The sequence below is a fragment of the Aeromonas sp. QDB62 genome, assembly GCF_027705695.1.
Taxonomy (GTDB): domain Bacteria; phylum Pseudomonadota; class Gammaproteobacteria; order Enterobacterales; family Aeromonadaceae; genus Aeromonas; species Aeromonas allosaccharophila.
The window spans coordinates 16,759-74,429 of the sequence record NZ_JAPDCD010000010.1; the positions used below are offsets into that span (position 1 = coordinate 16,759).

44 protein-coding genes, 3 tRNA genes and 1 pseudogene are annotated in these 57,671 nt (G+C 60.0%); 27 read left to right on the forward strand and 21 right to left on the reverse strand.

Annotated elements, in window-relative coordinates:
• Positions 1-6,657, forward strand: a 6,657-nt coding sequence (locus OKC27_RS06780) for a T1SS-143 repeat domain-containing protein (RefSeq protein WP_270806028.1), incomplete at its 5' end; no start/stop codon positions are given.
• 101 nt (positions 6,658-6,758) lie between these two features.
• Here the strand turns inward: OKC27_RS06780 and glpC are convergent.
• From glpC to OKC27_RS06800, 4 genes are all read right to left on the reverse strand, one after another.
• On the reverse strand, positions 6,759-7,961 hold the full coding sequence (glpC, locus tag OKC27_RS06785) for an anaerobic glycerol-3-phosphate dehydrogenase subunit GlpC (protein ID WP_182937590.1): 1,203 nt from the start codon (positions 7,959-7,961) through the stop codon (positions 6,759-6,761).
• Between the two features lie 51 nt (positions 7,962-8,012).
• Positions 8,013-9,278, reverse strand: coding sequence for a glycerol-3-phosphate dehydrogenase subunit GlpB (gene glpB, locus OKC27_RS06790; protein ID WP_182970935.1), 1,266 nt, complete (start codon positions 9,276-9,278; stop codon positions 8,013-8,015).
• On the reverse strand, positions 9,268-10,941 hold the full coding sequence (gene glpA / locus OKC27_RS06795) for an anaerobic glycerol-3-phosphate dehydrogenase subunit A (protein ID WP_182937588.1): 1,674 nt from the start codon (positions 10,939-10,941) through the stop codon (positions 9,268-9,270). The genes glpB and glpA overlap by 11 nt, the downstream gene beginning before the upstream one ends.
• A gap of 242 nt (positions 10,942-11,183) precedes the next feature.
• Positions 11,184-11,639 (reverse strand): YchJ family protein, encoded by a 456-nt coding sequence (locus tag OKC27_RS06800; RefSeq protein ID WP_270806029.1) that lies wholly within the window; start codon positions 11,637-11,639, stop codon positions 11,184-11,186.
• Between the two features lie 123 nt (positions 11,640-11,762).
• Between OKC27_RS06800 and OKC27_RS06805 the strand changes: the two genes are divergently transcribed.
• From OKC27_RS06805 to OKC27_RS06820, 4 genes are all read left to right on the forward strand, one after another.
• Complete coding sequence (locus OKC27_RS06805; RefSeq protein ID WP_182970937.1) at positions 11,763-13,430, forward strand: methyl-accepting chemotaxis protein; 1,668 nt, start codon at positions 11,763-11,765, stop codon at positions 13,428-13,430.
• 130 nt (positions 13,431-13,560) lie between these two features.
• A complete protein-coding gene (locus OKC27_RS06810; protein ID WP_075112130.1) occupies positions 13,561-14,772 on the forward strand; it encodes an ROK family transcriptional regulator in 1,212 nt (403 codons plus the stop codon).
• A 173-nt stretch (positions 14,773-14,945) separates the two neighbouring features.
• On the forward strand, positions 14,946-15,701 hold the full coding sequence (locus OKC27_RS06815; protein WP_182970938.1) for a tRNA-uridine aminocarboxypropyltransferase: 756 nt from the start codon (positions 14,946-14,948) through the stop codon (positions 15,699-15,701).
• 203 nt (positions 15,702-15,904) lie between these two features.
• Positions 15,905-16,681, forward strand: a complete 777-nt coding sequence (locus OKC27_RS06820; RefSeq protein ID WP_021231324.1) for a TSUP family transporter — start codon at positions 15,905-15,907, stop codon at positions 16,679-16,681.
• A gap of 75 nt (positions 16,682-16,756) precedes the next feature.
• Here OKC27_RS06820 and OKC27_RS06825 read toward each other — a convergent pair whose 3' ends face one another.
• Together OKC27_RS06825 and OKC27_RS06830 are read right to left on the reverse strand one after the other, a co-directional pair.
• Positions 16,757-17,623, reverse strand: coding sequence for a LysR family transcriptional regulator (locus OKC27_RS06825; protein WP_182970939.1), 867 nt, complete (start codon positions 17,621-17,623; stop codon positions 16,757-16,759).
• Between the two features lie 60 nt (positions 17,624-17,683).
• Entirely contained in the window at positions 17,684-18,601 is a 918-nt protein-coding gene (locus OKC27_RS06830) for a DMT family transporter (RefSeq protein ID WP_182970940.1), read from the reverse strand.
• Between the two features lie 174 nt (positions 18,602-18,775).
• On the opposite strand from OKC27_RS06830, the gene OKC27_RS06835 reads away from it, so the two are divergent.
• The 3 genes from OKC27_RS06835 (at position 18,776) to OKC27_RS06845 (ending at position 22,472) form a co-directional block, all read left to right on the forward strand.
• Entirely contained in the window at positions 18,776-19,654 is an 879-nt protein-coding gene (locus OKC27_RS06835; RefSeq protein ID WP_182970941.1) for a helix-turn-helix domain-containing protein, read from the forward strand.
• Between the two features lie 262 nt (positions 19,655-19,916).
• Complete coding sequence (locus OKC27_RS06840) at positions 19,917-21,554, forward strand: ATP-dependent endonuclease (RefSeq protein WP_042657190.1); 1,638 nt, start codon at positions 19,917-19,919, stop codon at positions 21,552-21,554.
• A 198-nt stretch (positions 21,555-21,752) separates the two neighbouring features.
• Entirely contained in the window at positions 21,753-22,472 is a 720-nt protein-coding gene (locus tag OKC27_RS06845) for a hypothetical protein (RefSeq protein ID WP_182970942.1), read from the forward strand.
• Between the two features lie 122 nt (positions 22,473-22,594).
• Here the strand turns inward: OKC27_RS06845 and glgX are convergent, their stop codons facing one another.
• Complete coding sequence (glgX, locus tag OKC27_RS06850; protein WP_182970943.1) at positions 22,595-24,658, reverse strand: glycogen debranching protein GlgX; 2,064 nt, start codon at positions 24,656-24,658, stop codon at positions 22,595-22,597.
• Between the two features lie 196 nt (positions 24,659-24,854).
• On the opposite strand from glgX, the gene OKC27_RS06855 reads away from it, so the two are divergent.
• The 5 genes from OKC27_RS06855 (at position 24,855) to yjjG (ending at position 27,721) form a co-directional block, all read left to right on the forward strand.
• Positions 24,855-24,931 (forward strand) — tRNA-Met (locus tag OKC27_RS06855).
• Positions 24,932-25,106: 175 nt separating this feature from the next.
• Positions 25,107-25,183, forward strand: a tRNA-Met gene (locus tag OKC27_RS06860).
• Between the two features lie 88 nt (positions 25,184-25,271).
• Positions 25,272-25,348 (forward strand) — tRNA-Met (locus tag OKC27_RS06865).
• Positions 25,349-25,526: 178 nt separating this feature from the next.
• Positions 25,527-27,026 (forward strand): M17 family metallopeptidase, encoded by a 1,500-nt coding sequence (locus tag OKC27_RS06870; RefSeq protein ID WP_182970944.1) that lies wholly within the window; start codon positions 25,527-25,529, stop codon positions 27,024-27,026.
• A 14-nt stretch (positions 27,027-27,040) separates the two neighbouring features.
• A complete protein-coding gene (gene yjjG, locus OKC27_RS06875; protein ID WP_182970945.1) occupies positions 27,041-27,721 on the forward strand; it encodes a pyrimidine 5'-nucleotidase in 681 nt (226 codons plus the stop codon).
• 100 nt (positions 27,722-27,821) lie between these two features.
• Here yjjG and OKC27_RS06880 read toward each other — a convergent pair whose 3' ends face one another.
• The 3 genes from OKC27_RS06880 to dusC all read right to left on the reverse strand — a co-directional run bounded on the left by OKC27_RS06880 (position 27,822) and on the right by dusC (position 30,095).
• Positions 27,822-28,559, reverse strand: a complete 738-nt coding sequence (locus OKC27_RS06880) for a substrate-binding periplasmic protein (RefSeq protein ID WP_232099257.1) — start codon at positions 28,557-28,559, stop codon at positions 27,822-27,824.
• A 125-nt stretch (positions 28,560-28,684) separates the two neighbouring features.
• Entirely contained in the window at positions 28,685-29,053 is a 369-nt protein-coding gene (locus OKC27_RS06885) for a TraR/DksA family transcriptional regulator (RefSeq protein ID WP_182970947.1), read from the reverse strand.
• A gap of 97 nt (positions 29,054-29,150) precedes the next feature.
• Positions 29,151-30,095, reverse strand: a complete 945-nt coding sequence (dusC, locus tag OKC27_RS06890; RefSeq protein ID WP_042657496.1) for a tRNA dihydrouridine(16) synthase DusC — start codon at positions 30,093-30,095, stop codon at positions 29,151-29,153.
• A 124-nt stretch (positions 30,096-30,219) separates the two neighbouring features.
• Between dusC and OKC27_RS06895 the strand changes: the two genes are divergently transcribed.
• The 5 genes from OKC27_RS06895 to OKC27_RS06915 all read left to right on the forward strand — a co-directional run bounded on the left by OKC27_RS06895 (position 30,220) and on the right by OKC27_RS06915 (position 34,980).
• Positions 30,220-30,597 carry a YbaN family protein gene (locus OKC27_RS06895; RefSeq protein ID WP_182970948.1) on the forward strand — a complete coding sequence of 126 codons (378 nt, stop codon included), beginning with the start codon at positions 30,220-30,222 and terminating at the stop codon, positions 30,595-30,597.
• A 134-nt stretch (positions 30,598-30,731) separates the two neighbouring features.
• A complete protein-coding gene (gene apt / locus OKC27_RS06900; RefSeq protein WP_042058966.1) occupies positions 30,732-31,277 on the forward strand; it encodes an adenine phosphoribosyltransferase in 546 nt (181 codons plus the stop codon).
• Between the two features lie 172 nt (positions 31,278-31,449).
• On the forward strand, positions 31,450-34,020 hold the full coding sequence (gene dnaX / locus OKC27_RS06905) for a DNA polymerase III subunit gamma/tau (RefSeq protein WP_182970949.1): 2,571 nt from the start codon (positions 31,450-31,452) through the stop codon (positions 34,018-34,020).
• 114 nt (positions 34,021-34,134) lie between these two features.
• Positions 34,135-34,464, forward strand: a complete 330-nt coding sequence (locus OKC27_RS06910) for a YbaB/EbfC family nucleoid-associated protein (protein ID WP_033113565.1) — start codon at positions 34,135-34,137, stop codon at positions 34,462-34,464.
• A gap of 291 nt (positions 34,465-34,755) precedes the next feature.
• On the forward strand, positions 34,756-34,980 hold the full coding sequence (locus OKC27_RS06915) for a DUF3955 domain-containing protein (RefSeq protein WP_232099229.1): 225 nt from the start codon (positions 34,756-34,758) through the stop codon (positions 34,978-34,980).
• Between the two features lie 177 nt (positions 34,981-35,157).
• On the opposite strand, the gene OKC27_RS06920 is transcribed toward OKC27_RS06915, so the two are convergent.
• On the reverse strand, positions 35,158-35,436 hold the full coding sequence (locus OKC27_RS06920) for a hypothetical protein (RefSeq protein WP_270806032.1): 279 nt from the start codon (positions 35,434-35,436) through the stop codon (positions 35,158-35,160).
• 154 nt (positions 35,437-35,590) lie between these two features.
• Between OKC27_RS06920 and nfo the strand changes: the two genes are divergently transcribed.
• Together nfo and OKC27_RS06930 are read left to right on the forward strand one after the other, a co-directional pair.
• Positions 35,591-36,433 carry a deoxyribonuclease IV gene (gene nfo / locus OKC27_RS06925; protein WP_270806033.1) on the forward strand — a complete coding sequence of 281 codons (843 nt, stop codon included), beginning with the start codon at positions 35,591-35,593 and terminating at the stop codon, positions 36,431-36,433.
• 165 nt (positions 36,434-36,598) lie between these two features.
• Positions 36,599-36,846: pseudogene (locus OKC27_RS06930) on the forward strand (IS4 family transposase); the annotation flags it as partial.
• Between the two features lie 149 nt (positions 36,847-36,995).
• Here OKC27_RS06930 and kup read toward each other — a convergent pair.
• The 3 genes from kup to OKC27_RS06945 form a co-directional block, all read right to left on the reverse strand.
• Entirely contained in the window at positions 36,996-38,864 is a 1,869-nt protein-coding gene (gene kup, locus OKC27_RS06935; RefSeq protein ID WP_270806034.1) for a low affinity potassium transporter Kup, read from the reverse strand.
• Between the two features lie 578 nt (positions 38,865-39,442).
• Positions 39,443-39,865, reverse strand: a complete 423-nt coding sequence (locus OKC27_RS06940; RefSeq protein WP_270806035.1) for a GNAT family N-acetyltransferase — start codon at positions 39,863-39,865, stop codon at positions 39,443-39,445.
• Positions 39,866-40,002: 137 nt separating this feature from the next.
• Complete coding sequence (locus tag OKC27_RS06945; protein WP_270806036.1) at positions 40,003-40,755, reverse strand: hypothetical protein; 753 nt, start codon at positions 40,753-40,755, stop codon at positions 40,003-40,005.
• A gap of 687 nt (positions 40,756-41,442) precedes the next feature.
• Here OKC27_RS06945 and OKC27_RS06950 point away from each other — a divergent pair.
• From OKC27_RS06950 to fdhD, 6 genes are all read left to right on the forward strand, one after another.
• A complete protein-coding gene (locus OKC27_RS06950) occupies positions 41,443-42,057 on the forward strand; it encodes a 4Fe-4S binding protein (RefSeq protein ID WP_270806037.1) in 615 nt (204 codons plus the stop codon).
• 122 nt (positions 42,058-42,179) lie between these two features.
• Positions 42,180-44,324: a formate dehydrogenase subunit alpha gene (gene fdhF, locus OKC27_RS06955; protein ID WP_270806038.1), complete on the forward strand. Its 2,145-nt coding sequence runs from the start codon at positions 42,180-42,182 to the stop codon at positions 44,322-44,324.
• An 81-nt stretch (positions 44,325-44,405) separates the two neighbouring features.
• Complete coding sequence (locus OKC27_RS06960; RefSeq protein ID WP_270806039.1) at positions 44,406-44,822, forward strand: hypothetical protein; 417 nt, start codon at positions 44,406-44,408, stop codon at positions 44,820-44,822.
• A gap of 15 nt (positions 44,823-44,837) precedes the next feature.
• Positions 44,838-45,260, forward strand: a complete 423-nt coding sequence (locus OKC27_RS06965) for a hypothetical protein (protein ID WP_270806040.1) — start codon at positions 44,838-44,840, stop codon at positions 45,258-45,260.
• A 469-nt stretch (positions 45,261-45,729) separates the two neighbouring features.
• The gene (locus tag OKC27_RS06970; RefSeq protein WP_270806041.1) at positions 45,730-47,862 is read left to right on the forward strand and encodes a sigma 54-interacting transcriptional regulator; all 2,133 of its coding nucleotides are present in this window, start codon (positions 45,730-45,732) and stop codon (positions 47,860-47,862) included.
• Positions 47,859-48,710: a formate dehydrogenase accessory sulfurtransferase FdhD gene (fdhD, locus tag OKC27_RS06975; RefSeq protein WP_270806042.1), complete on the forward strand. Its 852-nt coding sequence runs from the start codon at positions 47,859-47,861 to the stop codon at positions 48,708-48,710. The genes OKC27_RS06970 and fdhD overlap by 4 nt, the downstream gene beginning before the upstream one ends.
• 113 nt (positions 48,711-48,823) lie before the next feature.
• Here the strand turns inward: fdhD and asd are convergent, their stop codons facing one another.
• From asd to OKC27_RS06995, 4 genes are all read right to left on the reverse strand, one after another.
• The gene (gene asd, locus OKC27_RS06980; protein ID WP_005345266.1) at positions 48,824-49,936 is read right to left on the reverse strand and encodes an aspartate-semialdehyde dehydrogenase; all 1,113 of its coding nucleotides are present in this window, start codon (positions 49,934-49,936) and stop codon (positions 48,824-48,826) included.
• Positions 49,937-50,298: 362 nt separating this feature from the next.
• A complete protein-coding gene (locus OKC27_RS06985; RefSeq protein WP_270806087.1) occupies positions 50,299-51,618 on the reverse strand; it encodes a D-amino acid dehydrogenase in 1,320 nt (439 codons plus the stop codon).
• 156 nt (positions 51,619-51,774) lie between these two features.
• Positions 51,775-53,295, reverse strand: a complete 1,521-nt coding sequence (locus tag OKC27_RS06990; protein ID WP_270806043.1) for a cryptochrome/photolyase family protein — start codon at positions 53,293-53,295, stop codon at positions 51,775-51,777.
• Entirely contained in the window at positions 53,295-53,459 is a 165-nt protein-coding gene (locus tag OKC27_RS06995; protein ID WP_082628324.1) for a DUF2256 domain-containing protein, read from the reverse strand. Before OKC27_RS06995 ends, OKC27_RS06990 begins: the two co-directional genes overlap by 1 nt.
• Positions 53,460-53,930: 471 nt before the next feature.
• Here OKC27_RS06995 and OKC27_RS07000 point away from each other — a divergent pair, with 471 nt between their 5' ends.
• On the forward strand, positions 53,931-55,316 hold the full coding sequence (locus tag OKC27_RS07000) for a tryptophanase (protein WP_270806044.1): 1,386 nt from the start codon (positions 53,931-53,933) through the stop codon (positions 55,314-55,316).
• 134 nt (positions 55,317-55,450) lie between these two features.
• On the opposite strand, the gene cdd is transcribed toward OKC27_RS07000, so the two are convergent.
• From cdd to OKC27_RS07015, 3 genes are all read right to left on the reverse strand, one after another.
• Positions 55,451-56,335: a cytidine deaminase gene (gene cdd, locus OKC27_RS07005; RefSeq protein WP_270806045.1), complete on the reverse strand. Its 885-nt coding sequence runs from the start codon at positions 56,333-56,335 to the stop codon at positions 55,451-55,453.
• A 197-nt stretch (positions 56,336-56,532) separates the two neighbouring features.
• Complete coding sequence (locus tag OKC27_RS07010; protein ID WP_021230200.1) at positions 56,533-57,219, reverse strand: LrgB family protein; 687 nt, start codon at positions 57,217-57,219, stop codon at positions 56,533-56,535.
• Positions 57,216-57,572: a CidA/LrgA family protein gene (locus OKC27_RS07015; protein ID WP_005360272.1), complete on the reverse strand. Its 357-nt coding sequence runs from the start codon at positions 57,570-57,572 to the stop codon at positions 57,216-57,218. Before OKC27_RS07015 ends, OKC27_RS07010 begins: the two co-directional genes overlap by 4 nt.
• Between the last annotated feature and the right edge of the window lie 99 nt (positions 57,573-57,671).

Sequence of the window (57,671 nt, forward strand, 5' to 3'; positions counted from 1 at the left end):
CAACGGGCGAGCGGCAAGATCACCATCAAAGCCGACTCGGATCCGGTGACCGATGTACGACTGACCCTCTCCGGTCAGGTCATGGATGCCAGCGGCAAGCCCATCACCCATAACGGCGAAACCCTGACCTGGAAAGCGGTTGGCACGGATGGTCACAGCTTCCAGGCAGTGACCAGCGGCGGTCTGGTAGTGATGACGGTGTCCATCCCGACCGTCCCCGCCAGCATCGCCGCTCACACCAGCGCGACTATCGATTATCAGGTGACGGTGCATACCAACCTGGATCACGGGGCGGATGACAAACTCAGCCTGACCTTGCCGGTCGAAGTCACCGACAGCGACGGCAGCGTGATCACTGGCAGTACCACCGCCGTGATCACCGACGCCGCCGATCCCGTGATCACTTCTATCGAGAGGGTCACCGTCAAGGAGTCGGATCTCGATGCAGTGAACGGTCAGCATCCAGGGACCACACCTGCAGAGAGTGGAGAAACCGATAGTGGCAAGGTGACCATTACTGCCGGTTCGGATCGGGTTGCCTCCCTTGAGCTGGATGTGGCTGCATTCAATCAGGCCAATCACCTCACGTCGGGTGGCAAAGCAGTTACGCTGGCAGCACACAGCACCGGCTGGTATTTGGCTACGGCCGAGGGGGGTAAGCCCGTTTTCTGGGTCCACCTCGATGTTAACGGCAGTTACAGCGTCCATCTGGTCGGCCAGCTTGATCACGGTGCACAGGGCAAGGATGAGTTGACCATCGAAGTGCCGCTGTTTGTCACCGATCATGATGGCGACCGCAGTCCGAACGTCAGTGTGACCGTAACGGTACAGGATGACATGCCTATCGGTACTGTTCTGGCTCATACCCTAAGCGAGGGGAGCAGTACCGTGACCGGCGATCTGCTGCCTACCGCCAATGAAGGTGCGGATGGTGCCCGTGTCGAGTCGGTCACCATCAATGGTCAGACGTACGCCATCAATGGTTCTCTGACGCAGGATGTGATGAGCCCAGATGGCAAGCAGGTGATGGGGTCACTGACCATCTCTGCCGATGGCTCCTATACCTTCGGGCCAGCAGCTGGTTTCAATCACGACGAAAGCCAGCTCAGTCAGGTGGTGACAGCCCATCTGGTGGATGGCGATGGCGATCGTGCAGACAGCACCCTGACCCTCAATCTGCAGGATGAAGCGGTGCACTTTACCGTCACGGCGGCGATTGGCAATGAGGATCAGGGGGCGCAAGACCCTATGCAGGGTATCCCTATCGACATGCAGCTCGATATTGGCGATTTCGATCGCGGTGAGCATGTGGATCAGCTCCTGATTCAGGCGCCCCCCAATGCCCATGGCACCTTCTATTACAACGGCGTTGCCCTCACCACCACGGCTGATGGCCTGTGGTTTATCGTGCCGGCAGCGGCCATGGTGACCAGTGACAATGTTCACTACACCACTCAGGGGGTGACCTTTGTGCCCTCAAGCAACTGGTCGAGCTGGAGCAATGGCAGTCAACCACTGCACTTCCAGGTGCAGCTGCAGGTCGGCGTCACCGAAGGCGCGGCACCTGCGGCCGTAACGGGCGAGCTGGCTGTGACGGTGCGCGGTGTGGCCGACAAGCCGATATGGGACACAACCAACACCACTCGCCACTATGACACCAATGAAGACAGCACAGGTATCAAGCTGGACGTCAAGGCGAGCCTGACTGACACCGACAACTCCGAGACGTTGACCTACCAGATCAAGCTGGAAGCGGGCAAGGGAACTTTGATGCTCAACGGTGCCGAGCTCAAGCCAAATAGCAGTGGCATCTACACCGTTTCGGCCGGCAACATCAACAAGGTGACTGTGGTTCCGGGCAAGGATTTCAGCGGTGACATCAAGTTGTCGGTGACCCCGATCAGCACCGAGAAGAACCCGATCGCTCCGGGTCAGGGTACGGCGCAGGGAGACAAGATTGAGCTGGTGATCAACGTCAATCCGGTGGCAGATGACGCCAAGCTGACCATTCGTGATATTCAGGGCAAGGAAGACACCCCGCTCGATCTGGGCAGCAAGATCTCCCTTGCTCATCTGGACGACAAACTCGATGACTCCGAGCAGCTGTTTGTTCGCATCAGCGGCCTGCCTGCTGGCGCGACCTTGTGGCTGGGCAGTGTAGCCGTGAGTCAGAACACCGCAGGCTACTACGAGGTGCCTTACGATCGGATTGGCGATCTCAAACTAGAACCGCCGAAAAACAGCAACGTCGATTTCGACCTGACCATCAAGGGGGTGGTGAAGGACTCGGCCACCTTGACCGATGCCAGTGGCCAGACACATACCGTGGTCAACGAGAAAGAGACCGCTGGTCAGACACTCCATGTGGATCTGGTGGGGGTGGTTGATAGACCGGACTTTATCCTCAATGGTACCGACTGGACCCATGAAGGTATTGGCAAGGGCTACAGCATCACGGTGGCAGAAGATGGTCAGGCGCCGCTCAACTTCAAGCTGGTTTCTGGTGAATTGGCTGATACCCCGTTAGATACCTCGGAAAGCCTTAACCTGGTGCTGAGTGGCCTGCCGGAAGGGGCCAAGGTATTCGATGCCAGCGGCAAGGAGCTGATGCTCACCTTTGCCGGACTCGATGCTCATGGCAAGCCGACCTATCAGGTCGATGTGTCGGATCTTGGCAATCTGGTGATCCAGCCGCCCCACAATAGCACGGCGGATTTGAACCTGATCGCCAAGGTGGTGGTGACTGAAAACGACGGCGACAGCAAGAGCTTCGATGTGCCGCTGCATATCAAGGTTGAGCCCGAGATCGACGCCACCGATTACAGCAAGACCAGCCATGGCCTTGAAGATCAGTTTGTGGTGCTGGACTGGCATCCGGTGTTGAGCGATGGCGCCGAGAAGGTGACGCACCTCAGCCTCTCAGGCATCGAGCCCGGTTACGAGATCTGGATCCGGGTGGGCGGGGTCGATACCCAGCTCACCGTGAACAGCGGTACGGTGGACTTGAGTGACACAGATCTGCGGAGCCTGTTAAACGGCGGCCAACTGCTGGTGAAAGCGCCGGAAGATAGCGACAGGGACACCACCATCCAGAGCCATGTCACCGTGACCCAGCATGATGTGGATTCGGGGGCCGTGGCCCAGAAGGTGATCGACGGCAATCTGCACGTCGATATTCAGGCGGTGGTCGAACCCGATGGCGAGTTGCAGATAGACAACCCCCTCCTCTTTGGCTTCCTCGATCAACCGGTGGATCTGGTTGGGGCATTCAGTTTTGACGACCGCGATCCCAGCAGCAGTGAGCGGATCGACTATCTGGTGATCAGCGATTTGCCCCCGGGATTTGTCGTTAATGGTGGTATCAGTGATGGTAAGGGCAACTGGACTGTTCCGGCAGGCAATCTGGGCAATTACAGCTTGCAGGCGCCGGATGGCTTTACCGGCCGGGTTAATTTCACGGTCAGTGCTCGGATTCTGGACTACAGCGATGACGGAGATATCAGTGTTCCCGTGGTTCGTGAAATGCCCGTGTCGGCAATCTTCATCTTTGCCAATGCGACCGATGAGAAGGCAGCCCAGATCATATTCCAACCTGCTGCCGTAGTCGGGGTTGAGGATCATGTTGTCGATCTCGGGGCTCAGCTCAAGTCGCAGATTGTGATTGCGAGCCAGGACAGTAACCACGATGAAGTGAGTATTGTCATCACAGGGCTCCCGCCGGGAGTCACTCTGCAGGGGCTCAATTACGACTTCGTCAATGGCGAATACCTGATCAAACTGCCGACCAGTCTGAGTGGTCTGGAGAATTTGACATTGGGGTTACCCACTGATTACGCCGGCACACTCAATCTGAACGTGCGAGTCGTTAATACCGATACCACCAGCGGCGATACCAAGCTGGTCGAGAAGCAAGTCACTCTCTCCATCACTCCGGAAGTAGATATCAATGGTGGCCAGGATGGTCAGCCCGAGCTGACGCTGCAGGTCAAGGATGTGAACGGTCAGCCCAGCAACCTGGAAGACACCGAGATCCACCTCGATCTCTCGGTCAAACTGGCTGATATCAGTCCTAGCGTGGCTGACGGCGGTCTCGAGACGGTGGAGGCGGTGACCATCACCGTCGATCCCAAGTTCGGCTATTTCCTGGTCGGCAACCAGCCACTGACCACCCTGGTGGTCAACGATGTGTCGGCGCTTAAAGATCTGGTGTTTGTGCCCAAAGAGCACTTTAGCGGCAAGGTGCCGCTCGATATCCAGGTCGATATTCTCGATACCGCCACCACCGGCACGGCGCAAGCCAGCTGGAACGGGCATGCAGAATTTGAGATCAAACCGGTCAACGATCCGGCCCAGCTCACGTTGCACAGTGTCACGGGGAGCGAGGATGGCACAGTCAACCTCGGCGGGCTAGGCGCGACCCTGATCGACAATGATGGCTCCGAGCAGATAGTGGCGCTGCAGATCAAGGGGGTACCGGATGGCTTCACCCTGTCTGCTCCGGCGGTCAACAATGGCGGCGGCGTCTGGCAGATCCCGGTGGGGACTGATTTCTCCAAGCTTACCCTGATCCCGCCAGCTGACTTCAGCGGCACCGTGGAGCTGTCGCTGAGTGCATTTACCCTGGACAAGGGGCTCACCATTCCGCTCGAAACCAGTGGCAGCTTTACCGTCACCGTGACGCCGGTGGGGGATGCCATCATCGCCGATATTCAGGATCAGGCGAGTGGCACCGAGGGGGATGTGATCACCCTGGATCTGGGGCTGGAGACCCGGGATACCCAGCCAACCGGCGGCAGTGTGGGTAATGTGCATGAGAACAAGCCCGAGCAGGTGCGGGTCACCATCGAAGGGGTGCCTGATGGTGCCCAGATCCGCTTGCCAAATGGCGTGGCGGGGACGGTTGTTGATCTGGGTGGCGGTCGCTGGCAGGTGACCACCGAGGGGGGCAAGCTTGGCGCTGTCGAGTTGGTGACCAATGATGCCAACGGTGCGCTGGATCTCAAGATCACGGCCCAGAGCCTCGACAACGGCGCCCTTGGCCCCGAGGTCAATGGCACCATCCGTGTGGATGTGAGCCCGGTCAACGATGCGCCAATCAACGTATTGCCAACGACCCCACTAGTTGCAGTGGAAGATCAGCCCTTCGTCATCCACGGCTTGCAGGTGAAAGATGTGGATGCGGGCAGCAGTCCCATCGAAGTTCGTCTCTCGGTCGAGCATGGCACCCTCAACCTGATGGCGGGCAGCGGGGTGACGGTGACCGGCAACGGGAGCGGGATGCTGGTGCTCAGCGGTCCGCTGGATGCCATCAATGCGCTGCTGTCCGGTGGGGTGACCTATCAGGGTGAACAGGACTTCAATGGTCAGGATCAGCTCACCATGGTGACCAATGATCTTGGCAATAGTGGTAGCGGCGGCGCGCTGAGCGATACCGACGTGGTAGCTATCGAAGTGCAGCCGGTCAACGATGCCCCGGTCAATCAGCTGCCTGGCAGCATGACGGTGAAGGAGGATGGCTCCCTGTCGCTCTCCGGCGTCAGCGTGAAGGATGTGGATGCAGGCAGTGCGCCAGTCTCCATGGTGCTGCGGGTCGAGCATGGTGTGCTGACCCTGCTGGGCGCGACGGGGGCCGTGGTGGTGCAGGGGGCGGGTACCAGCGAGATCTCCCTGGTGGGGTCGCTGGCCGATCTCAACCAGTTGCTGGCAAGCAACCTGCACTATGAACCGGCCAACGATTTCTGGGGGCAGGACACGCTCACTGTCACTACCTCTGATCAAGGCAACAGCGGTGCTGGTGGCCCGCTGAGTGACACCGATCAGGTGGCCATCACGGTCACGGCTGAGCCGGATATGCCGAATCTGACTGTGGATCAACATGCGTTCCATGCCTTGCAGGGGGCCGTTATCCCTCTTGGCATCAACGCCAGCGTGGTGAATCCGGCCACCGGTGAGCTCTCCATCCGCATCAGCGGTCTGGATGGGGCACAGGTGCAGGACGAGCATGGCCAGAGCGTCGGTCATGCCGATGGCAATGGTGACTGGCTGATCCCGGCCGATCACTCGGTTCCGCTCTTCTTCAGCGGTTTTGGTGACGGTGAGCATGTGTTGGGGATCAGTGCCGAGTCGAGTGTTGGCGGTTCAACCGTCAGCACGCCCCTTGAGACCATCACGGTGCACGGCCAGAGTGGTAATGAGCTGGTCGGTTCCGATCAGGGGGATTGGTTGTTTGGCTCCTCCGGTGATGACCGTCTGCTGGGGGGCCATGGCAACGACATCCTCACCGGCGAGGCTGGCAGCGATCTCTTCGTTTGGCAGCACGGGGATGAGGGGAGTGAAAGTCAGCCAGCGATCGATACCATCACCGACTTCCATCCGGAACAGGGGGACAAGATCGATCTGGCCGACATGCTGCAAGGGGTGAGCGGCAGCCATGTCGATGATCTGCTCAATCACCTCTCTGCCTCGGTGACCACGGGGAGCAATGGCCTGAGCGATGTGAACCTCTCGGTGGCGCCAGCCGGGGATGGTCATGTGACCCAGCAGATCACTCTGAAGGATGTGGATTTGACCAGCTGGAATCTTAGCGGTACTTCGTCCCACGATATCCTGCAGAGCATGCTGGAAGATCAACATAGCCTGATCATCCAGCACCCCTGATAGTGGGTGTGAAGCGTAAAAAAAGAAGAGCCGGCAATTTGCCGGCTCTTTGTTTATCTCTGCATGGATTGTTTTTTATACGGCCGCAAGGGCCGGGGGAGTCAGGCCAGCGCCTGGGCCAGCAGGTGGATCGGATGTTCACAGCGGAAGCTGGTGCTCATCTCGATCTGCCATTTGCAGGTCTCGCAATCGGTGATCACCAGATCGGGGGCCAGGCGGTTGATTTGATCAAACAGCCCTTCGCCGATGGTCTGGCTGGTTTCGTAGTTCTCCGACTTGAAGCCGTAGGTGCCGGCGATACCGCAGCACTGGGACTCCAGTACTGTCACCTTGACCCCGGGAATGGCGCGCAGCAATTCGAGGGTGTAGATGACGCCCCCCATCTTCTCCATGTGGCAGGGGGTGTGGTAGGCGATGTGCAGATTGAGCGGCTTCATCGCCGGTTTGTTGCCCTTGTAGAACTCGTTCCACAGGAAGCGGGTCACCAGCGAGATGCGATCGCGCACCTTGTGGTTGTCCTGTTCCAGCAGGTGGGGATATTCATCGCGCAGGGTGAAGCCACAGGTGGAGGAGGTGGCCAGCAGTGGCATCTCGTTGCCGAGCAGGGAGTTCTCCATCTGCTGGATGTTGAAGGCTGCCTGCTGTTTGGCCTTGTCCATGAAGCCGTTGGCAATCAGCGGCACGCCGCAGCACTTCTCCCGCTCCAGCAACTGCACGCCGATGTTCATGGCGTTGAGCACCTGCACCAGCTCCTTGCCGAGCTGCGGGTGGTTGTAGTTAACGTAGCAGCCGTGGAAGTAGGCGATCTGGCGCGCATAACAGGCCTGAGTCTCTTTCTGCTTCTTGTACCAGCCGCGGAAGGTGCCCTGGGAGTACTTGGGCAGGTCGCGGTGGGAGGAGACCCCCAGCGCCTTGTCCAGCACCAGTTTCATCGGCTTGAGGCCGGTGGTGAAGTTGACCACGGGGGCCATCAGGGTAGACATGCTGCCCATCAGGTCGGTGTGGGAGAGTACGAACTCGCGGATCCCCGGTTTGAAACCGCTGTACTGGTGCTTGGCCTTGGCGATGATGTCGCCGATGCGCACCCCGCTCGGGCAGGCTACTTCACAGCGTTTGCAGTTAGTGCAGTGCTTGAGGGCGCTGTCGAACAGCTCCGGGCTTTTGATCCGCAGCCGCTCCCCATCCGGGCCCGCCTGTTTCGGGCCAGGGTAGGCGGGGTTGGCCTTGGCCACCGGGCAGTAGGCGGTACAGACGGTGCATTTGATGCACTGATCGAAAGTTTGGTTGGCGTGATCCAGTAGCATGTCAGTTCTCCTCCCGGCGATGATGAAGACACGGGATATGGGACAAAGTAATCATTGGGCCGCGCCCAGAATATGGCCGGCAGCCTGCCAGCCGGTGGCAACGGCGACACCGGAACCTGACCCCTCTTTGATGGGGTCATAGTGCGCCAGCACGCTGCCAGCGCCGTAGAGGTTGACCAGCGGCTTGCCACCGCGCAGCACTCTGAGCTTGTCGTCAGTCTTGACCCCGAAGCCCATGAAGGGGTGGTGGTCAAACAGGCGTCGACCGGCCCAGGCATCACGCTCTTCCAGACTCAGCACATCGGCATCGAAGATGGGCTCGCGGATGCCGCGCAGACGGGACTCCAGCCCGCGACTGAAGAAGCTGCCGGAGGCGAGCACGAAGTGGTCCGCTTCAAACAGCTGATCATCGCCATTCTGGCTGTGCACGCCGATGACGCGATCACCCTCGTAGCGGGCGCCCAGCACCCGTTCACTGGTGAGGAAGGTGCCGCCAAGGGCCATGAAGCGGCGCTTGAGTGCCTCCTGCATCCGCATGCCGATCAGCGACGGCGGCATGGTGGCCACCTCCTTGATGGTGCAGCCGGTGCGCTGCTCCAGCTCCGCCAGACGCGGGCCGACCAAGCCAAGGGACAGGCAAGCAGGCAGCACGATATGGCGGCAGCCCGGTTCACCACACTCCAGTACCATGCGGCTGATCTCGCGGGCCAGGTCCGCCACCAGATGGTGCTTGTCACAGAGACGGGCGATATCGGCGGAGCGAAACTCGTGGGGGTTGCGGCTGAATTCCGCCAGCTGGGGCAGGCGTACTTCGCCGGTCAGAATGCGGCAGTGGGCGAAGCGGGGATGGGTCGCCAGATTGGCGGCCGCCAGCGCCGGATGAAAGTCGCGAAAGCCCTCGAGGGTGGCCAGCAGCAGTACATCCGGGATCGGCGTATCGGTGACGCAGGCACAGGTATCGGGGGAGAGCCAGGTGCGTTTGAGGGTGCCGATGGGGGTCAGGCGCTGGTGGTTGGTCTCGTGGCGCACCAGCGGCAGCCCCTGCTCGGCGCAGTGGCGCTGCAGATCGGCGAGGCTCGCTTCGATATTTTGCATCCCCACCTTGCTATAGGGGTGATCCGGATGGGCTGCCATAAAGGCGGGCAGGGCGGCGCGGGGATCTCCCTCGCTCTCCAGCAGATCGATCGAGCCGGAGGAGAAGTGCAGCGCACTCTGGCCGGAGGCCATCAGCAGGGTCTTCTGGCCCGCCTCTACCAGCCGCAGGGCGGCCGAGAGTCCCGCCATGCCACCGCCGATAACGATATTGTCAAACTTCATGACGGCTCTCCTTGTGAGTGGTCTCGCTGGTTGGGCCGCGAGGCGTATCGGCAACCAACTGCGGCGCCGTCCATTCTCCCAGGCCAAACAGCCCTTCGTAGATCCAGTAGGTGAACTCGGCCTCGCGCAGGGCATCGCCCCACAGGACGGGGCGGGTCCCCTTGTAACGCTCCTCGAGGAACTGGCGCAGCATGACGCAGGCCTGACGACCGTCAGCCTTGCCATACTCCTGCATCAGACCGGCGGCGCGATAGGCGCACAGCTCGCCCTGACAGGGCCCCATCCCCAGACGGGTGCGGCGGCGCAGGTCGATGAGGTTGTCCACATCCAGCTCGCGCAGGGCATATTCGATTTCGCCCGCGGTGACCATTTCGCACTCGCAGATGAGGGCGTTGGCCTTGGGGTTGTCACGGAAGAAGGCGATAACCCGCTCGCCGTGGCGGTATTGGGCAGAGCCTTCGACCGGCACCGAGAGGCCGGGAGCGGAGACCTTTTCCGGATCCCGTGAGCCGGGCAGGCTCAGTTCGGCGGTCTGGCAGTGCTTGCTGTTGCCGAGCTTCTTGGCCAGCAGATCGGTGGCCCACTCAGCCATCAGGCGGTAGGTCATCAGCTTGCCGCCGGTGATGGTGTTGAAGCCCTTGAGGCCATCGCGCTCGGCGTGATCCAGCAGCACGATACCGCGGCTGATGTTGCGGCCGGTGTCGTCACCGTCCACCGCCACCAGCGGGCGTACCCCAGCGTAGGCGCGTAGCAGACGGGTGCGGGCCATAATGGGAGCGAGCTTGATCCCTTCGCGCAGCAGCACCTCGACCTCTTCGGGTTCGACGGTGAGCTGGTCAATCTTGTTGTAATCGATGCGACTCGACGTTGTACCGATCAGGGAGATGGTATCGCCCGGCACCAGAATGTCGGCATCCGCCGGTTTACGGGCGCGGTTGAGCACCAACTGGTTGATGCGGTAATCCATGATGAGCAGGGAGCCCTTGGCCGGGAACATGCGGATGCCGAGATCGGCGTATTCGCAAATTTGCTGGCCCCAGATGCCGGCGGCGTTGATCACCTCCTGACACTCCACCTCGAACGCTTCGCCGGTGCGGGTGTTGATGGCTTTGACCCCGTGCACCCGATCCTGCGTGCGCAGCAGCCCCAGCACCTTGCTGTGGGTGAAGATACGGGCGCCATGTTCTTTCGCGTCCAGCACGTTGGCAGCGGCGAGGCGGAATGGGTCGACCGTGCCATCCGGCACATGGATGGCGCCGATCATCGCCGGGTTGGCGTTGGGTTCGAGCAGCAACGCTTCGCGGGGATCGAGCTGGCGGGTGTCGATACCGGCCAGGGCGCAGGCATCCATAAAGGTGCGTTGGAAATTGATGTCATCTTCCGGCAGGGTGAGGAAGAGGCCGCCCGTGTCCTCGACACAGTGGCTGGCAATCCGCTTGAGGATGCGGTTTTCCTGGATGCATTCGCGGGCGGACTCCTGATCCGTTACCGCGTAGCGAGCACCGGAGTGCAGCAGGCCGTGGTTGCGGCCGGTGGTGCCAGCGGCGATATCATCGCGCTCGAGCAGGATGCAGTCGATGCCGCGCAGTGCGCAATCGCGCATGATGCCGGCCCCTGTGGCACCGCCGCCTATGATGACGACTTGTGTGGTTATTCTTTTCATTGTTGCCCGTCTCATCTCTTCCAGATGAGGCCAGTGTGGCGCACTTCTGAGTGAAAATGTTTGATATGGGCCAAATTTGCGCTCGCAAACGCTCATTCGCTCGCGCGTTAATGAGCATTATGTGACATTTGTCACGCTTGCCATCGCATCGATTTGTCGGCCGGTGGCGAATGACAGGTACAAAAAAGGGGCATCGGATGCCCCTTGCCGCTGTTTGACGAGTCTGGTGGGTGTGTTACGCGTCAGCCACAGCACTTCTTGTGCTTTTTGCCGCTGCCACAGGGGCAGGGATCGTTGCGGCCGGTTTTGAGCGGCAGGGGATCGATCTCCCCTTCGGTGTAGACCCAGCGCCCCTGATAACGCCCGAAGCGGGAGCGCTCATGCAGGCAGTGGCGCTTATCCCCCTCCAGAAACCAGGCTTTGAACTCCACTATCCCGGTTTCATCTTGCGGGCCGCCCTGGCTGGTGATGAGCTCGAGACCGTCCCAGCGGGTGTCGATGCGTGAAAGCTCTTCGGCGGTGAGGCCGCCGAGGTGGGCCGGATGCCAGCTATGGACCAGATACTCCCCCAGCCCGAGCACGAAGGCGCTGTAGCGCGAGCGCATCAGCTGCTCCGGGGTGTCAGCCACAGCGCCACTGTGAAGTGAGCCACAGCACAATTCGAGAGAAAGGGTTGAACTGCAAGGACAAAGATTCATGATTTTCACATTCTGGCCGATTTGTTTAAGTGAATTGTAACGAAAGGGGGGGTCGCCCTGCCAGCACCTATACTGATGAGTAGGCTAGGAATTCCAATAAAAACAGCTGCAAGGATGTGAAAGATGACGCTAAAACAGAAAATCCTGTTACTGGGTGCAGTACCAGTACTGCTGATGGCCCTGGTGGTCAACCTCAGTAACTACATGGTCTCCAAGAGCGCTCTGGAGTCTGAGCTGGTGGTGGCGAGGGAAGATGCCATCAAGGAGCGCAAGGCGCTGCTCAGCAGTTACATCATGATGGCCAAAACCGCCGTCGATGCCGTATATGCCCTGCCGGATTCACCGGAAAATCGTCAGAAGGTCAAAGAGTTGCTCAGGCCACTGCGTTACAGCAGTGACGGCTACTTCTTTGTCTATGACTTTGAGGGTAACACAGTGCTGCTGCCGACCCGTGCCGAGCTGGAGGGAAAAAACCGCTGGAATGACAAGGATGCCAAGGGCAAGTTGCTGATCCAGGACATCCTCAAGGTGGCCCGTCAGGGGGATGGGTTCTCCGAGTACTGGACGGCCAAACCCTCCATCGGTCGTGATGCCCCCAAGCTGGCCTTTAACATGGTGCTGGACAAGTATCAGTGGGTCATCGGTACCGGTTTCTATATCGATGATATCGACAACGATCTGGCCGCCCTGCGCGCAGAGCGCGAGAGCAACATGTATGCGTCGCTGCAGAGCAGCGTGCTGGTGATCCTGCTGATCCTAGGTATCACCCTGGTCGTGACGGTGATCGTGGGTAACCGGGTGACCAAACCGCTGGCGGATGCGGTGTCGGCGCTCAATGACATTGCCGATGGTGAGGGGGATTTGACCCAGCGTCTCAAGGTGCAGAGTCAGGACGAGATTGGCCAACTGGCCAGCGCCTTCAATCGCTTCGTCGAGCGGATCCAGTCGGTGGTGAGCCAGGTGGGCGAGACCAGCAATCACCTCTTTAGCGCCGTTGAGAAGCTGCACAATCTGAGCGAACACTACGATCATCAGATGCAAGGCCATAGCCGCGAGACCGATCAGGTGGTGACCGCGGTGACCGAGATGAGCTCCACCGCGCAGGAGGTGGCGGCCAGCGCCTCCAATGCCGCGACAGCAACCAGCGATGCGGCCCGTGAGTCTGACGCTGCCCGCGGTGTGGTGAGCGGGGCCATCAACAGTATCAACCGGCTGGTGGGGGAGGTGCATACCGCCTCCGGCGTTATCGAGCAGCTGGCGCAAGAAACCGCCAAGATTGGCTCCGTGGTGGAGGTCATTCGCGGCATTGCCGAGCAGACCAACCTGTTGGCGCTCAATGCCGCCATCGAGGCGGCCCGGGCCGGCGAACAGGGGCGCGGCTTTGCGGTGGTAGCGGATGAAGTGCGCTCCCTTGCTGGCCGTACCCAGCAGAGCACCAAGGAGATCAACGAGATGCTGCAGCGGTTGCAGGGCGGCGTCAAACAGGCGGTGGATGTGATGCAGGCGAGCGAAGAGCGCAGTCAGGAGACGGTGCAGGAAGCGGGACACATCGCCAGCTCCCTCGACAGCATGGTGACGGCGGTCAGTACCATCAACGACATGAATATCCAGATCGCCACCGCCGCCGAGGAGCAGCATGCGGTGTCGGAGGAGATCAACAAGAACCTGGTAGCCATTCAGCAGATCGTCAGCGAGCTGACCGATGCGGCGGTGGAATCCAACAGCACTACCCGCGATCTGGCCAATACCGGTGACAAATTGCGCAAACTGGTCTCCCAGTTCCGTTATTGATCCTGTCAGGGTCCGTGATGACAACCACAAGATGCGGTCTGAACTCCGGTTCAGGCCGCACTTTATTTGGGGATTGCCCAATAATGTGTGAAAATTGGCGGCCCCTGTGTCAGCCCTTAATCCATATCCTATGAATGAGATCGTGAAAGGCAGTATCGACTTGATCCGGCAGCTCAACTACGGCCTGGTGTACGCCAGTCTGGAGGAGCACAAGGAGCTGTCACGTACCGATCTCTCCCGCCTGACCGGCCTCTCCCCTGCCAGCATCACCAAGATCACCCGTGAACTGCTCGATGGCGGTCTGGTGGTGACCTGTGGCGAAAGTTCGGTGGGGCGCGGCCGTCGCCAGACCCTGCTGCGCATCAACGAGCGCCGCTTCCAGTTTCTCTCCATGCGTCTTGGTCGTGGCTACGTGGATATGGCGCTGTTCGACTTTTCCGGTCGCTCGCTGGCTCGCCAGCGCCACCTCTTTACCGAAGAAGAGCGGGCCGATCTGTTGGGCAGTCTGGTACACGCCATCAAGGTGTTTCTGCCGAAAAAGTCCCTCAGTCTGGCCTGTATCGCCCTCTGTCTGCCGGGTCAGGTGGAGCGTCACTCCGGCATGGTCAAGCACTTCCCCTTCTACGATCTGCGCAACTGGCCGCTGGGGCCCACGCTGCAACAGGCGTTCTCGGTACCTGTGCTGGTGAGCGGTGACGTGCGCACCTGGATCCAGGCCGAGCGGGAGTGGGGGGCTGCCAAGAATTGCGCCGATGCGGTGCTGGTGTTTGTCCACAACGACATCGGGGTCGGCATGGTGGTCAATGGCCAGCTGATCGAGAGCGAGAATGCGCTGCTCGGGGATCTCAGCCACCTGCAGCTCGAGCCTTACGGCCAGCGCTGCTACTGCGGCGGTTTTGGTTGTGCCTGCACCCTGGTGACCAATCAGGCGCTGGAGGCGCAATACCGGGATCTGCGCGAGCGGATGCAGGAGCACGACTTGCCCGAGAGCGTCACCATCCGCGAACTGTGCGAGCTGGCGCTGGCGGGCAACAGCCTTTGTCAGGATATTCTCCATCAGGCGGCGGGCCGCCTCTCCAAGGTGCTCTCCAACCTCATCTGCCTGCTCAATCCAGGCAAGTTGCTGCTGGGGGGCGAGATCACCCGTGCCGATCGGCTGCTGTTCCCCATGCTGCACCAGTCGCTGGCCAGCCAGTTGCCTGCCGAATATCTGGTGCGGCTGCAGATTGAATCCACCCACTTCTACGAAGACCCCACCAAGCCCACCTCGGTGCAGGTGCACAAGGCGCTGCGCGATGGCAGCCTGTTGCTGGAGCTGCTGCGCAGCTGTCAGGAGTCGTAAGGCAAGAGAGTTTGGCACTGTGTCTGGCGAAAGGGGCAGGGATTGCTGTTCCGCCAGCGCGTAACTCGGTACAATCTTGCGCTTTTCCGGCAGCGCCCCTGTTATCGCACCCTGTGGCGCCGTGACATGTTGGCACCGCTGCCGTTCCTGTTTTGACTCAGTTGTGAACCTAGATGAAGCCTGTTCCTGATCACGCCGTCAACCGCCTGCGGGCCTGGCGCAAGAGTATCTCTACCCGACCGTTTCTTGCCCGTGGCGGCACCCTGGCCCGCTGTCCGGCCTGTCAGCTGCGCGAGGACTGGTGTGCCTGCGAGTGGCGCCCCGAGCTCAAAGCCGAGGCCGGTTTCTGCCTGCTGATGTATGACAGCGAGCCGATGAAGCCCTCCAACACCGGTCGCCTCATCGCCGATGTGTTGCCGGATACCACCTGGGCCTTCCTCTGGTCACGTACCCAGCCCCATCCCGAGTTGCTGGCCCTGCTGGCCGATCCTGCCTGGCAGCCCTATGTGGTCTTTCCTGCTTGCGAGAAGGAGCCTGCCCGCCTGACCGGTGAGGTGACGTTGGCGCCGGGCAAGAGGCCGCTCTTTATTCTGCTCGACGGCACCTGGCCCGAGGCGCGCAAGATGTTCAACAAGAGCCCCTATCTGGACGGTTTTCCTGTGCTTGCCATCAAGCCCGATGCGCTCTCCACCTACGGGATGCGAGTGGCCAACTGCGATGAGCACCTCTGCACCGCCGAGGTGGCGGCCTGCGTGCTGGAAGTGGCGGGAGAGCTCAAGGCGGGGCAGGCATTGCAACACTGGTTCAATCTGTTCAGCAGCCGCTACATGGCCGGTCGGGTCAGCCGTTTCCCCGGTGCCGATGAGGATCATCTGTGTGAGGCGCTGGCGGCCATCAAGGAAGCGAACGTCGCTTCACCGGCTTGCTAACTGGCCCTCTGAGGGTTGGGGCAGGGGCGTGGCAACTCACATCAATGAAAATCAGGAATCAATTGGCTGCCACTGTTTCGTTAGATTCATCGACGGTGGCCCGCTAGGATAGCGGACAGCCTGTGCAGCCCCTGCACAACCCCGTTTTAGTTATCTCCGGTTGCCCAACCCCTTCGGGCAACCCAATCTCGTGAGGTCTATGGATGGAATTGGAACTGGTTACCCTGTTTGCCCTGTTTGGTGTGGCGCTTGTCGCCGGCTTTATCGATGCCATCGCCGGTGGCGGCGGCCTGCTGACGGTGCCAGCGTTGCTCGCCACCGGCATGCCGCCCGCGCTGGTGCTCGGCACCAACAAGCTGCAGAGCAGTTTCGGCTCCTTCTCCGCCACCTGGTTCTATGCCCGCAAGGGGCTGTTGGAGTGGGCCATGATCTGGCCTGCGGTGATCTGCACCTTTATCGGTGCTGCCATCGGCACACTGGCGGTACAGACCATCGATGCCGCCATTCTTGAGCGCTTGCTCCCTTTCCTGCTGATGGCCTTTGCCTGCTACTTCTACTTCTCGCCGCGGGTAAGCGATGCCGAGAGCTCTCGCCGTCTTACGCCCATGTTGTTTGCGCTGCTGGTGGGGGGGGGGGTCGGCTTCTATGACGGCTTCTTCGGGCCGGGTACCGGATCGTTTTTTGCCATCGGTTTCGTGGCGCTGGCGGGCTTTGGCATGGCACGGGCTACCGCTCACACCAAGTTGCTCAACTTCACCTCGAATATTGCCTCCCTGCTGTTCTTTGCCCTCGGTGGCAAGGTGGTGTGGAGTGTCGGTTTTTGCATGGCGCTGGGGCAGTTTATCGGGGCCCGTTTCGGCTCCAAGATGGTGTTAAAGCAAGGGGTGAAGCTCATCAAGCCGCTGCTGGTGACCGTCTCGTTGCTGATGTCTGCCAAGCTGGTCTGGAGCCAGTATCCGGAGCTGTTTGCCTGGATCTGAACCGCGGCGAGTGGGCAACAAATTGGATGTTTACGGGGCCCTTAGGCCCCGTAAACATCTGGCGGGTTTACACAGTTAGCGCGGCGTGTCGCTGCAGTGGCGAAAGTGTTGGTGCAGGGCGCTGACCAGCTGGGCAACCCGCTCGCGCTTGAGGCTGCTCTGCCGGTAGACCAGATGGAGGGGACGGCCCAGTCCGGGCAGTGGGCGCGCCATCTCCCCCTGTTCTCCTACCAGCCCCAGCAGGCCAGCGGGCAGCAGTACAGGGCCAATGCCTGCCTTGGCGAGCTCGATGAGCGCCAGATAGGAGTCGAGCTCCATGGCGGGCTCCAGCCCCATCTCTGCCAGCGGTTCGCGCAGGTAGCGGTTGGAGGGGTTCTCCAGATCCATGGCGAGGATCTTGCGCCTGCTTTCTCCGCTTGCTGGCGGCAGGCTCTGCTGCGCCTCGCCAACCAGATAGAAAGGCTCTTCCAGTAGCAGCTCGGTGCCGAGGCCATGGCCGGGCGGGAGGCGACCGGCGCAGATGCCGAGCAGGGCATCGCCGCTGCGCACCCGCGCCAGAATCACCGGGGTGTGGTGGGTAGAGAGGGCAAGATGGGGATCGCGGCCCAGATAGTCGCGCATAAAGTGGGCGAGGTAGCCCGCCAGCAGGGTTTCGGAGCAGGCGATGGGGAGCGGGCTGTGATCAGCCAGATCCTGGCTATCTGCCAGCACCCCCTTCATTTCGGCCAGACTCGGTGCCACCCGCTCCAGCAACTCCTTTGCCTGCGGGGTGAGGCGGATCTGGCGCCCCTCCGGCTCGATCAGCTTCTTGCCAAGGCGCTGCTCCAGCTGGGCAATCCGCTTGCTCACCGCCGACTGGCTGATATAGAGGCGACTGGCCACCTTGGCCATGGTCCCTTCGCTCGCCAGCAGGCTCAGCGTCTCCAGCCCTTCCAGTAACATCTCGCCCTCTCGTGTCGCCACCATGCCTATCGAATGGTGCTACCTTAGGGGCTGACTGGCTCAGGAGCAAGCGTCGTTTGCTGCCTTGGCCGGTCGAATGCGCCATTTGCTTAAGGGCGGCGCGAAGATCAGCAGATTGCCAATGAGGCTCACCACCACCCCGACCACCGAGACCGGCTGCCAGACAAAGCCTTCGTAGAAGGTGGAGAGGGTGAGCGCCACCAACGGAAAGAGCACGGTGGCGTAGGAGGCCTTGCTGGCACCGATGCGCCCCACCAGGGTCAGGTAGGCGGTAAAGGCGATCACCGAGCCAAACAGGGCGAGATAGACCATGGCCGCCAGATAGTGACTGTCGGTCGGCACTACCAGTTGCTGGCCGAGCAATGTGACCCAGCCCAGCAACAGCGCCACGCCGTAAACCATGCCCCAGGGCACCAGTTGCAGTACGTGATAGCCGTGGCGCTGACCCCGGGCCGAGATCAGATTGCCTAGTGAAAAGCAGAGAGTACCGCCGCAGGCGAGCAGCAGCCCCTTCCAGCCGTTTGCACCCAGTTGCGCATCCGCCAGCACCGGCCAGAACAGCAGCAGGGTGCCCAGGAGCCCCAGCAAGGAGCCTTGCAGCCAGCGCAGGGTGGGGCGCTTGCGCTCGAACAGCCAGAGGTTGAGGCCGTTGAAGATGCTGGCACTGGCGAAGATCACCGCCGACATGCCGCTCGGGATATAGCGGGTGGCGTGGTAGAAGCAGAGAAAGTTGGTGGAAAAGAGCAGGGCACCGAGCAGTGCGGCGTAACGCTGGCCGTGCCAGGGGAGGCGTGGGAAGCGGCCGCTGGCGGTGAGCAGGGCAAACAGTGCCACCGCCGCCAGCAGGAAGCGGTATAGCACCGACACCTCGATGGGGATGGGGCCAAGTTGCCAGGCGATGGCAATCCAGGTGCTGCCCCAGATAAGCACGGTAGCAAGATAGAGCATCAGGTTCATCACAGTTCCGGTGAGTCAGGGGGAGAGATGACCCACTATGGGGCGAGCTCTGATGGCTGGATTGCACCATCTTGCGGTTTTTCATCGCCCTGCGCTGTCATCTGCGGGCGTGGTCGGTAAGATGGATGGCAGGCGGGAGAGCCGCGCAAATAACCGGACAGGTGGCAGGGGCGAATGAAAACAGCAGGGGTATTTGATGCACTGGTCAGCACCGGCGCCCGGCTGGAGGACGCCTGCTGGCTCGAACCCGGGCTCGGGGTGGCCAGCTGGCGCAACTGCTATGACCAGACCCGCTATCACAAGCCGGGCCACCACACCCTGAGCGTCTATCTGCAAGGGGGCGAGCAGACCGAGCGGCTTGATGGGCCGGGTGGCCACGGTGGCACCGGCAAGGTGTGCATCATGCCGGATCACCACAGATCCGAGTGGCTGGTGCGCGAAGAGTTTCGCTTCTTTCATCTCTACTTCACCCCGGCTCACCTCACCCGTATCGCCGAGGAGGTGTGTGACAAGGAGGGGCGCCACCTGCAACTGGTGGACAAGACCTTTATCGACGATCCGCAGGCGGCCGGACTGGTGCAGCGCCAGCTGATGCAGCTGGAGTGGCAGCACGGGGTCGATCGGCTGGCGCTCTCCCACGGCGCCTGGATGTTGATCCTCCATGCCTATCGCCACCACACCGAGGAGGCCCCCGGTTTGCCGCCTCTACGCGGCGGGCTGGCGCCCGTGGTGATCAAGCGGGTGCAGGAGTATCTGCAGGCCCATCTGGCCGATTCGGTCACGCTGGCAGAGTTGGCGCAGCAGGCGGGGCTGAGCGAGTATCACTTCGCCCGCATGTTCGGCCAGAGTCTCGGCTGCCCGCCCCACCGCTATCTGCTGGGGCTACGGCTCAAGCGGGCAAAGCAGCTGCTGGCAGGCCCGGAGCCACTGGCCAGCATCGCCAGTCAGTGCGGTTTCTCTTCCCAGGCCCATTTCGGCAACCGTTTTCGCGAGGCGTTTGGTTTGACGCCGGGACAGTGGCGGGCGAAATTGTCATCTTCCTGTCACAGATAACCCTGAGACTTTGGGCAAAAGAGGTGTACTCTCTACCACTTATCCATTGAAAGGAATGCCCATTGAATTATCGCAAACGTCAAACTCGTACTCGTCACCTCTGGTTTAGCCACTGGAATGTTCCGCAAGATCGCACCGCTGTTGTTACCCCTCCCGAACCTGCAGTGCCTCACAGTTCACGTTGAAATCCCCCCGCCTGCGATAGGATTTTTCCGGTAATTTTGCCACTATTGCCCCATCACAATGATGTGGACATGGCTGGATGTTTCTGGAACGTATTGAAGTCAAAGGTTTTCGCGGTATAAATCGCCTGTCGCTCGGGCTGGATCACACCACAGTGCTGATCGGCGAGAACACCTGGGGTAAATCGAGCCTGCTGCGCGCCCTCTGGTGCCTGCTGGGGCAAAATGCCGAGCCCTATCAGTTCACCGCCGAGGATTTTCACCAACCGGAAGATCCCGAACTGGCGCCGGCACGCCACCTGCAACTGGTGCTCACCTTCAGTGAGCACAGACCCCAGATGTGCCAGCACTCCCGTCGCCTGGCTCGTCTCAGCCCCTCCTGGGTGCTGCATAAAGACAAATTCCACCGTATTCACTATCGCGCCAGCGCCGAGCTGCAGGCGGATGGTTCTGTGCTCACCATGCACGACTTTCTCGACGGCGTGGGCAAGAGTCTGCCCATCGCCAATGCCCATGAGCTGGTCTCCATGCTGATCACCATGAACCCGGTGTTCCGGCTGCGCGATGCCCGCAGTGCCCGCAACGGGGTAGAGACCCTGCAGTGGGGAGATCTCTCCGAACATCGCCTGAGCGAGCTGGCGGACAAACTGATCGACGAACCCCAGCGCATCGGCGAGCCGGAGCTCAAAGAGGCTCTGCAGGCGGTGCGCCAGCTGATGGATCACTACTTCAACGCATTGGCCCCCATCAAGAACAAGCCGCGCAGTCAGCGCGACATCATCAATCGCCCCATGACCCTGCGCAATCCGGGTAACCTGCATACCCTGCTGCGCCGCGCCGACAACCGCGCGCTGCAACTGGCGATGGCGGGGATGGCGGCCACCCTGCTGCAGGCGCGGGGCAACCGCGAGCTGGAGGAGGGGGCCCGCCCCATCATGATCCTGGAGGACCCCGAGAGCCGGCTGCACCCAACCATGTTGGCGTTGGCGTGGGGGCTGCTGGAACAACTGCCGGGCCAGAAGCTGCTCACCACCAACTCGGGGGATCTGCTCTCTTCCCTGCCGCTCAATCAGGTGCGGCGACTGGTGCGCCGTCAGCAGGATATCCTCTGTCACCAGCTGGGCGGCGAGCGCTACAGCAGCGACGATCTGCGCAAGATTGCCTTCCACGTGCGGATCAACCGCCCCATGTCGCTGTTTGCCCGCTGCTGGCTGCTGGTGGAGGGGGAGACCGAGATCTGGCTGCTCTCCGAGCTGGCCCAGATCTGCGGTTACAGTCTGCGGGCCGAAGGGGTGCGGATCATCGAATTTGCCCAGTGCGGCCAGTCGCCGCTGATCAAGGTGGCGCGCGACTTTGGCATCGAATGGCACCTGCTGACCGATGGCGACGAGGCGGGGCTCAAGTATGCCGCCTCGGCCCGGGGGCAGCTCAAGGGCGAGCGGGAGCGGGACCGACTGACCCAGCTTCCTGCCGCCGACATCGAGCACTACCTCTATCACAATGGTTTTGAAGCGGTGTTTCGCCGCGAGGCCGGGGTGGGCGGGCGCGCCATGTGGAGTGCCAGTCACATCATCAACAAGGCGATCCATCACCGCAGCAAGCCGGGGATGGCGCTGGCGGTGGTGGAAGAGGCGGAGCGGCTCGGCGCTGAGCATATTCCGCCGGTGATCCGCCAGATGTTTGCCCGGGTGGTGGCGCTGGCCCGCGGTCAGGGCTAAAGCCGGCGCCGCATCCCGTCACTATGGGCATGGCTGCCAGCAGGACGCCCTTCAAGGTGGGCCCTGCTGGTGGAAATTGCCCCGGATTGTTTGCCCACGATTGTTTGTCGCGATTGGGGATAGCCGCCGGTTTGGGTATACTCGCCCCTCTCTGGCGCCCCCTGTGGCGCACCTCGAATCTTTACTGCTGGAGGCGTCGTGTTCGTCCAACTCCCTTTTTGGCTCTTTCCCCTCACCGGATTGATGGCGCTTGGCGCCCTGATCGCCCTCGGTATCGTGCTGTGGCGCGGTGATATCTGCCCCGGCCAGCGCTCGCGCATCAGTCAGCAGCTCTTCTCCATCTGGGTCATTACCGCGCTCTCCTTGATGCTGGCGGTGGAAGCCAAGGCGGCCAGCTGGCTGATCTGGAGTGGTGGTGTGGCACTGGTGCTCGGGGTCGGCTTGTCGCTGGCCCAGTCACGGCTGGAGGGTAAGCGTTCAGTCCCCTCAACGCTGCTCTGGCTACCGGCGTTGCCGCTCGCTGTCTATGGCTTCGGGCTGCTGCAACTGCAAGGCTGGGTGAGCGGTCTACTGCAGATGGCGATGCTGGGGGCGGCCTTTGCCCACCTGATGCTGCTGCGGGCCCGTCATCGTCTCAAGGCATTCAACACCCTGTTGCCGCTGGCCGGTCTGGTGGGGGCGATGGCCAGTCTTATCTGGCTGGCGGTGCTGGTGGGTTGGCAAGGGGGCGAGGCCAATCTCGATGCGCTGATCCCGGCGGTGGTGACCCAGGCGGCCCTGCTGGTGGCCTCTCTGCTGCTCTGGTTCAGTCCGCTCTATCTGCAGCGTGATACCGCGCCTGTGGTGGTCTCCACGACCCTATGTGGCCTGCTGATCGCCCAGATTGCCGCCACCAGCGTGTTGCACCAGCTGGTCTGATGCCTGCGCCGAAAAGAGAAAGCCCCGAGCCAACGCTCGGGGCTTTTGTATATCTGGCTTGCAGGTATCGCAGCTATCCATTAGTAGCAATTCATTACCAGCAATCAAGCTGCAGCTATCGATCAATAGAAGTCGTCGGCCCCGCAGATAAAGAGGCAGCTGCTGCGCGGTTGGGCGAGATACTCCCGTGTCAGCCCTTCCAGTGGCATGCCGAAGGTGCAGATATCTTGCGGTGAGGGGAGGGCCGTATCGAGGATCCGCCGCCAGTAGCCGCCAACCCCCTTGGGCGGGCTCGGCAGGTTGAAGGTGAGGGGCTCCCAGTAGGCGTTGAACAGCACATAGAGCGCCAGCTTGGTTTCGCTCGATAGCGCCGACATGGCAATGGCGTGGGAGTGGGGGCTGAAATCCGGTTGCCCGGCGTTGACCCCGTGCCAGCAGATCTCGCTGTGGCGCAGGATCTCGGTGAGCGACAGCGGCATGCTCTCCTGCTCCGGGCGCTGGAACAGGTGTTTGCGGTACTGGATCAGCTCCTTCATGAAGCGGAACATCTCCTGACCGCGGGCGTTGGGTAGCCAGTTCATCCAGCAGGTGGCGTTATCCTGACAGTAACCGTTGTTATTGCCCCGCTGGGTGCGCAGCAGCTCATCCCCCATCAGCAGCATGGGGGATCCCACCGAGAGCAGGGTCGCCACCATCATGTTCTTGGCCTGCCGCATCCGCAGGGCGTTGATCTGGGGATCTTCGGTGATCCCTTCATGGCCATGATTCCAGCTGAAGTTGTGATCGCAGCCATCGCGGTTCTCCTCCCCGTTGGCCTCGTTGTGCTTGCCGTTGTAACTGGCCCAGTCCCACAGGGTAAAGCCATCGTGGCAGGTGACGAAGTTGATGCTCTTCTCGGGATCGGCGTGGTGATAGTGGTAGATGTCGGGGCTGCCGCACAGCCGCTCGACAAAGGTAGTGACGCTGTTGTCATCGCCGCGCAGGAAGCGGCGCACATCATCCCGGAACTGGCCGTTCCACTCACGCCAGCGGGCGCCGGCAAGCGACCCCACCTGATAGAGTCCCCCCGCATCCCAGGCTTCGGCAATCAGCTTGATGTCGGCGATGTTGGGATCGGTATCTATGGTGCGCAGGGTGGGCGCATTGGCCTGCGGCTGGCCCGACTCGTCCCGCGACAGGATGGCGGCCAGATCGAACCGGAAGCCATCGACGTGCATCTCCTGACGCCAGAAGTGGAGGCTGTCCATGATCATCCGCAGCACCACCGGATGGGCGCCGTTGAAAGTGTTGCCGCAGCCCGAATAGTTGGTGTCCTTCAGGTTGTTGTCGAGGATGTAGTAGGCCTCGTTATCGATGCCGCGAAACGAGAAGACGGGACCATCATCGCCCCCCTCGGCGGTGTGGTTGTAGACCACATCCAGGATCACCTCGATATTGGCGCGGTGCAGCGCCTTGACCATGTCGCGAAATTCGGTGAGAGGGTCATCACCGCAGGCGTATTGCGCGTGCGGGGCAAAAAAGGACATGGGGCTGTAACCCCAGTAGTTGGAGAGCCCCTTTGGCGCATCCTGGGGATCGAACTGGAACACCGGCAGCAGCTCGACGGCGGTGACGCCGAGGGATTGCAGATAGGGGATCTTCTCGATAAGCCCGAGATAGGTGCCGCGCAGCGCCGGATCGACCCCGGAGCTGGGGGATTTGGTAAATCCCCCCAGATGCAGCTCATAGATCACCGAGCGGGAGAGAGAGTGGGCGGGCAGCTTGTCCCCTTCCCAGTTGTAGTGACGGGTATCGACCACCCGATTCTTGGCGCAGCAGGCCAGATTGCTGCCGGGCCGGGCCGCCGCCCTGCGGTCGTAGTTGGCGCCCAGCTCGATGCTGCGACCATAGGGGTCGAGCAGTACCTTCTCGGCATCGAAGCGGGTGCCGCAGTAAGGGCGCCACGGGCCCTGAATGCGATAGGCGTAGCGTTGACCGACAGGTAGCCCCTCAATATGGATATGCCAGTAGTAGGCGGTGCGGTTGAAACGGGGCGAGAGCGGGATCACCTCTGGCGTGCTGTCCTCGGCGCTGGCGAAGAGCAGCAGTTCCACCCGGCTGGCCAGGCGGGCCCAGATCGCGAAGTTGACGCCGTGGCTGTCGGGTGTGGCCCCCAACTGACGGCAATGACCGGCGGAGATGCGCATATTTTACCTACCCAAAATGAGGAGAGTTCAGCTTATTGAGTGTAGTGCCGGATGCTCGACAAGGACTCGATTGCCTGAAAAAACAGCATGATGCTGTTAATGACCGCACTCTTTGTCCGATTAATCTACGAATAAACTTTTTTTGAGATATTTACTTGCAATCTGTGCGCTGGCGCCTATTATTGGCGACCTCAGACGCGGGGTGGAGCAGCCCGGTAGCTCGTCGGGCTCATAACCCGAAGGTCGTCAGTTCAAATCTGGCCCCCGCAACCAACTTTTTCGTCAGCATGCGATCGTGTAAACAATCGAAAGCAGACAAACGCCATCAAGCCACTGCTCGGCTTGGGGGTGACAATTCGGACGCGGGGTGGAGCAGCTCGGTAGCTCGTCGGGCTCATAACCCGAAGGTCGTCAGTGANNNNGCTCGGCTTGGGGGTGACAATTCGGACGCGGGGTGGAGCAGCTCGGTAGCTCGTCGGGCTCATAACCCGAAGGTCGTCAGTTCAAATCTGGCCCCCGCAACCAACTTTTTCGTCAGCATGCGATCGTGTAAACAATCGAAAGCAGACAAACGCCATCAAGCTACTGCTCGGCTTGGGGGTGACAATTCGGACGCGGGGTGGAGCAGCTCGGTAGCTCGTCGGGCTCATAACCCGAAGGTCGTCAGTTCAAATCTGGCCCCCGCAACCAACTTCTGATCGTTCCCTTCTTGTATTGCTACTCTTTCTTTCATTGAACAATCATCCTTGATGCCCGTCGCCAGCTGGTGATTGCTGCTATTTCTGACGCTTTTTCAAGACCAAAACTGGTCGCATCAACCATTTGTTAGGTATCATCAGGTATCTCTTCATGGATGAGGCGCTCTCCTGTGATCACACCCTTCACCTATCTTCCCCCCGCTATCGAGAGTCAGGATGCCACCCTGGCCGAGGCCTTTGCCATGGGATTACCGCTGCAGTTGCTGGTGATCGCCGAAGAGCAGAAAGAGGCGCTATTGGCACAGCCCCAGTTTGCCGATGTCAAAACCCTGCTTGCCCTCGGACAAAAGTCCCCCTTTACCCTGATGCATGGCAATACCCTGTTGCAGGTAGTGTTTGTGGCCAGCAGTGTGACGCGGGATCACCGTCTCTATAAGCAGGTAAGAAACTGGATAGCACCGCTGTCGGGGCTAAAACTGGAGCGCTTCGGGCTGCATCTGGAGGGATTTTCCCCTGCTGAACGAGTGATGCTGGCCGAGTTGCTGCTCTCTGCCCTGTTGGCTGCCAATGTGCCGCTGCCGACCAGCAAGAGTCGCAACGAGAGCGGTTGGACTTACCAGCAGATCATTGTCTCTCCCGCGGTGGTGCTTGATCTGGCGCGCCTTTACAGCGAGGCGGGGGGCAACGGATTGGCTCGTCATCTGGCGGTGTTGCCCGCCTCCGAGCTCACTGCCGCCAGCTATCGCGAGTTCGTCAGCCAACTGGCGCAAGATGAGGGGTGGCTGTGTCAGCATTATGATCAGGCGCAGTTGGCCGAGCTGGGGGCGGGGGCGTTTCTGGCTGTCGCCCGTGGCTCGGAAGACAATCAGGGGGCCATGGTCAAGCTCAGCTACTACCCGCCCAAGCCGGTGCGCCGCATTGCACTGGTTGGCAAGGGGATCTGCCACGACTCCGGTGGCTACAACCTCAAGGTCTCCGGCAGCATGTATGGCATGCATCTGGACATGGGGGGCAGCGCGGTGGCGCTGGGGGCTCTCTACGCCATCAGCCGAGCCCAGCTACCCTACGAGGTACACTGCTGGCTGGCCATTGCCGAGAACCATATCGGCCCTCACGCCTATCGCCCCGGCGAGGTGGTGACCGCCATCAATGGCACCTCCATCGAGGTGGTCGATACCGATGCCGAAGGGCGAATGGTATTGGCCGACACCCTGGCGATGGCTGCGCAGGATACCCCGGATCTGTTGATCGACTATGCGACCCTGACCGGCGCCTGCAAGCGGGCGTTGGGCAGCCGCTACAGCGGCGTCTTTACCAACCGCAGCGAGTGGCTGGTCTCGCTGGTCAATCTGGGTCAGCGCAGCGGCGAGCGGATCTGGCCCTTCCCGCTCGATGACGATTACGACGACAACATAGAGAGCGAGTGGGCCGATCTGCTGCAATGTGCGCCGGGCAGTTCGCCGGATCATATCGATGCGGCCCGTTTTCTCGCTCACTTTGTGCCCGAGCAGACCCCCTGGCTGCATTTTGATTTGAGCGGTTTTCGCAACAAGGGGGGCAATGGGGTGGTCTCCAGCGAAGTGACCGGTTTTGGCGTGCGTCTCACCCTGGATCTGCTGGCCAGCCCGCTGGGGCGCGTTGGCCGACATACCACTGATCCATCTGACTGATAACAAGGAGTTCTGTGAAACAACCAAGCTATGACTGGGTGCTGTTCGATTTGGATGAAACCCTGCTCGATTTCCCGGTCGCCGAGGCGCTGGCCCGAACGCTAACGATCTATGGTGTTGAGGCCGATGACGCCGCCATGGCGCAGTATCACACGATTAACCACGGGCTCTGGCAGCAGTACAACGATGGCGAGATCGATGCAACGGCGCTGCAGCAGACCCGCTTTGCCCTCTTTGCCCAGCAGGTTGACGCCGATCCCATGGCGATGAATAACACCTTTCTGGCGCAGATTGTCGCCCTGAGCATGCCCCTTGAGGGCGTGCTCGACACCCTGCAGCAACTGCGCAGCAAGGTACGGATGGGGATCATCACCAATGGTTTCAGCGTGCCCCAGCGCGGGCGGCTCGGCAAACTGGGTTGGAGCGAGTGGTTCGAGCCGCTGGTGATCTCCGACGAGATCCGGGTGACCAAGCCTGATCCTGCCATTTTCCAGCACACTCTCTCCCTGATGGGGCAGCCGGATCCGGCCCGGGTGCTGATGGTGGGTGACAACCCGAAAACGGATATCGCTGGTGCGGCGGCGCAGGGGCTGGCGACCTGCTGGTACAACCCCGAGCGGCAAACGGGCGACAGTGGGGCAACCCACGAGATCCACCACTTTTCCCATCTTGCCGGGATTGTATTGGGGCACTGAGTGCCGTGGTGTCTGATGGAATAAGGGTCTGTCGCGAGAGGCGGCAAGCGTGTGGCAGACAGAAACAGAGAGGGGAGCCGAGGCTCCCCTCTCTTATGGATTATGGATGTTGGGGGGTGAACCGGTAGCGATCGAGGATCTGCCGATAGTCGGGGCTCTGTTTCAACTGATCGATGGCCTGATTGATCCGTTGCAGGTGCGTCTCTGTGGTGCTCTCTTTGCTCAGCATCAGGTGAACCGGTGTCAGCTCGATACGCAGCAGAATATGCAGATCATCCGGTAGCGTCCCCTGATTGTGCCACTCCTGCAGCCCGTGGGGATCGAGAATAAATCCCTGGATCCGCCCCCCCTGCAACATCTTCAGTAGCTGCTCCAGCCGCAAGCGCATCTGCAGCCGGGGCTGCATGTCGGGTTGGGTCATCAATTGGCGGAAGGTGTCGCCGTAATCAAAGCCCTTGAGCAGTCCGAGATGAAAGTCTGGGGTATTGGCAAGCTGGTCGAGGGTGGTGATCCCGCGCCAGCGTTCGGCATCCTGGCGGCGGACGACGATAACCGTCTCCTCTTCCCGATAGGGGTGGCTGAAGCGGGCGTATTGTTGCCGCTCGGCGGTCATATTGGCAGACATGCCAACTTGTATCGTGCCAAATTGCAGCTCGTGCAACACGCGCGCCCAGGGCATTTCACTGAATCGGGCCTGATAACCGGCGCGCTGGAAGATAGCGTCGAGCAGTTCCACATCCAGTCCGCGAAGCTGCTGCTGTTCATTGCGAAAGCTGAAGGGCTGCCAGTTGACCCAGCCGACGACCAATGACTCCTGTGCCAGCGCCTGGCAACACAAACACCATAACAACAAGAGTCGGTACACAACGCATCCCCTCGGGTAGGCTGATACGGTTGAGTATTGGACAGGAATGACGGAGTAACCAGTACTGAGGGTTGAGCGGATGCACAGATGTACATCCCTCACAGTTCGTGGGCGTGGAATCCCTTGCGATAGCGGGTTTCGCAGCGCGGGCAGCGTTGCAGGGTCGGATCCTGTTCCAGCTGTTCGATGGCCAGCGGCTCTTCACAATCGGAGCAGAGGCCGTAGAGACCCAGATCCATCTGGCAGAGTGCCGCATCGATCCGCTTGAGGCGGGCCACGCTCTGCTCTACCTTCGGCAGATCCAGTCGGCTGGTCAGTTCTACCAGTTGATCCTGATCGCAGTGACCGACCTGTTCGGCCCACTCGTCACGGCGGCAGGCTTTCAGTTGACCGATCAGCGTTTCTCGTACTTGGGCCCAGTCGGACAGCAGGCGATTACGCCAGACAGTCAACTGTGCTTGCGTCATTTCACACACATTATCCCCCACAGGACAGACGACAGATTCGGGGCAGTATAGGGACCCGATAACTCTATCAAGATGATATGCGTCAAGTTAAACGTGGTTAGCCGTGGCTTTTGGCCGCTTGCAACAGGGCATCGCGGATGGGGTCGGTCTCTTTGAGTACCCTGATCTCCTGAAACAGCAGGTCCGCCTCGGGATATTCCCGCTTGAGGTAGCTGAACCACTGCTTGATGCGGCTGGGGTAGTAGTCGGCTTTTTCGCTGGCCAGATCCTGCTCGGTGTAGCTCACCATCAACTGCAGCACCTCGGCCCAGCTCATGTGCGGGCAGCCGGTTTTCATCACGTTAGCCAGATTGGGCAGGGAGATGGCGCCGCGCCCGACCATCAGGGCATCGCAACCGGAGACGCTGGCGCAGGCGAGGGCATCCTGATGATCCCAAATCTCGCCGTTGGCGGTGACGGGGATGGGCAGGGCGCGGCGGATGGCATCCACATACTCCCAGTGGGCGGGGGCCTTGTACCCTTCGCGCTTGGTGCGGGCATGGACGGCCAGCTCGTTGGCGCCCCCCTGGAAGACCGCCTGGGCGTTCTCCAGATAGAGCTCCTTGTCATCGTAACCGAGGCGAATTTTGGCGCTCACCGGCAGATGGGCGGGCACCGCGTCACGTACCGCCTTGACGATGCGGTAGATGGTCTCGGGCTCTTTGAGCAGCACGGCGCCGCCTTTGCTCTTGTTGACCGTGGGGGCGGGGCAGCCGAAGTTGAGATCGACCCCGGGGGAGCCCAGCTCGATGGCGCGCACGGCGTTCTCGGCCAGCCACTCGGGATGTTGCCCCAGCAGTTGCACCCGCACCGGGGTGCCTGCGCGGGTCTTGCCATCTTGCAGCAGTTCGGGGCAGAGGCGGTAGAACACCTTGGCGGGCAGCAACTGATCGACGATCCGGATAAACTCGCTCACGCAGAGATCGTAATCATTGACGGAGGTGAGGACCTCCCGCATCAGGTGATCCAGTACCCCCTGCATGGGGGCCAAAATAACGCGCATAACGGCTTTCCGACGAGAATGGGGAGAAAAAAGAGCGCAGATTGTAGTGGGGTTGCGGCCCGCTGTCAGCACCCGCTCAAACTCTGTTAGGCTAGAGGGAGATAAATCAGGGGGAGGAGAGGGAATGAAGCGTTGGTGTCTGATGGCGCTCGGGTGGCTGGCATTTGCCACCGGTATCGTGGGCATTGTGCTGCCGTTGCTGCCAACTACCCCCTTCATGTTGCTGGCTGCGGCCCTGTTTGCCCGCTCGTCGCCCCGTTTTCATCGTTGGCTGCTGATCCATCCCTGGTTTGGCCCGCCCATCGTGGATTGGCAGCAGTATCGCGGCATTCGTCGTCAGGCCAGACGGCGCGCCATTATCTTCATTTTGCTCACCTTTTCGGTATCGCTGGCGGTGGTGCCACTGCTGTGGGTCAAGGGGCTGCTGGTTGTCATAATGGTGATCCTGCTCACCTGGTTAATGCGCCTGCCGGTGCTGGAGCCAGTTGCAATGGCGAAGTGAAGTCCCTAAGCTATTGCAGCAATAATGCTATGGAGTCGGCCTGTCATTTTTGCGTGACAGGCTTTTTTATTTCCCGCAGAAGGGAATTGAGAAAAAATGGCCACCCCTGGGTCAAAAAAATAAGCGGTCAACACATGAATCCGGAAACCCTGAAATTTATCGAAGCAAGCATCAAGACCATTCCCGACTATCCGAAGCCGGGCATTCTGTTTCGTGACATCACCAGCCTGATCGAGAACGCCGAAGCCTTCAAGGCCACCATCGATCTGCTGGCCAATCATTATCGTGATCAAGGGATCACCAAGATTGTTGGTACCGAAGCCCGTGGCTTCATTTTCGGTGCACCGGTTGCCTTCGCCATGGGGCTGGGCTTCGTGCCGGTCCGCAAGCCGGGCAAGCTGCCGCGCGACGTGATCGAGGAGTCCTATGCCCTCGAATACGGCACCGATACCCTGCAACTGCACACCGATGCCATCGTGCCCGGTGACAAGGTGCTGGTAGTGGACGATCTGCTGGCGACCGGCGGTACCGTCGATGCGACCGTCAAGCTGATCCGCCGCGCCGGTGGTGAAGTGGCCGATGCGGCCTTCATCATCTCCCTGCCGTCTCTGGGTGGCGATGCCCGCCTGACTGCCGCTGGCATCAAGGTGCTCTCACTGGTCGAACTGGCCGGCGAGTAATGCCTCTTCGGCCCGATCCTCTGCATCGGGCCAGCATGTAACCGATGCCCTTGCGGGCATCGGTTTGAAAATCAAGCGATCCCTCCCGCTCTGACCGATAGCCGATACAGCCAACCCGCCATTTGTGTTAGCATCCGGCCTCAATGCCTTGTCTTCCCTGCATGATGGATTTATGAGCTATCAGGTTCTGGCGCGTAAATGGCGCCCCCATACGTTTGAACAAGTGGTAGGCCAGCAACATGTGCTGACCGCCTTGACCAACGCCCTGGATCAGGGACGGCTGCATCACGCCTATCTGCTGAGCGGTACCCGTGGGGTCGGCAAGACCACCATCGCCCGTATTCTGGCCAAGAGCCTCAACTGCGAGCAGGGGATCAGCAGTCACCCGTGCGGTGTCTGCGATACCTGCCGCGAGATCGATCAGGGCAACTTTGTCGACCTGCTGGAGATTGACGCGGCCTCCCGCACCAAGGTGGAAGATACCCGCGAGCTGCTCGACAACGTGCAGTATCGTCCGGCCCGTGGCCGCTTCAAGGTCTACCTCATCGACGAAGTGCACATGTTGTCGCGTCACAGCTTCAACGCGCTGCTGAAAACCCTGGAAGAGCCGCCCCCCTATGTGAAATTTCTGCTGGCCACCACGGATCCGCAGAAGCTCCCCATTACCATTCTCTCGCGCTGCCTGCAGTTTCATCTGAAGAGTCTGGATCAGACCCAGATCGCCAAGCAGCTCGAATGGGTGCTGGATCAGGAGGGGCAGCCCTTCGAGCCGCGCGCCCTGCTGGCACTGGCCAAAGCCGCCGACGGTAGTATGCGCGATGCCTTGAGCCTCACCGATCAGGCGCTGGCCCACGGCAATGGCAGCGTGCGCCTCGAGAGCGTGCTGGCGATGCTGGGGACGCTCGATCACCGTCATCTGCACCAGCTGCTGGAAGCCATTTTGCGGCAAGATGCCCCCGCGACCATGGCCAAGATCACCGAGATCGCCACCCTGGGCCCCGATTTTGATCAGCTCCACGCCGAGCTGGAGGGATTGCTCCATCGCATCGCCATGGCGCAGCTGCTGCCTGCCAGTGTGCAGGAGCAGGGGGCAGATGCCGATTCCCTGCTGCAACTGGCCAAGGCGATGAGCCCGGAAGAGGTGCAGCTCTGCTACCAGATTGTGCTGGGTGGTCGTAAAGATCTGCCCTGGGCCCCCGATGGCCGCACCGCACTGGAGATGACCTGCCTGCGGATGCTCGCCTTCTCGCCAAGGCGCGATGCCCTGCATCCGGCCAGCCTCACTGCGCTGCCCCCGTCAATGACGAGTAGTGCCACGCCGGTTGCCTCTTTGCCGGGAAAGCGCCCGGCCGCTGAATCGGCCGCACTGGCACCGATCAGCGGCGCCGTGCCTGTTCCGCTAGCCAGCCCTGTTGCCAACAGTGCTGTACCTGCGGTTGATGCCTCCCTGCCTGCGATGGTGGATGACACCGGCAACCCCGCCGACAGCGAGGAGGAGGCGCAAGCCGCCGAACTGTTCAGCCAGCAGGATGAGCTGCTGCGCGAAGCGGCGGGCATGGGGTATCAACCCGAGCCCGCTTTGCCAAATGTACAGCACGATGTACTTGCGCACTCAGCCGCACAGCCTGCGGATGATGGCGAGCATGCCGCAGCCGATACGGACTATTCCCGTGGCGAGTCGCTGACCGCCGCCTTCGAGCCCGCGCTCGAACCGACAGCAACGCCTGTTGCCGCTGTTGAACCGGTATCAGCGGTATCGAGCATGCAGAGCCTGCTTGGCAAGCGAAACATGCTGCGTAGCCGCCAGCGGGGTCAGGATGCCCCGGCGGCGCCCGCGCCGCGCGCAGTGCCGGTTGCGCCAGCTCGCCCTGTCGTTCCTGCCGTTGCACCGGTTGTCTCGCAACAGCCAGTCTCTGTCAGCCAACCGGCCGGGCAGGGGATGGCGGCGATGGGTTACTATGATGATCTACCGCCAGTGGATCTCTATGGCGACGGTTACGAGCCGCAGGGTGACAACGGGGAATACGAAGAGTACCTCAATCAGGGCTTTGCCGAGCAGGCAGCGGTGATGAGCCACGCCCCGGTCACGGCTCCGGCCCATTCAACCGATCTGCCCCCTTGGGATCTCGACGGGCAGCCGAGCTATCGGCCTGGCGCCACGGCGCCTGTGGTAATGCCAGCCCCAGCGACCCAGCCGGTCGCTCCCGTTGCGACTGGGGCGGTGGCTGCTGCCCCTGTGGTTCAGGATGAGCCTGCCCAGCCGGTGATGGAGACCATCGACTGGGATGAGCTCGAGAGCGATGAGGAGCCGCAAGAGGGAGAGGCGACCCGCCTTATCCCTTCGTCACTGCTCAATGGTTGTGGCGACCCTTGGGCCGAGCTGATTGCCCACACTCAGGTGGGCGGACGGCTGCGTCAGCTGGCCATCAACTCAGTGATGACGCGGGAGGGGGATAAGGTACTGCTGACCCTCAAGCCCGAGCAGCGCCATCTGGTGAGTGACAAGGCGCGTGCCGATCTGGCTGAGATCATTGGGCCAGCGTTAGGACAACCGGTGCAGGTTGAGGTGACGCTCGGCGTGGTGCCCGACAAGGAGACCCCCCTCGAGATCGAGCACCGCCTTTATCTCGGGGTGCGTGAGCAGGTGACCCGGGATCTGGAACAGGATCCCAACGTGCAGTTTTTAGTTCAGCGGTTTGGTGCCGTGCTTCATCACGAGAGCATCGAGCCCCTCAACCGCTAAATTCCGTGGCCGGGAGCTCGCTTCCGGTTGAAAAGCAGTTTGGCTGTCCCCATCTAGGACAGACAAGCCCACAGCCCGGCGCTGGATGCCGGATTTCAAGACGAGAGACGACATATGTTTGGTAAAGGTGGAATGGGGAACCTGATGAAACAGGCCCAACAGATGCAAGAGCGTATGCAGAAAGCGCAAGAGCAGCTGGCTCAGATGGAAGTGACCGGTGAAGCCGGTGCTGGCATGGTCAAGGTCACCATGACCGGCAGCCACAGCGTCCGTCGCATCGAGATCGATCCCTCCCTGATGGAAGATGACAAGGAGCTGCTGGAAGATCTGGTCGCCGCCGCGTGCAACGATGCCGTGCGTCGTGTGGAAGAGCAGAACAAGACCAAGATGGGCGAACTGACCGGTGGCATGCAACTGCCGCCAGGTTTTAAAATGCCCTTCTAAAGCGACTCTCCCCGCGCATTCTTGCTCCCTTGTCGCTGGCCATTCGGGCCACGGCAAGGGGGACGGCCGAGAGACCCAAAGACGCAGCCGTTATCGCCCAGGCGATAGGCTGCGTTTTTTTGTGGGCGCCGCTCAAGCCCTTGCCAGCTATTGCTCACCCGCCGCCCAGCACCGTCTTATGTCGATCGCATCTGGTCGCCCGTCCTTAATCGAAAAGCCTCGTTCACTTCACCCTCCCTTCACATCGGGATGGAGAATGGGTGGCTCGTTCAAGATGAAAAGGAGTGCTTGATGATCATGACAATCATGATGCGTACCGGCGCCGTGCTGGCGGCCATGGGCGTGTGCTGTCTGGTGGCTTTTGAACTGATTGGTTCTACCGTCGGTGAAGATGGCACCTTGCATGAACCCTTCGGCTTGATCCCCATCGGTTTGTTGCTGCTCGGTGTGGCGATCTTGTTGCTGCTGGCTGGGGCAGTCAAGGGAGCGTGGCTGCGCCATCACGGCCGCACATAACGCCTTGGGATGGTGGACGAGGCAGCGGGATGCCTGATCCAGGCATCCCGCGGACTACCACTGCGCAGGAGGGAGGTAACCGTACATCGAGATGAGCAAAGGTGTGCTCGGTGATCTCATCGGTATGGGGTCTGGCCGGGTAACAGCCAGATGCGTTGTAAAAGGGGTGGCTTTCGCTTATTTGGCGTGCAGAAACAGCTCTTCAATCGACATCGGGGTGCTGAAGTAGTGCGTCACGGCATTGGCGAGATAGGGCAGCAAATCATCCCCCCGGATCTCGTCCGCCAGCCGGGTGTCCGGCTCGGCCTTGAAGCGGGGCGCATGCACGGTTTTGCCCTGATTTTCGAGGAATTGGGCAATCCCTGCCGCTGACGCCGTCGCCCACTGGCGATGGGGGGGCATGGAGGCAAATTTCAGCAAGGGTTCTTTGGTGTTGTCAATCATCGGCAGGGTCATCGCAAGCTCCTCGGTCATGGAGTGAATATTATACAGCCAGAACCTGAACGAATCCTTTTTAGCCCGCAAAAACGATCAGGCTTATCGACTATTCCGGTTTGGCGGGATTGGGCGGGATCGGCATAATGGCGGCTTGCCGTATTGAGGAGATTGTATGAAATATATCGGAGCCCACGTCAGTGCGGCCGGCGGGGTGGAGAATACCATCGCCCGCGCCCAGGCCATCGGGGCCAACGCGTTTGCCCTCTTTACCAAGAATCAGCGTCAGTGGCAGGCGGCCCCCTTGTCGGAGGCCACCATCCGCGCCTTCAAGGCGGCCTGTGACAAGGCCGGTTTTCTGCCACAGCAGATCCTGCCCCACGACAGCTATCTCATCAATCTTGGCCACCCGGATCCCGATGGTCTGGCCAAATCCCGCGATGCGTTTCTCGACGAGATGAAGCGCTGCGAGCAGCTGGGGCTCTGTTATCTGAACTTCCACCCCGGCAGCCATCTCAAGCAGATCCCAGAGGCGGCCAGCCTCAAGCTGGTGAGCGAGTCGATCAACTGGGCGCTGGAGCGCAGTGAGGGGGTGACGGCGGTGATCGAGAATACCGCCGGGCAGGGGACCAACCTCGGCTGGTCGTTCGAGCAGCTCGCCACCATCATCGAGGGGGTGGAGGACAAGAGCCGGGTCGGGATCTGTTTCGATACCTGCCACGCCTTTGCCGCCGGCTACGATCTGCGCACCGCCGAGAGCTGCGCTGCCGTCTTTGCCGAGTTCGACCGCACGGTGGGTTTTCACTATCTCAAGGGGATGCATATCAACGGCGCCAAGTGCACCTTTGGCAGCCGGGTCGATCGCCACCACAGCCTGCGGGAGGGCAATCTGGGGGAGGCGGTGTTCCACCACATCATGAATGATGATCGTTTCGATCGCATTCCGCTGATCCTCGAGACCATCGACGAGTCCATCTGGGGCGAGGAGATCAGCTGGTTGCGCAGTCTGGCAAAGTGATAGTCAGCGAGCTATGATAGTAAAACCAAAACAACTGTTGCCCCAGAATCCATATTATGGCTTCATGTACCGGATCTTTAGCGGCAACCAATTGAAATAGATATAAAAAAGGCTTCGTTTGTGATCTGATTTTATCGCCAAACAAAATCAACACGCGCGAAGCCTATGACCATTATTAATGCTAATCACTATCTGGAGCAACTCCTGGCTCCCGTCGTACTCGAGCGCATTGCTCGACTCTGCAAGTTTTGTCTGCGTCAGCGCGCCATTACCCCTGCCATGCTCGTCCCTGCACTGTTGCGGGCCATGGGGGCGACCAGGTCAATGACATCGCCGGTTTACACCGTCATTTCAATGCCTTGCAACTGGTGAACGCGCATCAGGTTTCCTACAAACCGTTTCACAATCAGCTGCACTGGTTTACTCCCTTCTCCCCTCGCGGGAGAAGGGCTGGGGATGAGGGGGCCGGTAACTGGGTTAACGGAAATAAGAGAGGGAGGCCAATGCCTCCCTCTCTATTTGCTGACGTTTTGTATGTGATTGAGACGCCATCAACACGCTATCAGATATCCACCTGGGATCCCAGCTCGATGACCCGGTTGGGCGGGATCTCGAATTGATCCGGGGCGCGCAGGGCGTTGCGCTGCAGCAGCATAAAGAGCTTGCCGCGCAGATAGAGATACCAGGGGCGGTCTTTCATGATGAGCGACTCGTGGGCCATAAAGAACGAGGTCTCCATCATCCGGCAGCTCAGCCCCTCGGCGTTGCAGCGGTGGAAGATCTCCTCCACGTTCGGAGTCTCGCGCCAGCCATAGCTCGCCACCACCCGCCAGAAGGTGGGGGAGAGCTGCTCGATGCAGACCCGGCGCACATTGTGGACGTAAGGCACATCCTCCACCCGCAGGGTGAGCAGGATGATCCGCTCGTGCAGCACCTTGTTGTGCTTGAGATTGTGCAGGAGCGCATGGGGGATCACATTGACCACCCGCGACATATAGACCGCAGTGCCCGCCACCCGGGTCGGCGGGGACTTTTCCAGCGAGGCGATCATCGGCTCAAGGGAGTTGCCGTGCTCGTTCAGGCGGCGAATAAGCTGGAAACGCTCGCTCTTCCAGCTGGTCATCACGGTGAACATCACCGCGCCCAGAGTGAGCGGCAGCCAGCCACCGGAGAAGATCTTGGCGAGGTTGGCGGCAAAGAGCGGCACGTCGATACAGAGCAGCGCGGAAAACAGGATAGCCACCAGATACTTGTTCCAGTACCAGCTGTTCTTGGCTACCGAGCAGGAGAGGATGGAGGTGAGCACCATGGTGCCGGTGACGGCGATACCGTACGCCGCCGCCAGATTGCTGGAGTGCTCGAAGCTCATGATGACGATCACCACCGAGATATAGAGCATCCAGTTGATGACCGGAATATAGATCTGGCCGGACTCCTGCTCGGAGGTGTGCACGATGCGGATGGGTGAGAGATAACCGAGCCGCACCGCCTGCCGGGTGAGCGAGAAGACCCCGGAGATCACGGCCTGCGAGGCGATCACCGTCGCCAGGGTCGCCAAGAGCAGCAGCGGCAGCAGCGCCCATTTCGGTGCAAGCAGGAAGAAGGGGTTGGTGATGGCCTCGGGATGGGCCAGCAGCAGCGCCCCCTGGCCGAAGTAGTTGAGCACAAGCGACGGCAACACCACGATAAACCAGGCGAGGCGAATTGGATTTTTGCCGAAGTGGCCCATATCCGCGTAGAGCGCCTCCACCCCTGTGATGGCCAGCACCACGGCGCCGAGGGCAAAGAAGGAGGTGGTCTGGTACTGGACAAAGAAGCGCACCGCCCAGACGGGGTTGAGCGCCCCCAGCACCTCGGGGTTGTGGATGATGCCGCGCAGCCCCAGCACCGCCAGCGTCATAAACCAGATCAGCATGATGGGGGCAAACAGCTTGCCCACCATGGCGGTGCCATGTTTCTGGATGGCAAACAGCAGGGTCAGCACCAGCACCGAGAGCGGCACGATATAAGGGTCCAGTGTCGGCGTCATCAGGCTCAGACCCTCGATGGCCGACATCACCGACATCGCCGGGGTGATCACCACCTCGCCATAGAAGAAGCTGCCGCCAATCAAGCCGAGGATGATCAGCAGCGGCGTCCAGCGGGTGGAGGCGTTGCGGGTCGCCAGCGACATCAGGGTGAGAATGCCACCCTCACCGGCGTTATCTGCCCGCATCACAAAGGAGAGGTACTTGACCGATACCACCAATACCAGCAGCCAGAAGATCAGCGAGAGAAAACCGAGAATGGAGGCCGGCTCGACGCCGAACCCGAATTGACCTGACAGGCACTCGCGCAAGGTATAGAGCGGGCTGGTGCCGATATCGCCATAGACTACGCCAATCGCCGCCAGCATGACGCCGGGAGTGGCTTGTTGTTTATCACAGTTCATGAGTTCATCTTGTCAGTTTGATGTTTACACGTTTGCCAACGCACATGCCCTTCCTATCAGGAAAATCGTGATATTTAATCGGGAGAGAATTAATGGATTGCGATGGGAAAGGGCGCTAACGGAATAGTGATCTGCTTGTCATGGAACACAGTCTGTTCATCTGTCATTAAGCTTATAATGACACACACTCTGCGGGACTATGCTCAGTTATAAATAATCAAAAGTTCAATTTGAGTAAGGGAGTTAATTATCCGGCGATTGAAATAGGCCTTGATAATGCAGGTGACGATTTGTTTTGTTTGCGGATATGTTGGGCCGCTATTTTTATCGAGGCGGGTGATAAACAGACTATAAAATAATGCTAATTAATTGCTGGCAGGATGGCAAAGGGGAGGGCGTTGGGTAGCAATGGAGTCTTTATTTGCTAAAGGGAAAGGTAGGGTGCAATGAACGAAGTGAATTGCACCACTAATTAAACGCATAAACGCATAAACGCATAAACGCATAAACGCATAAACGCATAAACGCATAAGAGCAGAGGTGCAATGCGCTGCGCTTATTGCACCCTACGGTCATGATTACTCTCCATGATAGTGTTTCAATAAAAAGTAGCGATCAGGACTGTCTTTAACGCCGCTCACTTTACCGACTATTTTAAATCCCATTTTTTCATAAAATTTGGGTGCCTGAAATGAGAGGGTATCGACTTGAGCTGCAATACATCCCCGTTTTTGTGCCTCGCGTTCAGCAATCTCCATTAATTGAATGCCAAGCCCCTGTCCTCTCTTGTCCTTGTGTACCCAAAGCACTTCGATCAACAGTTGATGATAAATAGTACGTCCGGCAATGCCACCGACAACTTCGTCATTATCATCATGAATGGCAACAATTAAAGGTTGGGAGCGTTCCTCACCCATTTTATGAAAGTTAAATTGTCTAAGGTTATCAACAAGCAAATTGAATATTTCATCTTGATATTCATTATGGATTTGAATATTCATCAAATCTGACTCCATTAAAATGTAATCGTAGGGTGCAATGAACGAAGTGAATTGCACCACTAATTTAATGCGTAAGAGCAGAGGTACAATGCGCTGCGTTTATTTCACCCTACGGTTCGAATTATGCCCAATACATATTAATATTTTTCATAATTTTCGCTAGCATAGCCATCTTTATATTCACAGCACGGGCAAAGCTCAGCTTCCTCTCCAAATTGACATGAGGAGAAAACATAAGGTTCATGGCACCATTTGCAATCTAAAACTTGTTCTTCATGACCACACACCAAACATTTTTCGTAATCGACACTGAAAGTATCATTATGGCAAGATGTACATTTGATAGAATATAGGTCTTCAGTTTCTATTTTGTTGTTTGCTTTTTGTAATAACTGGTAATAAAACTCAGTGTATTGAAATAGAACGTACCAACTTTTATTTTTTAGGTGGGTAGTTTTCCAGTCAAGAGAAAGGTGCTCTTCAGAAAACTTAAAAATAAAAGATAACACCTGACCGACTAATGCTTTTGCTTCATTTTCAGAGATAGAGAATTCGTAATGCTCTATTTCATTACGCTTATTCCTTGCTGTATTGATGGCACTTTCATCTTCTTTGGAAAAATTTATGCCTCCAATACTCTTAAGCCTCTTAAAAGCCTTTTCAGCACCTACAGTAAACGCATCATTAGATGGATATTTATCTATGTTATCAAAAACAAAGGCAGGATGGATTTGTCGTAGTTTTTCCTTAAATAACAGCTCTACGACATGAGAAAAATCAACAATTATTCTTTTCCAGTCACCGATGCTATTTTGATCAATAGGCCCCATGTGTTTAATCGCATGTTCCAATGAATCATTGGCATTTTCTATTAGATTAAACTTATGCATTTTTAAATCCAAAGTTGACCGGGCTGGTCTTGTGCTGTGTGGTTTGAATTTCAAACTCTATGAGAACGACCCCAACGGAGCTTGTTGCCAAGTGGCACATATTAACCGGAGGGATAGAAAACTGAAGGGGCAGGGGCCTAAAACCGGCTCTTGCTCAACAAATTAGTCAATAAGTGGCTCATTTTTTGTTCGGTTTGACTTGATGATGGCTTGCCAGCTCGATAACAAAACCAAACAACTTGGCTACCGCCGCAAGCGGCTTTGCATGCTGCGCAGCCCATTTTTGGCCCTTGGTATGGATTTTCTCCCCAGATGTTGTCCCTCCGCTTGCCCGGTTTAGGGCGGCCGTTCCTGGCAGCAAACTCCTCTGAACGGCTCCGTCACGCGGGTGGGGCAGGGGTTGGTCAGCCGGTGTCGAGCTCGTCACTTTTGTCGTGTCGATCGCAGTTCTGCGGGTTGGTCGTCATCGTCACCAGTCCGAAAATTTCACTTCCTAATTCTGTTTACCCCTTTACTTTCAGTTGCTTGCGAATTTTATTTCGCTCACTTCCGTTTTTGGTCTGATAAATGCTTTGTGGGTGAGCCGGCTGCGTCGTCGCTGTGCGAGTGTGCGCCCCTCGGGGTTGGCACTTGGCCACGTCGGGCGATGCCAGTGCGGCAGTAACGAACCATTTAGGATCCCTCTCTATGAACAGCTTCGTGATTGCAGATCCCAGTCTCTGTATTGGGTGTCGTACCTGTGAGGTGGCCTGCGCCATTTCACACCAGTCAGGGTCTTGCAGCGGGACCCTTGAGCGGGAGGGCGGCCTGCATCTTGCCATCGAGGATGGACATCTGGTCTCCAAGGACAGCTATTTCCAGCCGCGCCTGAAGGTGATCGTCGGCAGCAAGGTGACTACGCCGGTGCTCTGTCGCCAGTGTGAAGACAAGCCGTGCGCCATGGCCTGCCCTAACAATGCCATCGTCAGTGAGGATGGTTGCGTCAAGGTGTTGCAGGCGCGCTGCATCGGCTGCAAATCCTGCGTGGTGGCCTGTCCTTACGGCGCCATGGCGGTGGTGGTGAAAGAGGTGGCCCCTGCGGCTGACTCGCTGTTCAAGCGCCCGCAGACCAAGGCGCAAGCCTTGAAGTGCGATCTCTGCCGTCACCGTGAGGCGGGCCCGGCCTGTGTCGAGGTGTGTCCGACCCAGGCGCTGCGCTTGGTGACGCCGGAATCCCTTGGCGAACTGAATCGTCAGAAGCAGCTGGCCAGTGCCGAGGCGATGGCGGTTTGCCAGCGCCAGCCGGTGTTGGCACAGGGTTGAGGCATCAGAGTGGCGTGCGCATTTGGCCCTTGCTGGCTCTGGGCGCCGTCTCTCAGCCGTTTCTTGTTAAAGGCCTTTTAGCGTTAACCGCCTTTTACCGTTAACAAACAAGAGTGTGAGTCATGAAAAAAGTCATTACCGTCTGCCCCTATTGCGGCACCGGTTGCAAAATCAACCTGCTGGTTGAAAACGACAAGGTGGTGGGGGCCGAAGGCGCCAACGGCCGGACCAACGAGGGGCAGCTCTGCCTCAAGGGCTATTACGGTTGGGATTTCCTGAACGACACCAACCTGCTGACCCCCCGTCTCAAGAGCCCGATGATCCGCCGCGAGCGCGGTGGCAAGCTCGAGTCTGTCTCCTGGGATGAGGCGATCGACTTTGCCAGCAGCCGTCTGGCTGCCATCAAGGCGAAATACGGTGCCGACGCCATCATGACCACCGGCTCGGCCCGTGGCCCCGGTAACGAAGCCAACTATGTGATGCAGAAATTTGCCCGTGCGGTGCTGGGGACGAACAACGTCGACCACTGCGCGAGGGTGTGACACGCACCCTCAGTCTCCGGTCTGGAGACAACTGTAGGCAACGGCGCCATGAGCAACGCCATTCCCGAAATTCAAGAGACCAAGTGCCTGCTGGTGTTTGGTTACAACGCTGCTGACTCTCACCCCATCGTCGCCCGCCATATCCTCAAGGCGAAGGCAAACGGGGCCAAGGTGATTGTGTGTGATCCCCGTATGGTGGAGACCGCCCGCATCGCCGATCAGTGGCTGCCGCTCAAAAACGGTTCCAACATGGCGCTGGTTAACGCCTTCGCCAACGTGTTGATCAGTGAAGGGCTCTACAACAAAGAGTTCGTCGCCAACTACACCGAAGGGTTCGACACTTTCAAGGCGACGGTCGCCAAATACACCCCGGAATATGTCGAGGGGATCACTGGCCTCAAGGCTGCGGATATCCGCGCCGCCATTCGCACCTATGCCGCGTCGCCTGCGTCCATGATCCTGTGGGGCATGGGGGTGACCCAGTACGGTCAGGCGGTGGATGTGGTCAAGGGGCTGGCGGGTCTGGCGCTGCTGACCGGCAACTTCGGTCGCCGTGGCACTGGCTGCGGGCCGGTGCGCGGTCAGAACAACGTGCAGGGCACCTGCGACATGGGGATGCTGCCGCACCAGTTCCCGGGTTATCAGTCGGTCAGCGATCCCGTCATCAGCGCCAAGTTCGCCAAGGCGTGGGGTGTGCCGTCTCTTTCCCAGAAACCCGGCTACCGGTTGACGGAGCTTGGCCACAAGGTGGAGGAGGGCAAGTGCAAGGCCTTCTACATCTTCGGTGAAGATCCGGCGCAAACCGAGGCCGATCTGGCCCAGTTCCGCCGCACCCTGGCGGGGATGGATCTGGTGATCGTGCAGGATATCTTCATGACCCAGACCGCCGAGATGGCGGATGTGATCCTGCCCGCCACCAGTTGGGGTGAGCACGAGGGGGTTTACAGCTCGGCGGATCGCGGCTTCCAGCGCTTCTACAAGGCGGTCACTCCCCCTGAGAACGTGAAACCGGACTGGGCGATCTTCTCGCTGATGGCGACCTCCATGGGGTATCCCATGGAGTATCGCGACACCCAACAGATCTGGGACGAGATGCGCGCCCTCTGCCCGCTCTATACCGGGGTCAGCTACGACAAGATGGCCGATCTCAAGAGCGTGCAGTGGCCCTGTCCGACCGAGGATCACCCGGGCACCAGCACCCTGTTCGAGGGGAACGTGTTCACCACCCCGAGCGGCAAGGGTCAGCTGATTGCCTCCGAGTGGCGGGCGCCGCTGGAGCAGCCTTGTGCAGAGTATCCGCTGGTGCTCTCCACCGTGCGCGAGGTGGGGCACTACTCCTGCCGCTCCATGACCGGCAACTGCTCGGCGCTGCAAACCCTGGCCGATGAGCCGGGCTATGTGCAGATCCACCCGAGTGATGCGCAAAAGCTCGGGGTGAAGGATCAGGCGCTGGTGTGGATCTCGTCACGACGCGGCAAGGTGATCACTCGCGCCAACTACAACGAGCGGGTCAACGCCGGTGTGGTCTACATGACCTACCAGTGGTGGATCGGGGCCTGTAATGAGCTGACCATCGAGCACCTTGATCCGGTCTCCTACACCCCCGAGTACAAGTACTGTGCGGTGAAGATTGAGCGTATTGAAGGTCAGGCTGAGGCGGAAGTGTACGTCCAGACTGAATACAGCGCGCTCAAGGCGAAATTGCGCAGCGCCGCCAAAGGGTAATCGTCGTTAATAAAGTGGATCCAGGCTCTGTTTACAGGGCCCGGATCCCCTCATCCTTTTTTCAGCTGGCAGGTGTCCACCATGAGCCGTGAATTAACTATCTCGTTCGGGATTTTTTATGTTTCCGCCTATTTGTTGGCAATGTTGTTGGGGATGGGGTGTTACCTCTGGTACGACGAATTGATATTTCTGCTGGGCTTTGGTTTCTTCGGCTGTTTTATCGCCGCGCGCATCGCCATGGGCGCCGTGCTGGCGGCCCTGAGCGTGCAGTTGGCCTGGCTCGTGGCCTTCCTCTCCACCACGCTGGTGAATACCCTGCTGCTGGGCCTTTTTGCTCTGGTGGTTTATCTGACGCATCAGGCAGTGTCGGAAGACATATCACAAAATATCAGTTGGTTATTGGTGGCGTTTCAGTTGCTATCGGCGGGCTTTATTTTCGGTGGACTCAAGCTCCATCCGGGCAATATTGGAAATATCACTTTTCGAACAAATCGGTAGTAAGGAGTCAAATATATGAAACGTATTGAAGAGCAAGCGCAGCTGCTGGATCTGGAGTATCAGGGCATCGCCCTGCTGTTTGACCAGTTTTGCCAGCGGGCGGGCACCCTCGCCAAGCAATACAAGTTCTTCAGCTGGCCCGATTACGAGGATACTCCGCCACTGTGCCGGGCGTTCACTCTGTTGGGGGAGACGCGCGAGCTCAGACTCTCTTGCCAGCCAGGTGAGCGGGGAGAACTCAACGGCATCATCCAGATCGTCGATGAAACCGGGCAGGTTCAGGCCAGCCAGGTGTATCGGGCCGATGGCCGTTTGCCGCAGGAAACGGGCCGGTTTCTCGATAATCCGCCCGAACTGCTACTCAAATTGATGCTTGATGCCGTCTGGCAGCCCGGCCTTGTCGAGGGGCAACCGCTCATCGCCAATGAGTGCCGCTGACCACATCAACGCGATGATGCCGATATGCCCCCCGTTGCAGGGATGACACGGGATCTCGTTAGCCAGAGGCGCTGTCATCGGGTGTGGGAGACTCAATACCCGCATTCGGACGAAGGGTGGCGCATGCATGTCGGAATATCAGCGGGTTGGTTTTGTGCGAGCACAAGACAACTCATGGCAACAGGGTGCTGAAAAACGACAGCCCACTGGCGATAACGGATCGGCGCTGAGTGGATCGGCGAATATAGGTGTGGCAGGGATCGGCCTGGAGTAATGAGTCCCGTGTGTGCCCCCATGGTTGTATTGAAAATAGGGCTACCTTATGATCCAACGCTCAGTGCGATACCATTTAATGAGTATTGATTTTTATGATTAAACGTTAATGGACTACGTTTTTTTATTGTGACATCTGACGGAGCTCCCCGTCTTTGCTGATGTCTTGCCTGCATAGCGGTAACGTGAGGCCAGAATGCTAAATGTGAGTGCCATTCCTCTGGACGAAATCTCCCCCATCTGGGACGACGGTTTTCTTTCTCTGTCCAAAACCCTGCTGTCGGCAGTCACCCTCGACGACTTTATAAAAAAACTCAACAAGATCGATGCCTGTTTCGGCGGCGTGACCCGGGTCAACCTGATCCTCAACATGGGAGCGGACGAGGAGGCCATCGTCTATTTCATGGGCGCGATCGGCCCAAAGCATCTGGTCTGCCCCAAGGCAGAGCTGCATGTCTCCCCCCGTCCCACCAAGGAAACCCCGGAACAGGCCATCATTCTCGCTGCCGCCCGCTTTGAGAATCGCTGCCCGGCTCTGGAGCGCGAAGGGATCTACGCGGGGCTGCGCTCCTACTGCCAGCTCCCCATCACCACCGCTCGCAGCCACCTGGGCGGCGTCGAGTTTATCAACACCCAGCTCGACAGCTTCACCATGGAGACCCTGGCCAAGCTGACCCAGCTGGCGGCCATCATCGCCATAGCGCTGGAGAACGTGCTCGACAAGGAGCGTACCCTGGAGCAGGCCAACTCCCTGCGCCTTGAGCGCGACAGCTGCAAAATTCTGGTGGATGTGACCAATGCGGTGATTAAATTAGTGCGCATCGCCGAGCTGCCCAAGAGTCTGTTTGCCATCCTGCACCATCACTTCGGTATCAGCAGCTTGTGTCTGGCCGAGTACAACGCCACCTCCGACAGCTTCAAGAGCTATCTGGTCAATCAGCACCAGAGCGATCAGCCGGGCATCATCGATCACTCCTGTTTCGAGAAGAAGTGCCTGCAGGGGGCGCTCGGTCACAGCGAGCCGTTTTTTGTCTATCGCGAGCACGGTAACGGCTGCAGCAATCGCTGCCGCTTTACCTCCCAGATCCTGCCGCCCGAAGCCGACAGCTCCTGCGTTTTGCCGCTGCGCTATCGGGGCAACCTGCTGGGGGTGTTGATCCTCTCACACCCCCATGCCGACTTCTTTGCCGATATCGATATCTCCTTGCTGGAGCAGGTGGCGGCGCGCACGGCGATTGCCATGAACAATGTGCAGGCGCAGCAGGAGATCACCAACACCAATGGTGCCAAAGAGAAGACCATTCGCATCAACGAGCCGCAGATGCAGGGGGAGTTCCCCCATATCATCTACCAGAGCGCGGTGATGGAGAGCGTGCTGGAGAAGGTGCGGCTGGTGGCCGAGAGCGACAGCACCGTGCTGATCCTCGGCGAGACTGGCACAGGCAAGGAGCTGATCGCCCAGGCCATTCATGCCCTGAGTGCCCGCCACGACCACGAGATGGTGAAGGTGAACTGCGCCGCCATCCCGACCGGCCTTATCGAGAGCGATCTGTTCGGCCACGAGAAGGGGGCCTTTACCGGCGCCCTGACTCAGCGTATCGGCCGTTTCGAGCGGGCCCACAAGGGCACCCTGTTCCTCGACGAAGTGGGGGACATGCCGCTGGATCTGCAGCCCAAACTCTTGCGGGTATTGCAGGAGCACGAGCTGGAGCGGGTCGGCAACAGCAACCCCATCGCAGTGGATGTGCGGCTGGTGGCCGCCACCAACTGTGACCTGCTCTCCATGGTCAAGAACAAGCGCTTTCGAAGCGATCTCTACTACCGCCTCAATGTCTTTCCCATCGAGCTGCCGCCGCTGCGCGAGCGGCGCGAGGATATTCCGCTGCTGGTCAACTTCTTCATCAAGAAGATTGCCAAGCGGATGCGCCGCACCATCACCTCGATCCCCGCCGATGCCATGAAAATGCTGGTGTCACTCCCATGGTACGGCAATATCCGCGAGCTGGAGAACGTCATCGAGCGCGCCGTGGTGATGACCCGCGGCCATGTGCTCAACCTCTCGCCGGACGAGCTGATGCCGCTCAAGGGTTACCACAAGATTGAGACCCTGGTTTATGACGAGCCCGCTTCGCCGCTCTTTGCCGAGGAGGGGCCGATTGATGAGCGTGAGGCGATCATCGCTGCCCTGCGTGACTGCAACGGCATCGTCGCTGGCGAGCGGGGGGCAGCCAACCGCCTCGGCATGAAGCGCACCACCTTGCTCTCCAAAATGAAGCGGCTCGGCATTTCGGCCAGAGATCCCGAGATCATCGATGGGGTCGCACCATGAGAGAGGCCATAGAGCTTGAGGCGCGGGGCGAGCTTAGCGAACAGAACGAACTGGCACGCTGCGCCATCCATCGCGAGGTGGTGCACTACCGCGCCGATACACTGACCTGTGACAGCGAAATGGCGCTCCCCTCCGAGACGCCGGTGGCGCTGGTCTACAACGGCATCGCCCACAGCGTGATGATGTGCTCGGCCTCCGATCTCGAGGATTTCGCCATCGGGTTTTCGCTCTCCGAGGGGATCATCGACAGCCTGCTCGATATCCACGACATCGAGCAGACTGACGGCTGTCAGGGGATTGAGCTGCATATCACCCTGGCCAATCGCTGCGTTCATCGCCTCAAAGAGAAGCGGCGCACCATGGCGGGGCGCACCGGTTGCGGCATCTGCGGCAGCGAGAGTCTGGATCAGGTGATCCGCACCCAGCCAAAATTGCCCGACAGCCAGCGTCTGGCGGTGGGCCATATCGACAAGGTATTGAGCGCGCTGCGCCCGCTCCAGCTATTGGGCCAGCGCACCGGCGCCACCCATGCGGCGGTGCATCTGGATGGTGCGGGAAACATTCTCGCCATCCGCGAGGATGTGGGGCGCCATATCGCGCTGGACAAGCTGGTGGGTCATCTGTGCCGCGCTGGCCGCCGTGACGGTGCCATTCTGGTGACCAGCCGCGCCAGTTTCGAGATGGTGCAAAAGTGCGCCAGCGCCGGGGTGGAGATCTTGCTCGCCATCTCGGCTGCCACCGAGCTTGCGGTCGAGCGGGCCGAGCAGACCGGGCTCACCCTGGTGGGTTTTTGCCGCCCCGGGCGGGCCGAGATCTACAGCGGGTGCCAGCGTATCCTGCTTAAGTGAGCACAAACGTGAGTGCAAGGTCGCAAACCCGCTAAACGGATCAAGAAAATTGGCAATGAAAAAGGGCGGGGAGTGTGACTCCCCGCCCTTGTTGTTTCTGCCTCTGTAGCGGATTAGCGCGCCAGCAGGATACGCAGCATGCGGCGCAGCGGCTCGGCGGCGCCCCACAGCAGCTGGTCACCCACGGTAAAGGCGGCCAGATACTCAGGGCCCATATTGAGCTTGCGCAGACGGCCAACCGGAATGCTGAGGGTGCCGGTGACGGCCGCCGGGGTCAGCTCGCGGGCGGTGATGTCGCGATCGTTGGGGATCACTTTCACCCAGTCGTTGTGGGCAGCCAGCAGCGCTTCGATCTCCGCCAGCGGCACATCCTTTTTCAGCTTGATGGTAAAGGCCTGGCTGTGGCAGCGCAGGGCACCGATCCGCACGCACAGACCATCCACCGGAATGACGGCGTTCTCGATACCCAAAATCTTGTTGGTCTCGGCCTGACCCTTCCACTCTTCGCGGCTCTGGCCGTTGTCGAGCTTGGTGTCGATCCAGGGGATAAGGCCGCCAGCCAGCGGTACGCCGAAGTTGTCCACCGGCAGGGTGCCGGAGCGGGTCTTCTCGGTGATCTTGCGCTCGATATCGAGAATGGCGGAGGCAGGGTCGGCCAGCTCGACCGCCACTTCGTCACGCAGCATCCCCATCTGGGTAACCAGCTCGCGCATATGGCGGGCACCGCCACCGGAGGCCGCCTGATAGGTGGCCACGCTGACCCACTCCACCAGATCCGCCTTGAACAGGCCACCGAGGGCCAGCAGCATCAGGCTGACGGTGCAGTTGCCGCCGACGAAGGTCTTGATGCCATCATTCAGGGCCTGCTCAATCACATCGCCGTTGACTGGATCCAGAATGATGACGGCGTCTTTCTCCATCCGCAGGGAGGAGGCGGCGTCAATCCAGTAACCCTGCCAGCCCGCGGCTTTCAGGCGGGGATAGACATCCTTGGTGTAGTCGCCGCCTTGGGCGGTGATGATGATATCCTGCTTGGCCAGCGCCTCGATATCGAAGGCGTCCTGCAGAGTACCGGCATCGACGCCGAAGTTGGGTGCGGCCTCACCGGCCTGGGAGGTGGTGAAGAATGTGGGTTGAATATGGGCGAAATCCTGCTCTTCCTGCATCCGGCTCATCAGAACCGATCCCACCATGCCACGCCAACCGACCAAACCTACTTTTTTCATATTGTCCTACCCTGGATTGCTGCTAAAGAAACTCGCGGTGACACCCGTAACCCCTTGTCTGGCGACGCCTGTTTTACAAACGGTTTACAGGCCATTTAAAAAATATGCGCTGCGAAAAATGCGTCTATCCACATTACGGATTGTGGCGGCTTGCGCAAGTCGAATTGCGCAATATTCTGTGCCATTTGCTGCATTAACCGGCAGGGACAGCGTAGCTGCGACAGGCGGGCAGGGAGAAGTTTAACATCAGACGAAAAGGCCACCGTTTATGGCGGTGGCCTGTCAATAAAGCGGTTGAGAACGTCCTCTGTTGTTGTCTGGGGGCGCAGTTGGCAAGTGAAACAGCCCGACAGCGTAGGCGCTTAGCCGTAACGGGCCAGAGTCAGCCCCTCGTCGCTGATGGCGGGCTCGCTGCCGCTGATGAGATCGCACAATAGCTGCCCCGAACCGGCCGCCATGGTCCAGCCCAGCGTGCCGTGGCCGGTGTTGAGCCAGAGACCGGGAATGGGGCTCGGCCCCACCAGCGGGGTGCCGTCCGGCGTCATGGGACGCAGGCCGGTCCAGAACTCAGCCTTGCTGATATCGCCCCCTTCGGGGAAGAGATCGCCGACCACCATCGCCAGGGTGTCGTGGCGTCTGGGATTGAGTGCGAGGTTGTAGCCCGACAGCTCCGCCATGCCGCCGACCCGGATCCGCTCATCAAAGCGGGTGATGGCCACCTTGTAGGTTTCATCGAGCACGGTGCTGCGCGGTGCGGCCTCGGCGTTGATCATCGGCAGGGTGAGGGAGTAGCCCTTGACCGGATAGACCGGCAGCTCCAGCCCGAGCGGGCGCAGCAGCGGCCGCAAAAAACCGGTGGCATAACTGCCAAGCGCACAGACGATGGCATCGGCGCGATAGCGCTGCTCGCCCGCCCGCACCGCCACGGCGCGGCCACTATCACGACCACGGCCCTGCTCAATCTCGTCGATATCGCAGTTAAAGACGAACTTGACCCCGAGCTTCTCGGCTTCAAGGGCAAGGGCCTTGGTGAAGCGGAAGCAGTCGCCGGTCTCGTCGCCGGGCAGACGCAGGCCGCCGACGATTTTGCCGCGTACCCGCGCCAGCGCAGGCTCTGCCGCTTCGCAGCCGCTGGCATCCAGCGACTGGTAGGGCACGCCATACTCCTCAAGCACCTCGATATCGCGCTGACTGGCATCGAGCTGGGACTGGCTGCGAAACAGCTGCAGGGTGCCGAGCTGGCGCCCTTCGTAATCGATGTTCAGCTCGTCACGCAGCAGCTTCATGCAGTCGCGGCTGTATTCGGCCAGACGCACCATGCGCCCCTTGTTGGTGGCATAGGCGGTCGGGGTGCAGTTGGCGAGCATTCTGAGCATCCAGCGAAGCTGGAAAGGGTCGGCAGTGGGGCGCACGGTGAAGGGAGCATGCTTTTGCAGCATCCACTTGGCGGCCTTGAGGGGAATGCCGGGGGCCGCCCAGGGGGCCGCATAGCCCGGGGATATCTGCCCGGCGTTGGCATGGCTGGTTTCAAGGGCGACGCCATCTTGTCGCTCCAGCAGGGTCACCTTGTGACCCGCTTTGGCCAGATACCAGGCGCTGGTTACCCCAATCACGCCGCCACCGAGAACCACTATCTCCATATTGTCTTTCCTTGACTGATCTCCTGATGTGGCCACCACCATAATCAGCCGCCACAGGATATTCAACCGCTCTGCGCAGGATTGGGATCTCCGTCTGCTTGCCTGTCACAAGCTGGTGTTTGGTGCGATGGTGAGCCTGATTGCCAGCGTAAATCGCTGCGCTGTTGTCAGGGGCATGTGTCAGAAGGCATGGCCCGCTTACAGCTGCTCAAGATGGATCAGGTAGTGCTCTGCCGTCGCCAGAATGGCTTGCTGTTGCTCTGCGGCTTGGCCATCCCAGTTGGCATAGGGGAGGGCGAGGCGGGGATTACCGCCAAGTTTGTCCCGGTTACGCCAGAGAAAGTGCCAGTAGAGGCTGTTGAAAGGGCAACTTCCGTCGCCGTGGCGGGCTTTCACCTGATAATGGCACCCCTTGCAGTAGTGGCCCATCCGCTCGAGATAGGCGCCGCTGCTGGCGTAGGGCTTACTGCCCATCAGGCCGCCGTCGGCAAACTGGCTCATGCCGCGGGTGTTGGGCAGCTCGACCCACTCGATGGCATCCACATAGATACCGAGATACCAGGCATCCACCTCGTCAGGATCGATCCCCGCCAGCAGGGCAAAGTTGCCGGTCACCATCAGCCGCTGGATATGGTGGGCGTAACCGTGCTCAAGAGACTGGCCAATGGCGTGGCGCACGCAGGCCATCTTGGTTTCTCCATTCCAGAAGAAACCGGGCAGCGGCCGGTTGGCCCCGAGAAAATTGGCGCGCCGATAGTCGGGCATCTTCTCCCAGTAGAGGGCGCGGACAAACTCGCGCCAGCCGAGGATCTGGCGGATAAAGCCCTCTACCTGCGCCAGGGTGATGGTGGCCTGATTGGCCTGCCAGTGGGCTTCGGCTGCGCGGATCACCTCGAGCGGGTGAAGCATCTTGCTGTTGAGGGAAAACGACAGGCGGCTGTGAAACAGGCTCCAGCCCCGCTCGCTCAGGGCATCCTGATAGCGGCCAAAGTGAGGCAGGCAGTGGGTGAGAAAATGGGCGAGCAGCTCACGACTCTGGCGCCTTGTGATGGGCCAGGGCAGGCTGCTGGCATCCGCCTCGCCGATGGTGCTGACCCCGTGGCGGGTCAGCATGGCATCAATCTCGCTCACCTCGTTGGCAAAGGTAAGGGGCGCAGGGATTGGCTGGCGATCCGGCAGCTTGGCGCGGTTCTCGTCATCGAAGTTCCAGCGCCCGCCAAGGGGTTGGCCGCGCTCATCGAGCAGTACCTTGTATTGCTTTCTCAGGGCGCGGTAGAAGAACTCCATCCTGCTGTGGGGATAGCGCTGCCAGCCATCACGAGGGGTGAGAAAATGTTCGCTCTCCACCTCGGTGGCAGGGATGGCAAGACCCGCCGCCCAGCTTTTCAACTGGCTGGCGAGGCGCAACTCGTCCGGGCTCTGCCAGGCAAAGCGGCTGGCCTGATGTGCTGCGAGCTGAGCCTCCAGCACGCCGGGCAAATCGGGCCAGCGGGCGCTCTCATCGAGGGTCAGGTAACAGACGCGGTGGCCCGCCTTGCCAAGGGCCGCCGCGAAGGCGCGCATGGCGGCAAAGAAGGCCAGCACCTTCTGGCGATGGTGACGGCAGTAGTCGGTCTCCTGACGCAGCTCCGCCATCAGATAGCAGACCGCCGGATCCGGGGTGCGAAACCAGCTGTGACCGGCATTCAGCTGATCGCCGAGAATCAGGCGCAGCTCCATCAGACTCGCTCCCCCTCAGATTGCTGGCAGCGGTGACGAGCGTGGCGACAGCGCTCGCTGCAGTAGCGAACATCCTCCCAACTGCGCGCCCACTTGCGCCGCCAGCTGAAGGGGCGTTGGCAGACGGGGCAGATCTTTTCGGGCAGATGGGGTTTGCGATGCATGGCTCTTCCAGCTGTGGGCAACGAGGTAGCGTGAACGGGGTCAATTCAACGGGATAACAGCTTAACGAAGCGGGGCGCCTCGTGGATCACCGAGAGTCGCGTTGGGTCGAGTGAGTGCGCACTTTGTGAGCGGGCGCACAGCCCGTCGGTGCGCCCCTTGTTTGCCAATTAACCTGCCGCTAACGTGGCGAGGCTGCCCGCTGGCAGCACCTATCAATGGATCTTATTGGCCACCGACTGTTTACAACCGATATGGAGGGGAGTGATGCCAATCATGACAGCTACGCCCCGGGCAGCTTGCCTGCTCGCCCACTGGTATACCCGGGATCCCATTCTCACCTTCGACTTTCCTCACCGCTGATTGGCGGCACCCGCCGTTTGAATTTGTCAGCCGGACGGCCCTGATCGCCCCGGCCTCTTTGCCAAACCCTCTTTCAAACACACTGGCCTTGCGCCGGTGAGGAGTCTTTTATGCGTCGTATACCCGAGCCGTTTCGTATCAAGATGGTCGAGCCTATCAAACAGACCACTGGCGCCGAGCGCCGTGCCGCCCTCGAGGCCGCTGGCTGGAACCCCTTCCTGCTGCTGGCCGAAGATGTTTATATTGACCTGCTGACCGACAGTGGCACCGGCGCCATGTCCGACCGTCAGTGGGCCGGCATCATGATGGGGGATGAGGCCTATGCGGGCAGCCGCAACTTCGTCGAGCTGGAGCGCGCGGTGCGTGAGATCTTTGGCTACCAGCATGTGATGCCCACCCACCAGGGGCGCGGGGCGGAGCAGATCCTCTTCCCCGAGCTGGTCAAACGCTGCAAGGGCAAGGCGCCGGTGTTTATCTCCAACTATCACTTCGACACCACCAAGGCTCACGTTGAGTTGGCCGGGGCGCGGGCCATCAACCTGCTCACCTCGAAGGCTCTCGACACCACAGCCCCTTATGCCTGGAAGGGGGATTTTGATCTCGGTCGCCTGAGCGACACCATCGAGACCTTGGGGGCCGACAACGTGGCCGGTGTCATCATCACGGTCACCTGCAACAGCGCTGGTGGTCAGCCGGTCTCCATGGCGAATATGGAGGCAGTCTCCGAGCTGGCCCGTCGCCACCATATTCCGGTGGTGATCGACGCCGCCCGTTTCGCCGAGAACGCCTGGTTTATCAAGGAGCGGGATCCGGCCTATGCCAAGCACAGCATCAAGGAGATAGTGCGCCAGATGTTTGCGCTGGGAGACATCTTCACCATGTCGGCCAAAAAAGACGGGCTGGTCAATATCGGCGGGTTGTGTTGCTTTAAAGAGGATCTCGACCTGTTCCGCGCGGTGCAGGTGCGTTGCGTGGCGATGGAGGGGTTCGTCACCTACGGTGGCCTCGCCGGGCGGGACATGGCGGCGCTCGCCATCGGCCTGCGGGAGGGGATGGACGAGGAGTATCTCACCTACCGCATCAGTCAGGTGGCTTATCTGGGTGAGCGGCTGGCTGAGGCGGGCATCCCTATCCAGACCCCCACCGGCGGCCATGCGGTGTTTGTCGATGCCAAAAAATTGCTGCCCCATATTCCGGCCGAGCAGTTCCCGGCCCATGCGCTTGCCTGCGCGCTCTATCTGGAAGGGGGCGTGCGCGGGGTGGAGATCGGCTCCCTGCTGCTGGGGCGTGATCCCGCCACCGGCAAGCAGGAGGCGGCGGACTTTGAGCTGTTGCGGCTCACCATTCCTCGCCGGGTCTACACCCGGGATCACATGGACTATGTGGCCGACTGCCTGATCGCGGTGAAAGCGCGGGCCAGCGACATTCGTGGGCTCACCTTCGACTACGAGCCGCCGCTGCTGCGCCACTTTACCGCACGGCTGAAACCGGTGTGATCAGCAGCCGGTCAGACGGTGTGATCAACCGCGCCAAGCCGTGCAGATCACCGGCCGCCCCCGGTTAAGTGGCCCAGTAAAAAAGCCCCCGCACCAAGGTGCGGGGGCTTTCGTTTATCGAAGTAAAGCCGGGATCAGACCGCCTGATATTCCAGCTCGACCGAGCCCAGCGCCTTGAGGGTGGACTGGGCGGAGTCATGCTGGCTGATCTGGCCGTTTTTGTTCTCCAGCAGCACGGCGCGGCGGATGGTGGCGAGATCTTCGCCGTTAAGCACTGCATGGGCGCAGGCCATCTGCATCGGCGGCAGGCTGGGGTTGAAGGCGGCATTCTCGGCGTAGCGGCCAGAGAAGATGCGGCCATCGGCAAATTGCAGCGCCACCGCGGCATAGCCCTGGCTATAGGGGGCGTAGCTTTGACGGGCGGCGGCCAGTGCGGCTTGCCACAGCGGGTCTTCGCTTTCGAGCGTGAGCTCGGCGTGATCCTGCGGGCTCATCAGCGCATCGGTGATGTCGAGATCCGCCGGGCCAAACGAGTGGGGCAGGAAGGATTGCAGGGCGCTCAAGTCATCCGGCAGAGAGACTTTCAGGATCTTGGCGGTGCTCAGCTCGTTCATAAACTGACGGCAGTGGCCGCAGGGGGTGTAGTTGACGGTGATTTCAGAGATCCCGGTCTCACCGCCCAGCCAGGCATTGGAGATGGCGGACTGCTCGGCGTGGACCGAGTGGAACAGGCCTTGTCCCGCAAACTCCATGTTGGCACCGAAGTACCAGCTGCCGCTCAGGCCGCAGGCGATGGCACCGACATAAAACTTGGAGATGGGCGCTACCGAGCAGGCGGCGGCCAGCGGCAACAGGGCGAGGCGCAGGGCGCGATCATCGAGACCTGTGGCGGCTTTCAGGGTGGCGACTTGCTCCGGCGTGAAGCGGGCGTTGAAGTCGGCACTATCCAGCATGGGCTGCACGGCTGCTTTGAGCGGGGCAGAGAGGGTATCGAATGGCTTGGCAAAACGGGGATGCATAGTGTGTCCTCAAAGGCCAATTGGGCGGCCATTGTAGGGAGCAAGCTCGGGTAAATGTGTGAGCAGGCTCACGCCCTGACGGGCAAACGGAGGGGGATGGTAATGGAAACGTTTGTCTTGTGCAAATTGTGCGGCAGGTCGCACCCCGAGAGGCCAGAAGGCCTGTCGGGGTGCTCAATCGGTGGTCAATAGGGTGATCAGATCAGCCAGTGATAGATGGCAAAGAGGAGGGGAGCGACGGCCGCGGTGAGTATCCCGCATACCACCATAGCTAGCGACGCAAAGGCCCCCTGGGTGATCCCCTTCTCGGCGGAGGTGGCGGTGCCGATGGCGTGAGCGCAAGCGCCCATGGCGAGTCCTTGCGCTTCCGGGTCAGTCACTTTCAGCAATCTGAGCAGCGGGTATCCGATCAGGGCACCGACAATCCCCACTACCACTACCACGGCAGCCGCGATGGCAGGAATGCCGCCGATGGACTGACTGACGCTCATGGCGAGCGGGGTGGTGATGGATTTGGTGGCAAGCGAGGCGAGCAGCGCCGGATCTGTGCCCATAAAATGACCGATCAGCAGGGTTGTGCACACCGAGATCAAGACGGAGGCGAGGGTACAGATTAGGATGGGCTTGAGTTTGGCCTGGATCTGGCGCGCCTGCTGATAGAGCGGCAGCGCCAGCGCTACCACGGCGGGCTCCAGCAGCATGGTAATGGGGCTGCTGCCGCGCTCGTACTGCTCAAGGGGCAGATCAAACCAGAGCAGCAGGCCGATGATCACCGCGGTCGGCACCAGCACCGGATTGATGATGGGCCAGGGCAGGCGGCGATAGAGGGCGCGGGTGGCGAAATAGAGCGCCAGGGTCAGGGGAATCGCTAGCCAGAAGATCATTTGTTCATCCTCTGGTAGAGCCGACCGACGGTGGCGAGGATCAGTACGATCCCGAGCACGATGCAGAGCATGATGACGCCGAAGGATTGGCGCAGGGGCTCAAGCCAGGCCACCAGTCCGACCGCGACCGGCACGAACAGCACGCCCATGTGGCGCAGCAGCAAGCCAGCGCCCAGCTCGACCCAGTGCAGCTTGATCAGTTGCAGGGAGAGCAGCACAAACAGCAGCAGCATGCCGATGATGCTGCCGGGAAAGGCAAATGGCAGGATGGCTGCCACGGATTTGCCTACCAGCAGGCAGGCGACGATGACCATAAAGTCACGAAAGTACAGCAAGGCGCGTTGCGCGATCACGTGAACCTCATCGACTGGGAAGAAAAATCGCAGTTTACCAGAGAGGCCGGGTCGCGGCATTAAAACAATAACAACTGAAATCAGTTCATTTGAGGCTGA

Bases quoted from the DNA above. Each gene is read 5' to 3' on its own strand.
- glpC (WP_182937590.1), bottom strand. From the start codon at position 7,961: ATGCTACTGGATCACGCCAACCAAACTTTCGATCAGTGCATCAAATGC.
- glpB (WP_182970935.1), bottom strand. From the start codon at position 9,278: ATGAAGTTTGACAATATCGTTATCGGCGGTGGCATGGCGGGACTCTCG.
- glpA (WP_182937588.1), bottom strand. From the start codon at position 10,941: ATGAAAAGAATAACCACACAAGTCGTCATCATAGGCGGCGGTGCCACA.
- OKC27_RS06800 (WP_270806029.1), bottom strand. From the start codon at position 11,639: ATGAATCTTTGTCCTTGCAGTTCAACCCTTTCTCTCGAATTGTGCTGT.
- OKC27_RS06805 (WP_182970937.1), top strand. From the start codon at position 11,763: ATGACGCTAAAACAGAAAATCCTGTTACTGGGTGCAGTACCAGTACTG.
- OKC27_RS06810 (WP_075112130.1), top strand. From the start codon at position 13,561: ATGAATGAGATCGTGAAAGGCAGTATCGACTTGATCCGGCAGCTCAAC.
- OKC27_RS06815 (WP_182970938.1), top strand. From the start codon at position 14,946: ATGAAGCCTGTTCCTGATCACGCCGTCAACCGCCTGCGGGCCTGGCGC.
- OKC27_RS06820 (WP_021231324.1), top strand. From the start codon at position 15,905: ATGGAATTGGAACTGGTTACCCTGTTTGCCCTGTTTGGTGTGGCGCTT.
- OKC27_RS06825 (WP_182970939.1), bottom strand. From the start codon at position 17,623: ATGTTACTGGAAGGGCTGGAGACGCTGAGCCTGCTGGCGAGCGAAGGG.
- OKC27_RS06830 (WP_182970940.1), bottom strand. From the start codon at position 18,601: ATGAACCTGATGCTCTATCTTGCTACCGTGCTTATCTGGGGCAGCACC.
- OKC27_RS06835 (WP_182970941.1), top strand. From the start codon at position 18,776: ATGAAAACAGCAGGGGTATTTGATGCACTGGTCAGCACCGGCGCCCGG.
- OKC27_RS06840 (WP_042657190.1), top strand. From the start codon at position 19,917: ATGTTTCTGGAACGTATTGAAGTCAAAGGTTTTCGCGGTATAAATCGC.
- glgX (WP_182970943.1), bottom strand. From the start codon at position 24,658: ATGCGCATCTCCGCCGGTCATTGCCGTCAGTTGGGGGCCACACCCGAC.
- OKC27_RS06885 (WP_182970947.1), bottom strand. From the start codon at position 29,053: ATGACGCAAGCACAGTTGACTGTCTGGCGTAATCGCCTGCTGTCCGAC.
- dusC (WP_042657496.1), bottom strand. From the start codon at position 30,095: ATGCGCGTTATTTTGGCCCCCATGCAGGGGGTACTGGATCACCTGATG.
- OKC27_RS06895 (WP_182970948.1), top strand. From the start codon at position 30,220: ATGAAGCGTTGGTGTCTGATGGCGCTCGGGTGGCTGGCATTTGCCACC.
- apt (WP_042058966.1), top strand. From the start codon at position 30,732: ATGAATCCGGAAACCCTGAAATTTATCGAAGCAAGCATCAAGACCATT.
- dnaX (WP_182970949.1), top strand. From the start codon at position 31,450: ATGAGCTATCAGGTTCTGGCGCGTAAATGGCGCCCCCATACGTTTGAA.
- OKC27_RS06910 (WP_033113565.1), top strand. From the start codon at position 34,135: ATGTTTGGTAAAGGTGGAATGGGGAACCTGATGAAACAGGCCCAACAG.
- OKC27_RS06915 (WP_232099229.1), top strand. From the start codon at position 34,756: ATGATCATGACAATCATGATGCGTACCGGCGCCGTGCTGGCGGCCATG.
- OKC27_RS06920 (WP_270806032.1), bottom strand. From the start codon at position 35,436: ATGACCCTGCCGATGATTGACAACACCAAAGAACCCTTGCTGAAATTT.
- nfo (WP_270806033.1), top strand. From the start codon at position 35,591: ATGAAATATATCGGAGCCCACGTCAGTGCGGCCGGCGGGGTGGAGAAT.
- kup (WP_270806034.1), bottom strand. From the start codon at position 38,864: ATGAACTGTGATAAACAACAAGCCACTCCCGGCGTCATGCTGGCGGCG.
- OKC27_RS06940 (WP_270806035.1), bottom strand. From the start codon at position 39,865: ATGAATATTCAAATCCATAATGAATATCAAGATGAAATATTCAATTTG.
- OKC27_RS06945 (WP_270806036.1), bottom strand. From the start codon at position 40,755: ATGCATAAGTTTAATCTAATAGAAAATGCCAATGATTCATTGGAACAT.
- OKC27_RS06950 (WP_270806037.1), top strand. From the start codon at position 41,443: ATGAACAGCTTCGTGATTGCAGATCCCAGTCTCTGTATTGGGTGTCGT.
- OKC27_RS06960 (WP_270806039.1), top strand. From the start codon at position 44,406: ATGAGCCGTGAATTAACTATCTCGTTCGGGATTTTTTATGTTTCCGCC.
- OKC27_RS06965 (WP_270806040.1), top strand. From the start codon at position 44,838: ATGAAACGTATTGAAGAGCAAGCGCAGCTGCTGGATCTGGAGTATCAG.
- OKC27_RS06970 (WP_270806041.1), top strand. From the start codon at position 45,730: ATGCTAAATGTGAGTGCCATTCCTCTGGACGAAATCTCCCCCATCTGG.
- fdhD (WP_270806042.1), top strand. From the start codon at position 47,859: ATGAGAGAGGCCATAGAGCTTGAGGCGCGGGGCGAGCTTAGCGAACAG.
- asd (WP_005345266.1), bottom strand. From the start codon at position 49,936: ATGAAAAAAGTAGGTTTGGTCGGTTGGCGTGGCATGGTGGGATCGGTT.
- OKC27_RS06985 (WP_270806087.1), bottom strand. From the start codon at position 51,618: ATGGTGGTGGCCACATCAGGAGATCAGTCAAGGAAAGACAATATGGAG.
- OKC27_RS06990 (WP_270806043.1), bottom strand. From the start codon at position 53,295: ATGGAGCTGCGCCTGATTCTCGGCGATCAGCTGAATGCCGGTCACAGC.
- OKC27_RS06995 (WP_082628324.1), bottom strand. From the start codon at position 53,459: ATGCATCGCAAACCCCATCTGCCCGAAAAGATCTGCCCCGTCTGCCAA.
- OKC27_RS07000 (WP_270806044.1), top strand. From the start codon at position 53,931: ATGCGTCGTATACCCGAGCCGTTTCGTATCAAGATGGTCGAGCCTATC.
- cdd (WP_270806045.1), bottom strand. From the start codon at position 56,335: ATGCATCCCCGTTTTGCCAAGCCATTCGATACCCTCTCTGCCCCGCTC.
- OKC27_RS07010 (WP_021230200.1), bottom strand. From the start codon at position 57,219: ATGATCTTCTGGCTAGCGATTCCCCTGACCCTGGCGCTCTATTTCGCC.